This is a genomic window from Treponema denticola (genome assembly GCF_024181605.1).
In the GTDB taxonomy this organism is placed as follows: Bacteria; Spirochaetota; Spirochaetia; order Treponematales; family Treponemataceae; genus Treponema_B; species Treponema_B denticola_B.
On the sequence record NZ_CP054477.1, the window covers coordinates 1,268,772 to 1,326,442 of the forward strand.

The 57,671-nt window shown below is 39.1% G+C and carries 52 protein-coding genes, 3 tRNA genes and 1 other RNA gene (2 of these 56 cut by a window edge); 20 read left to right on the forward strand and 36 right to left on the reverse strand.

Going from position 1 to position 57,671, the window contains the following annotated elements; translation table 11 throughout:
- The 3 genes from secA to E4N80_RS05935 form a co-directional block, all read right to left on the reverse strand.
- Positions 1 to 1,772, reverse strand: the 5' portion of a protein-coding gene (secA, locus tag E4N80_RS05925) for a preprotein translocase subunit SecA (RefSeq protein ID WP_253700952.1). It extends 997 nt beyond the left edge of the window; only the first 1,772 of its 2,769 coding nucleotides appear in the window; its start codon is at positions 1,770 to 1,772; its stop codon lies off the left edge, out of view.
- 264 nt (positions 1,773 to 2,036) lie between these two features.
- Positions 2,037 to 4,088 carry a right-handed parallel beta-helix repeat-containing protein gene (locus tag E4N80_RS05930; protein ID WP_253700953.1) on the reverse strand — a complete coding sequence of 684 codons (2,052 nt, stop codon included), beginning with the start codon at positions 4,086 to 4,088 and terminating at the stop codon, positions 2,037 to 2,039.
- A 266-nt stretch (positions 4,089 to 4,354) separates the two neighbouring features.
- Positions 4,355 to 4,558: a hypothetical protein gene (locus tag E4N80_RS05935; protein WP_253700954.1), complete on the reverse strand. Its 204-nt coding sequence runs from the start codon at positions 4,556 to 4,558 to the stop codon at positions 4,355 to 4,357.
- A 487-nt stretch (positions 4,559 to 5,045) separates the two neighbouring features.
- Here E4N80_RS05935 and E4N80_RS05940 point away from each other — a divergent pair, with 487 nt between their 5' ends.
- Positions 5,046 to 5,435 carry a hypothetical protein gene (locus E4N80_RS05940; protein WP_253700955.1) on the forward strand — a complete coding sequence of 130 codons (390 nt, stop codon included), beginning with the start codon at positions 5,046 to 5,048 and terminating at the stop codon, positions 5,433 to 5,435.
- A 25-nt stretch (positions 5,436 to 5,460) separates the two neighbouring features.
- Here the strand turns inward: E4N80_RS05940 and E4N80_RS05945 are convergent, their stop codons facing one another.
- Genes E4N80_RS05945 through dxs form a run of 4 tightly spaced genes read right to left on the reverse strand, consistent with a single transcriptional unit; the run spans position 5,461 to position 9,572 of the window.
- Positions 5,461 to 5,832 (reverse strand): holo-ACP synthase, encoded by a 372-nt coding sequence (locus E4N80_RS05945; protein WP_010697624.1) that lies wholly within the window; start codon positions 5,830 to 5,832, stop codon positions 5,461 to 5,463.
- A 1-nt stretch (position 5,833) separates the two neighbouring features.
- Positions 5,834 to 6,793: a CdaR family protein gene (locus E4N80_RS05950; protein WP_010697625.1), complete on the reverse strand. Its 960-nt coding sequence runs from the start codon at positions 6,791 to 6,793 to the stop codon at positions 5,834 to 5,836.
- Positions 6,783 to 7,607: a diadenylate cyclase CdaA gene (cdaA, locus tag E4N80_RS05955; RefSeq protein ID WP_253700956.1), complete on the reverse strand. Its 825-nt coding sequence runs from the start codon at positions 7,605 to 7,607 to the stop codon at positions 6,783 to 6,785. The genes E4N80_RS05950 and cdaA overlap by 11 nt, the downstream gene beginning before the upstream one ends.
- Positions 7,608 to 7,610: 3 nt before the next feature.
- A complete protein-coding gene (dxs, locus tag E4N80_RS05960; RefSeq protein ID WP_253700957.1) occupies positions 7,611 to 9,572 on the reverse strand; it encodes a 1-deoxy-D-xylulose-5-phosphate synthase in 1,962 nt (653 codons plus the stop codon).
- Positions 9,573 to 9,960: 388 nt separating this feature from the next.
- On the opposite strand from dxs, the gene E4N80_RS05965 reads away from it, so the two are divergent.
- Positions 9,961 to 10,593: a redox-sensing transcriptional repressor Rex gene (locus tag E4N80_RS05965; RefSeq protein ID WP_253700958.1), complete on the forward strand. Its 633-nt coding sequence runs from the start codon at positions 9,961 to 9,963 to the stop codon at positions 10,591 to 10,593.
- A gap of 1 nt (position 10,594) precedes the next feature.
- The gene (locus E4N80_RS05970; protein ID WP_253700959.1) at positions 10,595 to 11,602 is read left to right on the forward strand and encodes a class I SAM-dependent methyltransferase; all 1,008 of its coding nucleotides are present in this window, start codon (positions 10,595 to 10,597) and stop codon (positions 11,600 to 11,602) included.
- A 70-nt stretch (positions 11,603 to 11,672) separates the two neighbouring features.
- On the opposite strand, the gene ruvB is transcribed toward E4N80_RS05970, so the two are convergent.
- From ruvB to E4N80_RS06015, 9 genes are all read right to left on the reverse strand, one after another.
- Positions 11,673 to 12,704, reverse strand: coding sequence for a Holliday junction branch migration DNA helicase RuvB (ruvB, locus tag E4N80_RS05975; protein WP_010697631.1), 1,032 nt, complete (start codon positions 12,702 to 12,704; stop codon positions 11,673 to 11,675).
- Positions 12,705 to 12,711: 7 nt separating this feature from the next.
- Complete coding sequence (locus E4N80_RS05980) at positions 12,712 to 13,887, reverse strand: iron-containing alcohol dehydrogenase (RefSeq protein WP_253700960.1); 1,176 nt, start codon at positions 13,885 to 13,887, stop codon at positions 12,712 to 12,714.
- 173 nt (positions 13,888 to 14,060) lie between these two features.
- Complete coding sequence (gene glpK / locus E4N80_RS05985; RefSeq protein WP_253684037.1) at positions 14,061 to 15,551, reverse strand: glycerol kinase GlpK; 1,491 nt, start codon at positions 15,549 to 15,551, stop codon at positions 14,061 to 14,063.
- Positions 15,548 to 18,178 carry a cytidylyltransferase domain-containing protein gene (locus E4N80_RS05990; RefSeq protein WP_253700961.1) on the reverse strand — a complete coding sequence of 877 codons (2,631 nt, stop codon included), beginning with the start codon at positions 18,176 to 18,178 and terminating at the stop codon, positions 15,548 to 15,550. The genes glpK and E4N80_RS05990 overlap by 4 nt, the downstream gene beginning before the upstream one ends.
- Positions 18,175 to 19,128, reverse strand: a complete 954-nt coding sequence (locus E4N80_RS05995) for a glycosyltransferase family 2 protein (protein ID WP_253700962.1) — start codon at positions 19,126 to 19,128, stop codon at positions 18,175 to 18,177. Before E4N80_RS05995 ends, E4N80_RS05990 begins: the two co-directional genes overlap by 4 nt.
- Positions 19,103 to 20,674 carry a spiro-SPASM protein gene (locus E4N80_RS06000; protein WP_253700963.1) on the reverse strand — a complete coding sequence of 524 codons (1,572 nt, stop codon included), beginning with the start codon at positions 20,672 to 20,674 and terminating at the stop codon, positions 19,103 to 19,105. The genes E4N80_RS05995 and E4N80_RS06000 overlap by 26 nt, the downstream gene beginning before the upstream one ends.
- Before the next feature lie 27 nt (positions 20,675 to 20,701).
- Entirely contained in the window at positions 20,702 to 21,061 is a 360-nt protein-coding gene (locus E4N80_RS06005; protein WP_366797262.1) for a hypothetical protein, read from the reverse strand.
- Between the two features lie 41 nt (positions 21,062 to 21,102).
- On the reverse strand, positions 21,103 to 21,513 hold the full coding sequence (locus E4N80_RS06010) for a hypothetical protein (protein ID WP_010697638.1): 411 nt from the start codon (positions 21,511 to 21,513) through the stop codon (positions 21,103 to 21,105).
- Between the two features lie 202 nt (positions 21,514 to 21,715).
- Entirely contained in the window at positions 21,716 to 22,423 is a 708-nt protein-coding gene (locus tag E4N80_RS06015; RefSeq protein WP_253700964.1) for an Rpn family recombination-promoting nuclease/putative transposase, read from the reverse strand.
- Positions 22,424 to 22,831: 408 nt separating this feature from the next.
- On the opposite strand from E4N80_RS06015, the gene E4N80_RS06020 reads away from it, so the two are divergent.
- The 4 genes from E4N80_RS06020 to pheT all read left to right on the forward strand — a co-directional run bounded on the left by E4N80_RS06020 (position 22,832) and on the right by pheT (position 26,604).
- Positions 22,832 to 23,374: an FKBP-type peptidyl-prolyl cis-trans isomerase gene (locus E4N80_RS06020; protein ID WP_253700965.1), complete on the forward strand. Its 543-nt coding sequence runs from the start codon at positions 22,832 to 22,834 to the stop codon at positions 23,372 to 23,374.
- The gene (locus E4N80_RS06025; RefSeq protein WP_253700966.1) at positions 23,356 to 24,435 is read left to right on the forward strand and encodes a Gx transporter family protein; all 1,080 of its coding nucleotides are present in this window, start codon (positions 23,356 to 23,358) and stop codon (positions 24,433 to 24,435) included. Before E4N80_RS06020 ends, E4N80_RS06025 begins: the two co-directional genes overlap by 19 nt.
- 121 nt (positions 24,436 to 24,556) lie before the next feature.
- Positions 24,557 to 24,628, forward strand: a tRNA-Gly gene (locus E4N80_RS06030).
- 221 nt (positions 24,629 to 24,849) lie between these two features.
- Positions 24,850 to 26,604: a phenylalanine--tRNA ligase subunit beta gene (pheT, locus tag E4N80_RS06035; protein WP_253700967.1), complete on the forward strand. Its 1,755-nt coding sequence runs from the start codon at positions 24,850 to 24,852 to the stop codon at positions 26,602 to 26,604.
- Between the two features lie 11 nt (positions 26,605 to 26,615).
- Here the strand turns inward: pheT and E4N80_RS06040 are convergent, their stop codons facing one another.
- Complete coding sequence (locus E4N80_RS06040) at positions 26,616 to 27,473, reverse strand: hypothetical protein (protein WP_253700968.1); 858 nt, start codon at positions 27,471 to 27,473, stop codon at positions 26,616 to 26,618.
- The gene (locus E4N80_RS06045) at positions 27,474 to 28,598 is read right to left on the reverse strand and encodes a hypothetical protein (RefSeq protein WP_253700969.1); all 1,125 of its coding nucleotides are present in this window, start codon (positions 28,596 to 28,598) and stop codon (positions 27,474 to 27,476) included.
- A 23-nt stretch (positions 28,599 to 28,621) separates the two neighbouring features.
- Here E4N80_RS06045 and E4N80_RS06050 point away from each other — a divergent pair, with 23 nt between their 5' ends.
- Positions 28,622 to 29,032 (forward strand): cytidine deaminase, encoded by a 411-nt coding sequence (locus tag E4N80_RS06050; RefSeq protein ID WP_253700970.1) that lies wholly within the window; start codon positions 28,622 to 28,624, stop codon positions 29,030 to 29,032.
- Here the strand turns inward: E4N80_RS06050 and E4N80_RS06055 are convergent.
- Positions 29,030 to 29,103, reverse strand: a tRNA-Arg gene (locus E4N80_RS06055). The two genes, E4N80_RS06050 and E4N80_RS06055, sit on opposite strands and share 3 nt — an antisense overlap.
- A gap of 115 nt (positions 29,104 to 29,218) precedes the next feature.
- Here E4N80_RS06055 and E4N80_RS06060 point away from each other — a divergent pair.
- Positions 29,219 to 29,752 carry a nitroreductase family protein gene (locus tag E4N80_RS06060; RefSeq protein ID WP_253700971.1) on the forward strand — a complete coding sequence of 178 codons (534 nt, stop codon included), beginning with the start codon at positions 29,219 to 29,221 and terminating at the stop codon, positions 29,750 to 29,752.
- Between the two features lie 86 nt (positions 29,753 to 29,838).
- Here the strand turns inward: E4N80_RS06060 and E4N80_RS06065 are convergent, their stop codons facing one another.
- Complete coding sequence (locus E4N80_RS06065; protein WP_253700972.1) at positions 29,839 to 31,143, reverse strand: NCS2 family permease; 1,305 nt, start codon at positions 31,141 to 31,143, stop codon at positions 29,839 to 29,841.
- A 349-nt stretch (positions 31,144 to 31,492) separates the two neighbouring features.
- On the opposite strand from E4N80_RS06065, the gene E4N80_RS06070 reads away from it, so the two are divergent.
- On the forward strand, positions 31,493 to 32,866 hold the full coding sequence (locus E4N80_RS06070) for a hypothetical protein (RefSeq protein ID WP_366797292.1): 1,374 nt from the start codon (positions 31,493 to 31,495) through the stop codon (positions 32,864 to 32,866).
- Here the strand turns inward: E4N80_RS06070 and E4N80_RS06075 are convergent.
- Complete coding sequence (locus tag E4N80_RS06075) at positions 32,863 to 33,918, reverse strand: aldose epimerase family protein (protein WP_253700974.1); 1,056 nt, start codon at positions 33,916 to 33,918, stop codon at positions 32,863 to 32,865. The two genes, E4N80_RS06070 and E4N80_RS06075, sit on opposite strands and share 4 nt — an antisense overlap.
- A gap of 78 nt (positions 33,919 to 33,996) precedes the next feature.
- Here E4N80_RS06075 and E4N80_RS06080 point away from each other — a divergent pair, with 78 nt between their 5' ends.
- Positions 33,997 to 34,992: a phosphate/phosphite/phosphonate ABC transporter substrate-binding protein gene (locus tag E4N80_RS06080; RefSeq protein ID WP_253700975.1), complete on the forward strand. Its 996-nt coding sequence runs from the start codon at positions 33,997 to 33,999 to the stop codon at positions 34,990 to 34,992.
- 54 nt (positions 34,993 to 35,046) lie between these two features.
- A tRNA-Met gene (locus E4N80_RS06085) sits at positions 35,047 to 35,119 on the forward strand.
- 54 nt (positions 35,120 to 35,173) lie between these two features.
- Here the strand turns inward: E4N80_RS06085 and rodA are convergent.
- From rodA to dnaG, 10 genes are all read right to left on the reverse strand, one after another.
- The gene (gene rodA, locus E4N80_RS06090) at positions 35,174 to 36,475 is read right to left on the reverse strand and encodes a rod shape-determining protein RodA (protein WP_253700976.1); all 1,302 of its coding nucleotides are present in this window, start codon (positions 36,473 to 36,475) and stop codon (positions 35,174 to 35,176) included.
- Complete coding sequence (gene mrdA / locus E4N80_RS06095; protein WP_253700977.1) at positions 36,472 to 38,325, reverse strand: penicillin-binding protein 2; 1,854 nt, start codon at positions 38,323 to 38,325, stop codon at positions 36,472 to 36,474. Before mrdA ends, rodA begins: the two co-directional genes overlap by 4 nt.
- Positions 38,312 to 38,830, reverse strand: a complete 519-nt coding sequence (gene mreD / locus E4N80_RS06100; RefSeq protein WP_253700978.1) for a rod shape-determining protein MreD — start codon at positions 38,828 to 38,830, stop codon at positions 38,312 to 38,314. The genes mrdA and mreD overlap by 14 nt, the downstream gene beginning before the upstream one ends.
- Before the next feature lie 4 nt (positions 38,831 to 38,834).
- Positions 38,835 to 39,698 carry a rod shape-determining protein MreC gene (gene mreC, locus E4N80_RS06105; protein WP_253700979.1) on the reverse strand — a complete coding sequence of 288 codons (864 nt, stop codon included), beginning with the start codon at positions 39,696 to 39,698 and terminating at the stop codon, positions 38,835 to 38,837.
- A 5-nt stretch (positions 39,699 to 39,703) separates the two neighbouring features.
- A complete protein-coding gene (locus tag E4N80_RS06110; protein ID WP_002668696.1) occupies positions 39,704 to 40,738 on the reverse strand; it encodes a rod shape-determining protein in 1,035 nt (344 codons plus the stop codon).
- A gap of 17 nt (positions 40,739 to 40,755) precedes the next feature.
- Positions 40,756 to 41,691 (reverse strand): tetratricopeptide repeat protein, encoded by a 936-nt coding sequence (locus E4N80_RS06115; RefSeq protein ID WP_253700980.1) that lies wholly within the window; start codon positions 41,689 to 41,691, stop codon positions 40,756 to 40,758.
- Between the two features lie 17 nt (positions 41,692 to 41,708).
- Positions 41,709 to 42,054: RNase P RNA component class A (gene rnpB / locus E4N80_RS06120), an RNA gene on the reverse strand.
- Between the two features lie 17 nt (positions 42,055 to 42,071).
- The gene (locus E4N80_RS06125; protein WP_253700981.1) at positions 42,072 to 42,902 is read right to left on the reverse strand and encodes a zinc ribbon domain-containing protein; all 831 of its coding nucleotides are present in this window, start codon (positions 42,900 to 42,902) and stop codon (positions 42,072 to 42,074) included.
- Positions 42,903 to 42,948: 46 nt separating this feature from the next.
- Positions 42,949 to 44,805 (reverse strand): RNA polymerase sigma factor RpoD, encoded by a 1,857-nt coding sequence (gene rpoD / locus E4N80_RS06130; protein WP_253700982.1) that lies wholly within the window; start codon positions 44,803 to 44,805, stop codon positions 42,949 to 42,951.
- Positions 44,798 to 46,585 (reverse strand): DNA primase, encoded by a 1,788-nt coding sequence (gene dnaG / locus E4N80_RS06135; protein ID WP_253700983.1) that lies wholly within the window; start codon positions 46,583 to 46,585, stop codon positions 44,798 to 44,800. The genes rpoD and dnaG overlap by 8 nt, the downstream gene beginning before the upstream one ends.
- Positions 46,586 to 46,792: 207 nt before the next feature.
- Between dnaG and nrdD the strand changes: the two genes are divergently transcribed.
- Together nrdD and E4N80_RS06145 are read left to right on the forward strand one after the other, a co-directional pair.
- A complete protein-coding gene (nrdD, locus tag E4N80_RS06140; protein WP_253684111.1) occupies positions 46,793 to 47,080 on the forward strand; it encodes an anaerobic ribonucleoside-triphosphate reductase in 288 nt (95 codons plus the stop codon).
- Positions 47,080 to 47,823 (forward strand): anaerobic ribonucleoside-triphosphate reductase activating protein, encoded by a 744-nt coding sequence (locus E4N80_RS06145; RefSeq protein ID WP_253700984.1) that lies wholly within the window; start codon positions 47,080 to 47,082, stop codon positions 47,821 to 47,823. The genes nrdD and E4N80_RS06145 overlap by 1 nt, the downstream gene beginning before the upstream one ends.
- Positions 47,824 to 47,825: 2 nt before the next feature.
- Here E4N80_RS06145 and E4N80_RS06150 read toward each other — a convergent pair whose 3' ends face one another.
- The gene (locus E4N80_RS06150) at positions 47,826 to 48,347 is read right to left on the reverse strand and encodes a DUF2147 domain-containing protein (protein WP_253700985.1); all 522 of its coding nucleotides are present in this window, start codon (positions 48,345 to 48,347) and stop codon (positions 47,826 to 47,828) included.
- Positions 48,348 to 48,567: 220 nt separating this feature from the next.
- Between E4N80_RS06150 and E4N80_RS06155 the strand changes: the two genes are divergently transcribed.
- From E4N80_RS06155 to E4N80_RS06180, 6 genes are all read left to right on the forward strand, one after another.
- Positions 48,568 to 48,882: a PadR family transcriptional regulator gene (locus E4N80_RS06155; RefSeq protein WP_002669619.1), complete on the forward strand. Its 315-nt coding sequence runs from the start codon at positions 48,568 to 48,570 to the stop codon at positions 48,880 to 48,882.
- Between the two features lie 10 nt (positions 48,883 to 48,892).
- Positions 48,893 to 50,086 carry a DUF4097 family beta strand repeat-containing protein gene (locus E4N80_RS06160; protein WP_253700986.1) on the forward strand — a complete coding sequence of 398 codons (1,194 nt, stop codon included), beginning with the start codon at positions 48,893 to 48,895 and terminating at the stop codon, positions 50,084 to 50,086.
- A gap of 1 nt (position 50,087) precedes the next feature.
- Positions 50,088 to 50,618 (forward strand): DUF1700 domain-containing protein, encoded by a 531-nt coding sequence (locus tag E4N80_RS06165; protein ID WP_002669622.1) that lies wholly within the window; start codon positions 50,088 to 50,090, stop codon positions 50,616 to 50,618.
- Between the two features lie 99 nt (positions 50,619 to 50,717).
- The gene (locus E4N80_RS06170) at positions 50,718 to 50,906 is read left to right on the forward strand and encodes a hypothetical protein (protein ID WP_253700987.1); all 189 of its coding nucleotides are present in this window, start codon (positions 50,718 to 50,720) and stop codon (positions 50,904 to 50,906) included.
- Positions 50,907 to 50,947: 41 nt separating this feature from the next.
- Positions 50,948 to 51,928: a toast rack family protein gene (locus E4N80_RS06175; RefSeq protein WP_253700988.1), complete on the forward strand. Its 981-nt coding sequence runs from the start codon at positions 50,948 to 50,950 to the stop codon at positions 51,926 to 51,928.
- A gap of 73 nt (positions 51,929 to 52,001) precedes the next feature.
- A complete protein-coding gene (locus E4N80_RS06180) occupies positions 52,002 to 53,288 on the forward strand; it encodes a DUF4097 family beta strand repeat-containing protein (RefSeq protein ID WP_253700989.1) in 1,287 nt (428 codons plus the stop codon).
- A 7-nt stretch (positions 53,289 to 53,295) separates the two neighbouring features.
- Here the strand turns inward: E4N80_RS06180 and ruvA are convergent, their stop codons facing one another.
- From ruvA to E4N80_RS06200, 4 genes are all read right to left on the reverse strand, one after another.
- On the reverse strand, positions 53,296 to 53,901 hold the full coding sequence (ruvA, locus tag E4N80_RS06185; RefSeq protein ID WP_002679554.1) for a Holliday junction branch migration protein RuvA: 606 nt from the start codon (positions 53,899 to 53,901) through the stop codon (positions 53,296 to 53,298).
- Positions 53,894 to 54,430: a crossover junction endodeoxyribonuclease RuvC gene (gene ruvC / locus E4N80_RS06190; protein WP_253700990.1), complete on the reverse strand. Its 537-nt coding sequence runs from the start codon at positions 54,428 to 54,430 to the stop codon at positions 53,894 to 53,896. Before ruvC ends, ruvA begins: the two co-directional genes overlap by 8 nt.
- Positions 54,431 to 54,462: 32 nt before the next feature.
- Entirely contained in the window at positions 54,463 to 57,480 is a 3,018-nt protein-coding gene (locus tag E4N80_RS06195) for an insulinase family protein (RefSeq protein ID WP_253700991.1), read from the reverse strand.
- Between the two features lie 156 nt (positions 57,481 to 57,636).
- A protein-coding gene (locus E4N80_RS06200; protein WP_253700992.1) for an ABC transporter transmembrane domain-containing protein crosses the window boundary here: on the reverse strand, positions 57,637 to 57,671 show its 3' end. It continues 1,603 nt past the right edge of the window; only the last 35 of its 1,638 coding nucleotides appear in the window; its start codon lies beyond the right edge, outside the window; the stop codon is at positions 57,637 to 57,639.

A 57,671-nucleotide genomic window follows, 5' to 3' on the forward strand; every position in this document is an offset into this window, starting at 1 on the left:
TGACGTCCCGAACGGCCTCGAAGCTGATTATCGATTCGGCGGCTTTCATGGCGCTCCGTACCTATTACATAAAGGCCTCCGAGTTCTTTTACCTCATTATAGTCGCTTTGCCATTTTGTATATTCTTCGGCAAGAACTTTTTCATAATAATCGGGATTGGGATTTGTGCCCGTGCGTTTTTTAGCCCTCATTTCGGGACTTCCGCCCAGCTTAATATCCGTACCTCGTCCCGCCATATTGGTGGCTATGGTAACGGAACCCTTTGCTCCGGCTTCTGCAATTATAAGAGCTTCCCTCTCGTGATTTTTGGCATTTAAAACCTCGTGTCTTACACCCCTCTTTGTTAAGAGTTTTGAAATAAGCTCCGATTTTTCGATAGAAACCGTACCTACGAGGACGGGCTGCCCCCTCTTATAAGCCTCGCTTATTTCGGTACAAAGGGCTTCAAATTTATCGTTTTCGTTTAGGTAGATTACATCGTGTTCATCTTTTCGGGCAACGGGGAGGTTGGTCGGGATAACGACAACATCCAAGTTATAAATCTTTGTAAACTCAACGGCTTCCGTATCTGCCGTACCGGTCATGCCGGAAAGTTTATCGTACATTCTAAAAAAGTTTTGGAAGGTAATGGTCGCAAGGGTTCTGTTCCTTTGAGCGATTTTAATATGTTCCTTAGCTTCAATAGCCTGGTGGAGCCCGTCCGAATAACGGCGGCCTTCTAAAACACGGCCTGTGAACTCGTCTACTATCTGTACCTGACCGTCTTGAATAACATAGTCCACATCAATATGGAAAAGAATATGAGCCCTTACCGATTGGGTAAAGTAGTGAATATATTCAAAGTTTTCTTCATCAAAGAGGTTTCCGCTTTTGATAAGTCCCTGCCTTTGAAGGATATCCTGAATGTGGAGCATACCTGAATCGGTAAAAGAAACTCTCTTGCTCTTTTCGTCTATCGTATAGTCTCCGATAACCTCTTCTCCCTCAAGTTCATTCGGATATTCGCCAGTCTCGGGATTTTTTTCGACTTCTTTTAATTGACCTATGAGGCGGTCAACCTCAAAAAAGCGCATTGTATCGTCTTCGGCAGCTCCCGAAATAATCAAGGGAGTTCTAGCCTCGTCTATCAAGATAGAGTCGATTTCGTCTACTATTGCAAAAGAAAATTCTCTTTGGGTCTTGTCCTTGAGCCTCATCTGCATATTGTCGCGGAGGTAATCAAAGCCGAACTCGTTATTGGTACCGTAGGTTATATCGCAGTTATATTCTATACGGCGGGCATCGTTTTCCATATTGGAAAGAATAACGCCGACACTTACACCCAGATAAGAATAAACGGGTCTCATCCAATCGGCATCCCGTTCTGCAAGGTAATCGTTTACAGTTACAATATGAACGCCCTTTCCAGTCAAGCTGTTTAAGTAGGCGGCGGCAACGCTCATAAGGGTCTTACCTTCACCCGTTTTCATTTCAACAATCTTACCGGAATGAAGAACAAGGGAACCTAAAATCTGAACATCGTAGGGACGCTCTCCCAAGATACGTCTGGCTGCTTCCCGTGCGAGGGCAAAGGCTTCGGGGATAAAAGAATCCAAGGATTCTCCTTTTTGATAGCGTTCCCTAAACTCATTTGTTTTTGCCTTAAACTCCTCCTCGGAAAGAGAAAGAGCCCAAGCCTCTTTTTCGTTTATCTTGTGTAAAATCGGGAGCATGGCCTTAATATCCCGCTCATGCTTTGAACCGAAAAGAATTTTAATTATAGAATCTAACATATACCTTATAATGTATCAAAATTTGAGAAAAAAGAGAAGAGGGAAATGTAATTCCAAGTTTTTTAATTTAACCGCAACGAGCACAAAGGCCGCAAATAATTTTTTAATGCATCGATTACAAAAATATTTTTCTAGCCTTACTATTTTTTTCAAATATTTTCTATAAATATAATGGGGATGTATGATAAACAGTTCGGCAGGAATTCAGCCTCAAAGTTTTATCAATGGGTAATTTGTAATTACCCATGACCCATTCCCCGTTGTTTATTGTCGTTGCAAGTAACCTCTGCTGTTTATTATCCAGTTTTGTCCATATGGCTTCGTTACCTTAAATTTCGTGTAATTTGGTGGTGAGCCGACATTTATAGCTTCGTAAAGCACTTGCACTGGCGGATTTTCACGGTAATTTTCAGGCGTAATGCATGCGGCAATTCCGCTCGGAGGGCTAAGAGTACCGTAAATTATTATCCTTGCGTCGCTCCCCAAATACATGTCGTTGTTTATGTCAATTTGTGTGCTGTCTTTCATAGCTACATTTGCTTCTGATTCTGCGTATACGCCTGCACCTTTTGCTGCCTTATTACCGATAATCTGCAAGCTCTGCCCACCGCTGCCTGTGGAATCTTCCAGATACAAACTACAAGACAGACCCATATAGATGCCGCCGCCTTCGCTCTCTGTATCGGTCGTTTTGTTTGCTTTTTCTGCCTCCGTGCCGCCGATGACACCTCCTTCGATTGTTACGCTGGACAGGGTGTTCGTACTAGTGGTTTTTGCCGCGTAAATTGCACCGCCTTTATATTTTGCCTTGTTTCCCGTAATGGTGCAGTTTGTCATTACGACGGAGGATCCGGTTGCAAAGATTGCGCCGCCTAAGCCTTTTGCCTCGTTGCCCGTAAGGGTACAGTTTTCAAGTACTGCCTTTGCCCCTCTGCTCAAGCTTATACCACCTCCGTCACGTGCTATATTTCCTCTAATTTCTCCGCCTTTAATATGGACTACGGCTTTTTTGCCCTCCGCATTAATTGCACCACCGCTGGCATTATCGACTTTGCAGTCCTTAACATTGCAGTTAATCATATTGAGGGTGCAGCTCTCATTTGCTAAAACCGCACCTCCGCCCCATGAAGAACCTTTACCGCCTGTGAGCGTCAGATTTTTGAGCGTGAGTTCTCCGCCGTTTTCTATGGTAAAGATGTTATGCTGTTGGCCCGTAGTGTCGGTGTTCGCATCGAGTTTGGGATCTATGCCGGCTCCTTTTATAGTAATCTTTTTTGTTACATTGATAGTGCCGTTGTTGTCGCTATCGGTTGTTGCTTTAACTTCACCCATGACGGTTATGACGGTGCCATTCGATGCCTCCTTAACGGCTTGTTTTAGATTTTTCCATGCATCAGTCGAAGTACCTCCGCTTGCGATATAGCCTAAGGTCTTCGCTTCTTTTGGTGCCGAAGAGAGACCTTTTTTATCGGTCAACCAGACTGTGTATTTTGTTGGGAGCGTGCTTTCCGTAAGTTTCGTAGCGGTTTTAACGTATAGCTCCCAATTTCCAGATGTGATCGTATCAATGAGCGGGTCAACCTCCGTTGACTGCAAGAGAACAGGTCCCCCGTGCGATGTGTCGAATTGAGAAGCCAGTGCGCTAATCTGTATTTTTCTTTCCGTGCCGCCCTCTTTTTGTACATTAAGATATGCGATGTCTTTATGCAAAAGAGCGGAGCCTAACAGAGCCGTCATATTATCGGCTTTAAAATGCAGTACGTACATACCGCCGGTTTTTGTTTTTGCTATCGTTATATCACCGATTTCAGGCGGCGGCGTGTTCGCTTCAATATTCAGGCTGAACTTTTTGCTGAATTTTCTGCCATCTGTGGAAATAAGGGTAATTTCAGGGCCTATGCTGCCGTTACTCCATTCGTGCGCCTTTAAAAAGCTTTCTTTGTATTTAAGTTGCAGCGTGTCCGGAGCCGTCTTTGTTAAGGTGTAGTGTATGCCGTGCACCGGCTGCGGCGAAAGGCCGGGAAAATTGATAACTTTCCCCGCATCAGCCGCTGAACCGGGCGTAAAAATGGTAAAGTTTTTGGGATTACGCAGTTTAATTGTAAGTATTACATCAGTTGCAGACGGTATGCACAGTGCCCCGTCATTACTCGTTTGATAGGGCTTATTGATGCTAAAGTCAATAGGAACAACTTCGCTAGACCAATAGCCTAAAAATTCTTCAGGGTCTTCTAAAAACTGTTTACAGGTTGTAAATAATACGGCAGTTATCAGTACTGCCACAACCATTGTTAAAATCTTTAAAAGTTTTTTCATAAGTTCATTACTCCTTTTTAAGGGGGAGAGAAAACCCCGTTCCCTTACGGGCTTTTCAAGTCAGAGCAGGGTTTAGCCTTGAAGCTCTGCTGGCTGTACTCTCCCCCTATGACCCCCTCTTTTTCCCGTGCTGCCAAAGGGGACACCCCTTTGGAAACCCCATATAAGATTTTGTTTTCGGTGAATTGCTCCAATCTGTAGAACATACTTTTTTATGTGAGAAAATTTGGTTGTGGGTGATTGTTTTATTTGGGCACAGGTACCCTTCAGCTGTGAAGCTGTGAAGCTGTGAAGCTGTGAAGCTGTGAAGCTGTGAAGCTGTGAAGCTGTGAAGCTGTGAAGCTGTGAAGCTGTGAATTTTGTGCCGATCGCGGTTTTATGTCAAGTGCTTTGCACGGTGCTTTTGCAAAAATTTTTGCACTTTTTTTGTGAGAATTTTTGTATCTGCTATCGGTATACATTTCCTTCATTATAACACAGTATATCACAGTTCATTAAATATTACAATCTTTTGAAGAAATTTTGAGGATTTTTTTAATTTAACCGCAAAGGACGCAAAGATCGCAAAGATTTTTTTTATTAATTTACTATTTTTTTCAAATAAATCTTACAAATATAATGGGGAGATATGATAAACAGTTCGGCAGGAATTCAGCCTCACTGTTTATCTGCCGAGTTTGCCTTTCGGCAAACGTCGCACTATTATATGTGCTTTTTCACTTTGTTGCAAAAGCACGGAAAAACTTTTTTTCGCAAATTAATTTGCTATCCGCTTTAGCGGATACGATGAAAAATTTCCTTACAGAACAGAGCCGAAAGGCTCTGATATTTGCTGCAAAAAGTTTTTCATGGAGAAAAAATAAAAAATTAGGAGAAAAAAATGCTAAAAAAATTTGAAGATTTAACAATACGGGATTCCAAAGGACTGCAAGTCCTTTGGCAGCGCGAGGAAAAGGGATGGGGTCAAAGGGGAAGGGAAAAACCACCGCTCTGAACGGGGGGTTGTCCTTTCCCCTTTCAAAGGTTATAATAAATACAGAAGCCTTTTATAACACTAAAAACAAAGAATTAAAAGAATTTTTAGAATATCTTAAAACAGGTAAGGCAAAAAATGAATTTACGAGGGAGATAGAAGAAATGATACAAACAGTAAAACAAAACGAACAAGCAAGGCAAGAATACAGGTTAATGTCTACTTTTGAGATGGACGCTAGGTATAAAGGTTTTTCAGAAGGCTTAAAGCAAAAATCAATAGAAACAGCTAAACTTATGAAAAAGCGAGGTTATCCAATTTCTGAGATTTTGCTGATGACAGGCCTTCCCGAAGCAGAAATTGAAAAATTATAGTTTATTGCCCGCTATTTATTACCAATCACCCTTCGATTATAACAACGGCGGCGGCGGTTGTTTTTTCGTGAGTTAGTGAAAGATGAATATCGGCCCCGCCCTTTTCTTTTAAGGCTTGAAGAGCAGTGCCCGAAAGTTTTAAAAAAGGCCGGCCCGTTTTATCGTTTACAACGGCTATATCTTTTAGCTCTATCCCTGCGAGGCCTGTTCCAAGGGCTTTTCCAAAGGCCTCTTTTGCTGCAAAGCGGACAGCCAAAGAACGGGCTGCACCATCTCCCTTGGAAAACACATATTCAAGTTCTTCTTTATTAAAAAACCTTTCAAGGAGCTTTTTATCGTTCAGCCATTTTTCGAGACGGGAAACTTCAACTATATCTATGCCGAGACCGAGTATCATCTTATTCGGAAGTCTTTCCTTCCTTTATCTTGACTTCAAACTGAATATTTTTAGGATTTGCATCTATAAGAGAAAGCTTTCCCGGAATGACGGCTTGAACCGGCAAGCTGTACACGCCGGGCTTTGTTATATTGCTGCAGTTTACTCTCAAAACATTTTCAGGCGGAGTCCATGATGAAATTACGGATTTAGCACCTCTGACTGTTACATTACCGGCAGATACATCTGAAACAATCTCAAATCTTTCATCTAAATTGTCAAAATATAAATTAACTTCGCCATAGGTTTGAACACTTACTATTTCACGAATTTTAATTGAATAAGCAATTTTGGAAGTTCCTATCACGGAAACAAGAGGATTAGACGCAAATATATCTACATAGCCTGAAAATCCCGTTTTGCGGTTATCTATTTGTACACTGTTTGTCAGCATTTCTTCAATTTGAGAAACGGCAGAGTGCGGGCCCTTTATTTCTACTGTAGCAGGATCCACATCTCTTTCATAAACCTCATAATTTTCTGCCGGAACGCCACCCAGATTTAAGCGGACATTAACCCTCTTAGATAAACTCTCCTCAAGAGTTAATTTTATATCGGAAGGATCAACTTCAACCTCAAAATCCGTAACATCAGACGCAAAGCCTTTTAGTTTAGCCTGTATGGGAATACGGTATTCTCCGGGACCGCTGATTGAAGATAAATCCATATAGGCTGTGATATGTTCTTCCATAATCGGGGCTATTACGGTTGAATCTCCCCAAACCGAAACTTTAACCAGTCTCGGAATATTCACAGCCGGAACCAGATCGCCCGAATTTTCTATAACAAGAGGAGCATAAAAATATTTTTTTTCTAAAAGGCTGCCCTTATATAACTGTACCAAAACTATAGCAAGGGCAAAACTTATAACCTTTGCAAGCCAGTTTTCCGCTAAACGGTCAAAAATTTTTCTAATTTTCATCTTGTAAGGCCTCCGCTAAATCCAAAGATTCTTCTTGAGCAAAATATTTTTTTATTTCCAAAAGCTGCTCAAGCTGGGCTACAACTTCATCCGCACTTAAATCGTAATAAAGATGGGAATCATAGGCAAGACTCAAGGCTCCTGTTTCTTCGGATACAACAAGAACTACTGCATCCGTTTCTTCGGAAACACCTATTGCCGCCCTATGACGGGTTCCAAAGCTTTTTCTTATATCCTGCTGTTCCGAAAGAGGAAGAAAGCAGCCGGCAGAAATTACCATTCCGTTTTGCACAATGGCAGCTCCGTCATGAAGAGGGGTATCATGCCCGAAAATCGTAACCAAGAGGCTGGATGAAAGCCCTGCGTTAAGCTTTGTCCCCGTATCGATAATATCCTTTAAATTATTCCGGCGCATAAAAACTACCAACATTCCCCGTCTTTTATCGGATAAGATTTCGGCAGCAGTAACAACCGAGTCGATATGGCTGTGGTTTGAGTGCTTTCCGGTTCTGAGCCAATTGCTCTGTCCTATCTTTAAAAATATTTTACGAAGTTCGGGCTGAAATACGATGGCTACACCTATAACAAGTCCCGGTCCCAAGGTATTTAAAATCCATAAAAGAGTTTTAAGATTAAAAATCATGGCAACTGCATAAATGACCAATATCGACATTGCGCCCTTTATAAGCTGAATTGCCTGAGTTTTTAATAAAATTTGATAGGCCTTATACATCAAAAAAGCGAGTAAAAGCACATCCAAAACAGGCCTTAGATATGAAGAATAAAAAGCCATAATGTTTCTAATAAATTCCATATCCTAATTCTCCTTTACCGGAATAGCGGTAGAAGCCGAAACGGTATGAGTCTCGGTAAAAAGCGAGTCTGCAGTTTGTACTATGTGTTCAGCCGATACACCTGCACCTTTAAAAATTTCAGAGCGGGTACCATGGGGGAAGAACATATCTTCAAAAGCCAATACCGCAGTTTTTTTCTTTTGATGACCGGTGTTGTTGTTTGTAGACCCGGTCTTACTGCTTGTAGACCTTAAAACAAGGGTTTCCAAATATGAGCTTAAGCTGCCTATCTTCATACCGTCTTCTACAAAAAGAATGTATGAGTAGTCTTTTGTAATGTTTAAAAAATAGCTTTCGTCTATAGGTTTTGCAAATCTCACATTATAGATATCCGTAAAAAGGCCCTTATGAGCAAGAATTGCAGAAGCCTCTTTAACTTCATTGTACATCCCTCCGGTACAGGTTATTAAAATGCGGCTCTTATCGGAATTCTTTATAAGTACTCCCCGTCCGTTTTCTATACTTTGAGAAAATTCGGGGATTTCTTTAGGACAGTCGGCCTTAGGGTACCTTATCGCTATAGGATTATCCTGCATAAGAGCCCAAGAAAGCATCAGCTCCAGCTCTTTTTCGGATGCGGGGCAAAGAATTGTCATATTCGGAACGGGACGCAGCAGGGCTATGTCAAAAAGCCCCTGATGGGTTTCTCCGTCGGCCGGAACGGGGCCTGCTCGATCTATAGCAAAAATCACGGGCAAATTTTGTATTGAAGTGTCATGTATAATCTGGTCGATTGAGCGTTGTAAAAAGGTACTGTAAATTGCCGTAACAGGCTTAATTCCGGCTGAAGCGAGGCCTGCTGCAAAGGTAACGGCATGGCTTTCGGCAATACCTACATCAAAAAATCTTTCAGGAAATTTGCTATGAAATAGAGAAAGGCCTGTCCCCGATTCCATTGCTGCCGTTATAGCTGCAATTTTCGAATTCTTTTCGGCGGCTTTTACCAAAGCCTTTCCAAAGGCTTGCGTAAAGGTAATTGCATCATTTTTTTCTACCTTGCCGTCTGCAATGTTAAAGGGCCCGATCCCATGAAAGGCAGCAGGATTTATTTCCGCAAATGGATAGCCCTTACCCTTGATGGTTTCTACAAGCATTACAACGGGGCTGTTTAATTTTTTTACGTTTTTTAAAACTTTTTCAAGTTCTCTCATATTGTGGCCGTTTATGGGGCCGACATATTCAAAACCGAAATCAACAAAGATATTATTCTTGTAGAATATCCCCTTCATTCCTCTTTTTAAACGCCAAATTATGGAATTAAGTTTGTTTCCTACAAGGGGTATTGAGCCCACAGCCTTGTCAAAGAGGTACTTAAAACGCTGGTAGCCTTCATGAACCGTAAGGCGGCTCAAGTACTCGGAAAAAGCTCCCGTATTTTTGCTTATGGACATTTTATTGTCGTTTATTATAACTATTAAATCTTTTTTTAATTCTCCTGCATTGGAAAGAGCTTCAAATGCCATTCCGCCGGTCATAGCACCGTCACCTATAACGGCTATAACCTTTCCGGAATCCTTGTTTAATCTTTTTCCTTCAAGAATACCTAGGGCTGCAGAAATTGAAGTTGAAGCATGGCCGGTATTAAAGGCATCGTGAACACTTTCTTCTCTTTTTGGAAAACCGGAAAGACCTTCCCAAAGGCGTAAGGTAGAAAAGCGGGATTGTCTGCCTGTTATCATTTTATGCGTATATGACTGATGACCGACGTCCCAGACAATAGCATCATGGGGACTTGAAAAAACCCTGTGAATCGCAAGCGTAAGCTCTATTACACCCAAATTGCTTGCAAGGTGGCCGCCGTTATGGCCTACTACAGTGAGAATTTCTTTTCGTATTTCTACAGCGAGGTCTTTAAGTTCATTATAGGAAAGGAGCTTTATATCCTCGGGGCCTTTTATTTTACTTAATAAGCTGTTTTTTGTCATTATATTCCGCTAAAATCTAAAAAAAAGGGGCTTCAAAGCTGAGCCCCCCTTCCGTTTAACCGAAAGCTATAGATATTTGAACAATTAGGGGTATTCCCTCCTAATTTATTTCTTGTTCTTATGTCGATTCTTTCTAAGCTTCTTCTTTCGTTTATGCGTCGACATCTTCTTTCGTTTTCGTTTTTTTCCGCAAGGCATTCCGGCTCTCCTTAAATAAAATAGTATAGAACCAATAATATTACAAAATGGAGAGCTTGTCAAGACTAATGCCCCATTTTTTACCGGATAATTTAAAATCATCTGCAAGTCTTTCTACGGACCTTCCTTGACATTGCAAGTATTTGAATGTAATATTATAGTATAGATATTTTATTTTAAGAAGGATGCTATGGCAAAACAAAAAGTACCGGCGGCTCCATCTGTGCGGAGGCTGCCTTCTTATCTTCACCTTGTAAAAAAAGCGGAGGATGAAGGTTTAGAGTATATTTCGGGAACAGTTATAGCCGAAGAGTTGGAACTTGAACCCATTCAGGTGAGGAAGGATCTAACAATTACTGGAATTGTAGGTAAGCCCAAAAAAGGTTATCCCGTCAAATTACTGATAACGGCCATCGAAAAATTTTTAGGCTGGAATAAAGAAAAAAGAGCATTTGTAATAGGGGCAGGAAGTTTAGGGACAGCTCTTTCAGGCTACCAAGGTTTTAAAGAACATGGGCTGGACATTTGTGCCGCCTTTGATTCAGACAAAAGAAAAATTGGAAAAGAAATTCATGAACTTCCTGTGTTTGGAATGGATGAATTGGAAAAAAAAGTTAAAGAATATAAGCCCGAAATCGCTATTTTGACGGTTCCTTCAAAATATGCTCAAGAAGCCGCAAACGCCATTGTAAAGGCCGGAATCAGGGCAATTTGGAATTTTACAAATATCAAAATCACCGTGCCAGATAAGGTTATAGTCCAAAAAGAAGATTTAAGCTCAGGTTATGCAATGCTAGGCGTTATGATGAATACCAAAAAATAAGATGCAAAAAAATCAATATCAGGCGGAGCTTTTTAAAAACCGCCTTCAAAAAAGATTTAAACATTTGTCAAAGTGGGCAAAACGGGAAGGCGTTTTTGCTTACAGACTTTATGACAAGGATATACCTGAAATTCCTCTTGCAGTAGACATCTATTTTGCCGAAACAGACGGACCGGAAAATACAGCCTTTTTGCTTATCTATCTTTACAAGAGGCCTTACGAAAAATCTCAAGAAGAAGAAAGGGAATGGCTTTTAGAAATTGAAGAAGCTGCATCCTCAAGCCTTTTAATACCGAAAGAAAGAATCTTTATAAAATTGAGGGAAAAGCAAAAAGGAAAAAGCCAATACGAAAAGGCCGGCTCAAGTAAAAATCTTATAAGGGTAAAAGAAGGAGAATGTCTATTCTATATAAATATAGAAGACTACCTTGATTCCGGTCTTTTTTTGGATCACCGCCCTGCCCGTTCCATGGTTTTTAAAGAAGCAAAAAATAAAAAAGTTTTAAACCTATTTTCATACACGGGAAGTTTTTCGGTTCATGCGGCAAAAGGAGGAGCCGCTTCCGTTGATTCGGTAGACCTTTCAAATACCTATCTAAATTGGGCAAAAGAAAATTTAAAATTAAACAAACTTTTCGATGAACACAAAAACCGGCTTATAAAAAGCGATGTAATCGTTTTTTTAAAAAAAGCAATCGAAGAACAAAAAAAATGGGATTTAATTATCTGCGATCCTCCTACTTTTTCAAACTCAAAAAGTGCGGATATTTTTGATGTAAACAGAGACTGGCTAAAACTCTGCCTCCTCTGCCTAAAAGTGCTGTCAAAAAACGGAAAGCTTTATTTTTCTACCAATTCCCAAAAGATAAAATTCGATGAGGCAGAGCTTATAAATTCTTCCAAACAAAAGATAAGGGTAAAAGACATAACAAAGGCCTCAATCCCCGAAGACTTTAGAAATCAAAAAATACATAAGATGTGGATGATTGAGGCGGGTTATCTTCCCTAATCGAAGAGGCAGGCCTCTCCCTTAATCAAATAGCCCGGCCTTACACTAATCAAAGAGGCTGGGCTGTTCACTAATCGAAGAGGCCGTCTTGCCCATCTCCAAGTTTAGGCGGATTTAGACCGAGGTGTTCATAAGCTTTAAGCGTAACCATGCGGCCGCGGGGGGTGCGTTGAAGGAGGCCGGACTGAATAAGGTAGGGCTCATAATAGTCCTCTAATGTGTCCTGAGATTCTCCTATAGAAATTGCCAGGGTTTCGGCACCGACGGGGCCGCCTGAGTAATTTTCGATAATGGAGCGGAGTATCTGCCTGTCATAGGTTTCAAGGCCGAGGCCGTCGATGTTTAGCTGCTTTAGGCCTGCAGCAACCGTCATCTCGTCAATCGAGCTTTTGCCTGCAACTTGGGCAAAGTCCCTCATACGCCGCAATAAGCGGTTTGCAACCCTTGGGGTTCCGCGGGAACAGCGGGCTAAGGCAATGGCGGCCTTTTTTTCTATTTCGATTTCGAGGATTGAAGCGGAGCGGCTTATAATTGAGGCAAGCTCCTCATGGCTGTAAAATTCAAAACGCTGCACAATACCGAAGCGGCTTATAAGGGGGCTTGAAACCATACCAGCCCTTGTGGTCGCTCCGACAAGAGTAAAAGGCGGAATCGGAATACGCACGGTTCTGGCTCCCGGCCCCTGCCCTATTATCCAGTCAAGCTCATAGTCTTCCATTGCGATATAAAGCATCTCTTCGATGGCCGGCTTTAAACGGTGAATCTCGTCTATAAAGAATACGGAGCGTTCCGTCAATGTAGTAAGAATACCTGCCAGATCCTTGGGCTTATCGAGGGCGGGAGCCCCCGTAACCTTAAAATCGACACCGAGCTCGTTGGCCGTAATTTGGGCAAGGGTTGTTTTTCCCAAGCCCGGCGGGCCTATCAAAAAAAGATGATCTAAGCTTTCTCCTCTTTCGCGGGCAGCCTTTATAAAAACGGAAAGATTTTCTTTTGCCTTTGTCTGCCCCTGAAAGTCGACAAGAGAGCGGGGACGAAGAGCTCTGTCCTTTTCGTCCCCGGCCTGTTCTTCGGGACGCACTACCTCAAAATCATCGCTCATAGCTTACTTAAAGAGCAGCCTTATAGATTGCATAAACATCATCGGCTCGAAGTTCTTGAAAGCCGTAGATAACTCCGTTTTTACCTCTGTGAGCAACAGCGGCTTCAGCCATTTCTTTTAAATGCTCCTCGCCTATTCCCGCTTCCTTCAGAGTCATCGGAATACCGAGAGATTTAAAAAAGTCCGAAGTACACTCGATTGCCTTTTCGGCAGTTTTATAAACTTCTTCTCCTTTTGGAAGACCCCAAACATTTATACCGTAATCTGCAATCTTTTTAACGGTTTTATCGTTTAAGCAATGTTTCAGCCAATGAGGAGTTAAAATAGCAAGCCCCACTCCGTGAGTGATGTCATAAAAAGCACTCAGCTCGTGCTCCATAGGATGAACAGACCAAGCTATTTTTTTACCGTTACTTAAAAGGCCGTTTATAGCCCATGTACCTGCCCACATAAGGTTGGAGCGAGCTTCATAGCTTTCGGGATTTTTAATAGCCATGGGTCCGTATTCGATACAGGTTTTTAAGATGCTTTCTGCAAACCTGTCTTGAAGATAGGCCCCGTCATTTAGGCTAAAATAACATTCGAATGTGTGGCTCATAATATCGGCCGTACCTGCGGCTGTCTGATTTTTAGGAACGGAATAGGTGTATTCGGGATCAAGAACCGAAAATTTCGGAAGAAGGGGCGGAGCTCCGAAGCCTAGCTTTTCCTTCGTTTTAAGGTTTGAAATAACAGCTCCGCAGTTCATCTCGGAACCGGTAGCAGAAAGAGTCAGTACCGTTCCTATCGGGAGTACATCTTTAATTTCGGTCTTGCCCGTAATCAAATCCCATGCACTTCCTGCATAGTTTACACCGGCAGAAACAGCCTTCGAGCAGTCGATGGTGCTTCCACCTCCGACGGGTAGAATAAAATCCAGCTTGTGTTCACGGACTATCTTTATTCCCTCTTCAACTTCTTCAATGCGGGGATTTGGTGAAATACCGGAAAGCTCCTTATAAAAGATTCCGGCCTGATCCAGTTTTTTAATGATTGTATCATAAAGCCCCATTCTTTTAATACTTCCGCCTCCGTAGCATAGGAGAACTCTTTTTCCGTATTTGAGAATCTCAGGTACGAGGTTCTCAATACTGCCCTTACCGAATAAAATTTTAACCGGCACTTCAAATTCAAAATTATACATAACCTACCTCTCTAAAAACTTTTTGCAGGAAACATTAGTTTCCGAAAAAAGTTTTTTCAAGCGGTTTGTAAACAAACCGCATACAATAAACGATGTTTGCCGTTTACGGCAAACTCGAAGATAAACAGTGAGGCTGAATTCCTGCCGAGCTGTTTATCGTACCTCCTAAAACTTTAGGCCCATTTCATTGAGCGTTCTACAGCCTTTTTCCATCCGGCATAGAGAGTCTTTCTTTTTTCTTCTTCCATGTCCGGCCTAAATTCCCTTTCGATATCCTGTATCCGTTTTATTTCGCCCTGTTCTTTCCAAAAGCCTACGGCAAGGCCTGCAAGATAGGCAGCTCCCAAGGCCGTCGTTTCTTTTTCGTAGGGGCGTAAAACGGGCACATTTAAAATATCCGACTGAAACTGCATTAAAAAATTATTGGCACAAGCTCCGCCGTCTACTTTAAGCGATTTTAAGTTTATCTTGGAATCCTTTTCCATAGCATAAAGGACATCCTTTGTTTGATAGGCGATGGCTTCCAAGACAGCTCTTACAATATGCTCTCTTTTTGCCCCCCTTGTCAAGCCCAAAAGAGCACCTCGGGCATACATATCCCAGTAGGGTGCACCCAGACCTGAAAAGGCGGGAACAAAATAAACTCCGTTTGTGTCGTTTACAAGCCCTGCATAGTACTCCGTTTCGTGGGCAGTATAGATAAGTTTTAACTCATCCCTCAGCCATTGAACTGCAGCACCGGCTATAAAACTGCTTCCCTCCAAGGCATATTTTACACTATTATCTATACCGAAGGCAATAGTCGTAAGAAGCCCGTTTTCTGATTCTATTATCTTTTCTCCGGTATTCATTAACATAAAGCAGCCGGTTCCATAAGTGTTTTTTGCAGAGCCTTCTTCAAAACAGGCTTGCCCGAAGAGAGCAGCCTGCTGATCACCTGCAGCCCCCGCAATCGGAATCTTAGCTCCCCCGAATGTATGCTCATCGGTATAGCCGTAAACATAACTTGAAGGCTTGACTTCAGGCAGCATAGATTCGGGAATATCCATAGCCTTTAAAAGCTCCTTATCCCATTGCAGAGTGTGAATATTAAAAAGCAAGGTGCGCGATGCGTTTGTATAATCGGTTACATGCACCTTGCCTCTGGTCAAATTCCAAATAAGCCAAGTGTCGATGTTTCCGAAAAGAAGCTCGCCTTTTTCGGCCAGAGTTCTTGCTTCGGGAACATTATCCAAAATCCACTTTATCTTGGTTCCCGAAAAATAAGCATCTATTATCAAGCCGGTTTTTTTTCTGATAGAATCGGAAAGGCCTTTTTCTTTAAGAGCATCGCAGATATCGGCGGTTCTGCGGCACTGCCAAACTATGGCATTATAAACGGGACGGCCTGTCTTTTTGTTCCAGACAACGGTTGTTTCCCGCTGGTTGGTAATTCCGATTGCAGCAATCTCTTGGGTGGAAACTCCGCTTCTTTCCAAAACTTCGCGGGCTACACCGCTTTGCTTTCCCCATATTTCCATAGCATCATGCTCGACCCAGCCCTGCTTAGGAAAAATTTGAGAAAACTCCTGCTGGGCAGTTGCAATTTTTTTTCCGTCTTTATCGAACAAGATTGCCCTGCAGCTCGTAGTCCCCTGATCAAAGGCTAAAACATATTTTTTCATTTTATATCCTCCAGTCTTCCCTGCTTCATTGCATAAACTTCCATACTGTCTCCCAGTTTAAAAAGTTTACTTATAGCCATGCCTATGGCCATAACTATGTTCCAAAGTATTCCGTTCTTTTTAAGATTTTTACACCACTTAAATCTTTCAGGATGATGGCCTATCGAAACAACCTTTAAAACTTTAAAGCCGTACAGATTGAGTTGATCCTTTACGGTTTTTGCATCCCATATTGAATAATGGTCGGTAGGACTTTCTGCAAAAAATTTATAGGACGAAAAAGTTCCCGTAACACCGGAAAAGTTTGGAGTTGAAAAAGCAAAAATACCGCCCGGCATCAAAAGATCGTTTACTTTTTTTAAAACGGAATCCAAGTCCCTAAAATGCTCGATAACAAACCACATAGAGAGGGCAGCAAAACCTCCGTCTTCAATAGGCCTTGAAACCGATTCAAATCCGTTTCCCGTCATTCGTTTTTGGTAAATATACTCATAGGTTTTCGGGAGAACCGGAAAAGCCGAAACAAAGGCCGGCAGCTTTAACTCGTCCGTTACATATTTTACGGCGGCTTCCGAAATATCGGTTCCGACGGCATACCAACCCGAATACTTTGCAGCAAGGACAAAGGGGCCGTAGGCACAACCTACATCCAATATTTTCTTTTCACCGTCAAAAATACTGTATTCCCTTTTTTTATAAAAAATATCTATATAAAGTTTATCGATAATTTCCATTCGGCGCATACCCTGCTTTCGTATAGACTCAAAATCCTCTAAGTAGGTTTTACCGTATTGGGCCTTGTACTCATCAAAAAAATAAGTTTTGGTATATTGTTTTGGAGGACTTATTATAAACGAAATATGGTACATTCCGCACTTTAAACAATGAGCCATAGTCCTATCGGGAGTTCTGGCTGTAATTTCGGAGGTACCGTCTTCTCCGCAAATAGGACAGAAATACCGTGAACCGAAAGATAAATTTTTTATCAGAGAAGATAAATCCTTGGATTCAGAATAAGGCGTAATAATCTTAGGTATTTTAATTCCATGAGAAAAGACATTAGCAAAGTCGGTACTGGAAGGTATCCCTGCAGGAAGTGATGTAAAGCCGGCTGCTAAACCTAACTTATAATGATAGTCGGTAGGAGAAACCAAAAGCACATAGCAGCCTGCAGCCAAGGCTTCAAAAGCCGTAAACCCGTAATGGGTTACAACCAAGTCCCATTCATAAAGCCTTTCTTTTAAATTATCAATTCTTGAAAAAGCTTTAACCTTTCCTTCAAGCCGTTTTATATCTTCAAAGCTTAAATTCATATCTATTGCAGAAACGTCGAATTTTAAGGAGGCTAGAATTTGTGCAATAGGGAGGGTCATCCTATAAGAATTTTCTCCGCCGCACACTACAAGAACTTTTGTTTGTTTAGGAGTTAAGTGTATCTTTTTATTTTTTGCCAATCTCTGGGTTGAAAGCTGTTTTCGCCTATTTACCGGAAGGGATATCAACTCAGGCGAAAAAAGATTCGGAATCAATTCGGAGCCGGAATCATCATCAGGCGAAGTTACATTTTTAAGTGAAGGTAATATATCCAAAATAAAATCGGCAAATCTTCGGCCGGTGCCGCCATCGTCAATTGCGATAACAGGCCCCTTATTCTTAAAAAAAGTCATCTCATCTTCAGACGTTCTAAATCTATCCAATACGATTAGAGCCGCTTTTTTGGGAAACTCATTTACGATTATTTCGGAAGGAATGGAATTTAAAAGAGATTTTGAAAAATTAGGATAATCCGACTCGGATATATAAATCAAACATCTTAGCTTTCCTAAAAGAGCTCTCGTTAAATCGCAAACCCTATGCAAGTGCCCGCTTCCCCTGCCCGGAGTAACCGAAGGACAAAATACAACTAACCTATCGGCATAACTTACAGCCTCAACTATGTCGGCAGGCGTAAACGGAGCCGTCTTCTTATTTGAAATTAAGTGCTTATAAATTTCTTTTGCTTTTTCATAGTCTTCGGCGGTATCAACGGTAGTCCGCAGTTCGGGATAATACCACACAGGCGGAGCCGTCTCTCTGACACATCTATATTTATCGGAATGGCCGTAAATTGCAGGAGACACATGCTCATGAGCATATTCATCATCGGTTTCGGAAGCGGCTTTTAAAAGAGAATCGGCCTTGATAATTTCTATACCCGATCCGTGCGGAAGACCTGTGTAAGTAAAATAATCTGGCTCTCCCAATTCAAAATAACGGCGGAGTGAAGCTTCGGCAGCTTGCACAAAAAGAAAAGGATTATCGGCCGTAACCCTGATAACGGCCTTTAAAGGTTTATTCGGAAAATTGGAATTTATAAACTCAATGGCATCACAAAAGCGCCTTAAAACATCTTCTTCGGAACCGTCAATACAAAGATAGCCTAAGGATTCGGCTATGGGCTGAAATTCTTTTTTTGAATTGGTATCGCAGGCCAAAATAAAATGTTCGGCAGGTAATTCTCTAACCGAATCCAAAACTCTGTATAATATAGGCCTGTCACCCAAATCCAACAAAGCCTTTCTAACCAAACGCTTGGAACTCAATCGAGCTTGAACAATTACGGCCGTTCCTTCGTATAAACCGATCATATGCTGGGCTCCCATTTACAAATTAAGTCTTGAGGTGATTTTACAAAACGGTATTTGTTTATATGCACCCAGTCTTGTACAACCTTAAAATATTTATAGGCCTTAAAAGGATTTAAGCCTGACCTTATCGCATAAGAAAAAAATAAATACCAAGGCAAGCCCCCTCCTTTTTTACCTACAATAGGCGCTAAATTTTTTAAATAAAATTTTATATAAGAATCATCTGCAGAAATATCTTCAAGGGGGCATGCTCCGGCATATTTCATTTTATATAAATTTGAAATAAGAACCTCCATACCCCATAGATGAGCTCTAAATCCGAAATCCAAATTTTGCCAATAAGGATTTTCTATAGTGTAATCAAAGCCGCCTATTTCGATAAATTTTTCCCGATTATAAATACCGGCAAAATCATACATATAAATTGTATGAGTTAAATCTTTTCTGCACAAAAATTGTTCAGTCGAAAAATCTCTGCGAGTAAGAGAAGGAACAATTTGCACGGGAATAAGGGCATTTTTTTCATCGATTAAACCCGGAGCAACACAGATTACATCCGATTGGGTAAGGGTATCTATCACGGTTTCAGGAGAGGCTGAAGATGACAAAGCCATATCGTTCCACAAAACCATAACATAATCCGAAGATACCTCCGAAATACCGAGATTAATCATCTCCCCTGCAGTAACCTTTTCAAGCGGAAGTAAAAATTTCACTTCCGGGAATTGAGAAGACAAAGCCTCTACCTCAAACCCCCGCTTTGAGCTGTCCACAAAAACTATTGAGTTAAAACCTAAATCTATCAGGTTTTGAAAAAGAGAAGAAAGATAATATCGGGCACCTCGGTTTAATACCAAAACGGAAACAGGAGCTTTAAAATCGCCTGAACTTTTTCCTAAAACCGTATAAGAGATTTTCCGTTCATTAAAAATTGTAGGTATAGTATTCATCGCAGGCTCCGCACAAATCTCCGTATCTACATTCCAAATGCTTCTTATATACCTCGAATGTTTTTTTACGGATTGAGTCTAAGCTGTCCGAAAAAGCATTTCCTAAAATATTATTTCTTTTAACATCTTCTTTGCAAAGAGGCACCGAGCCGTCAGCCAAAATATACATATCCCTTTTTAAATGCCAGCATGGATGTCTATTAAAAGGCGATAAGTCTGCAACTCTTTTATCTTCAAGCAATTTACAAAAGGTATCGTATTTTTGAATAATTACATTAACACCCAAGTTTTTCCAAAAACGGTAAAAGGGCTCAACCTCTATCTCGTTTTCTTTTATGCGCATAATTTGAGCCCATACGGCATCGGGAAAAACTTTTTTTAAACTGTCGGTAAAAGTAAGGGCTTGTTTTAATTTAATGTTTGCCTCATCTTCGGAAAGACCGTGCACCTTAGCATACATTCCTGAACTGACCGCATCAATACATACAATCCAATAAACCGGAAGCATCTTGTTTTTTCTTTTGGGAGAGACGTCAATAATTTTTTCAAGCCGCTCTATAAATGATGAAGGCCAATATAAACCGCAAGTTTCAATCAAAACGGATAACTTAGGAAACGATAAAATTTTTTCGATTACCGAAAGGCAATCCTGATACATTGAAGGCTCACCAAAAACCGAAAGAGAAATTACGGTATCATCCGAATATTCTGCAATTTTTTCGATAAGAGAAAAAAGAGACGCCTTATCCATTTCTTTTTTTTCTGCAAGTCCTAAAACCTCATTAGGCTTATATATCGACTTTAAAGGATAGGAAGAATTTATCTCGATACCGTAATATGCAGGAAGAGTAAATAGCTCCGCCTTTTTTTCTTCAATCAGTTTTGCATAGTTTTCCGCATTTATGCCTGTAAAGCGGCTGCATAAAAGAGCATCCCGTTTTGAGTCGGCTGCAAAGCGGAGCCTTAGATGCCTTAAATCGAAGGGGGCTATCATAGTTTCAATATCATAGCTGTTTATTTCTTTTTTTATCGTATCAAAAATAAAAGAGCGCTCAAACGAAGTTTCATTTTCGGAAAGCTTTGCAAGAATAGGACAAAGGCCGGAGGTTAGAACTTCAGGGATAAGGCCCTCAGGGTATCCGTCGGCAAAGCTGTATTCAGCCCTGTATTCCAAATGCTGCTTAAAAAGTTTTTCCGTTGCATTTAAATCGATAAAAGGCTCATCACCATGCAAAAAGAAAACATTTTCAAAACCTGAAGATTCCGCTTCGGTTTCTTTTGCAGCCTCGGAAAATACGGCTTGAGGACTTATTTTTTCCAAAACCTTAACCTTCCACTCTATTTTTAGCTCGTCCGATTTTATATTTTTTAATATGGAAACGATAGAGGCTTCACAAGAAGCGGAGGTTAAAATAATAATTTTTTTACAATCGGGAAAGGCCGCAGCCGCACGGAAAGAGGCTTCAAATGGGATGATTCCGTTTTCGAGTTTTTTAAACGAATATTCCGAAATATCATAGGCGGATAAAACAGCAAAAGACTTCATAGCTCCTATATCGGCAAAAAAAGGCCTTTATTTTAATTTTTTAGCCGCAGTCAATACTTTTTCTTTAGAAGAATAAAGCTGAACACTTGACCTTTGAATCCAGCCTTTTCCTAGGTTTACCCAAAGAATCTGTTCGCCATCTTCTTTTACGATCTCGAGCCCTTCAACGGGAAAAACATCCAGTTTTCGAGCGTGCGAAACGGTTATGCCGTCATCTCCCGGCTTATCTAAAAGAGAAACATAGGTTTCGATTATTAAGGCAAAGCGGTTCGCATCGTTCATAGCCGAATCCGGCGGCAAATCCAATGTCTGCAAAGTATCTTCCTTTGAACAAGACAAAAGACTTAAAAAAATAAAAAATAAGAAAAAAAGAGCGAACCGCTTCATAAATTAAAACTCTATTACCTGTAAATCCAAATGCGGTAATATTAAAGAAAGATAGCCTTTGAAAATAATAGGTGTAGGACGGAAGAAGCTAAACATACATAACCGATTATTTCGTCATAATTTTTTACTAAGCCGAAAAAATCCGGTAAGTTAATATTTGAATTAGACTCCAAATATCTTCCTAAAAATACTATCGAACCTGCAAGTCCTGCAACTACAGGTAAAAAATCGCCCAAGATTACTATATTGGTTCCAATAGGACTCAGCATTTTTGAAATTGCCGTAAAACCGGAAAATATTGTAAGCAATAGCAAAAAAGTTGCGTCTCTTAAAACAGGATATCTATTTTCACGGTCAGCCGGCTCATCACCTCTGACAGTCTTGTCAAAAAATACAAGAATAAGACCCATAATCAAATTTGTTGTGATTGAAAGAAAATAAAAAGGTAACATTTTGTCCTCCGGTACATTATTGAATCCTGCAATAACTGCATTAGATTAAGTTTAAGTCATTTTATATAAAAAATCAAGGGGTAAGAAGTCCTTTACTTTGACACGGTAATCAAATTTGTAATTATAGAAGTATAAATCAATTTCCATAAATATATGGAGATTTACTTTTTAAATGGAAGTTTATTATTCGAAATAGAAAATTTTACAGCTTTTCGATTTCGGATTCAGGTAGGCCTGTTATTTCTTTAATTAAAGCTATATCAAAGTTTTTTAGTTTCATAAGTTTGGCTGTTTCGATGCTTTTGTCATAAGCCCCTTTCTCCCTAGCGTCCATCTCAAAAGTAGACATTAACCTGTATTCTTGCCTTGCCTGTTCATTATTTTTTATTGCTTGTATCATAGTTTCTATCTCCCTTGTAAATTCATTATTCGCATTACCTGTTTTAAGGTATTCTAAAAATCCTTTTAATTCTTTGTCTTCAGTGTTATTAAAGGCCTCTGCATTTATTATAACCTTTCGTGTGCCGTCTTGTAAAGGGGTGTTTTTGTCCTCTATACAAAGATTTTCAAAGGTATAAACAGGCCTATTTTTGCCTATAACATCAAACAAACAGATAAAAATTATAAAGCTGTCATTTAAATTGTTATAGGAATTCCCCTTATCCAAAAAAGAAATATCTATTGCAGCTTGATAAAACCGCATTCGTTTCGGGATATTACGTTCATTGCTTACCTGCATTTCCACATCGTATAATTTACCGTTTTCTGCCTGTACCAAAACATCAAATCTTACGGATTTTGCCTGTTCGTAGGTGTTAATATTATGCTGTATCGATATATATGCAATTTTACCTATTGTATCGGACAATATCATTTCGATAAGTTTTTTGCATAGTTTCGGATTTTGCATACCGCTATGGATGGCGGTGGTTCCTGCTTCGAGAGTTTTGCACAGCAAAACTCTTAGATTAAAAATGTACAAGGAGGTACATTTTTAATCAATCGTCTTGTAAATGTTAAATCTTCAAATCTTTTTACCATTTGTGTTCTCCTATTATTTTTTAATTTTCGCCCTCCCCATTATATTTATAGTTATTATTTGAAAAAAATAGTAAATTATAAAAAATTTGCTTGAATTTATACCACCGCAATCCGTGCCGGTAATTAAATTAACCACCCTCAATTTGGAAAAAACTCCGCCTTGAGAACAGTTCTTTGTGTGCACACTAACCGATAAAAATTTGATTTCCCCAAGGATTTGCGAGATTTCTTGCAGGATATTCTCTTGATTTTTGTTTATAAAATATGTATTATCTTTATGATGAAAATAGAAAAAGATACAACAGTCAGTTTGGAATACACACTGAAAGATGCTAACGGCGAAGTCCTTGACTCGTCCGATGTAATGGGTCCATTGGAGTACATCCACGGATATAATATGATTATTTCAGGCTTGGAAAAAGCCCTTGAAGGCAAAGAAGAAGGAACCGAGTTTAAGCAAGTTGTTCCTCCTGAAGAAGCCTACGGCGAAGTCTTTGATGACATGATAGTAGAAACAACCAGAGCTCAGTTCCCTGAGGGTGTAAAACTTGAAGTCGGTATGGACTTTGAAGCAGGTGAAGGTCATCACGCCCGAATTGTAAGAATTACAAAAATAGACGGCGACAAGATTACCATAGATGCAAATCATCCGCTGGCAGGAGAAACCCTCCACTTTGATGTAAAAGTCTTATCGGTAAAAAAGACCACCGAAGAAGAATTGCAGGCTTTGATGCAGCAAATGTCCGGAGGCTGCGGATGCGGGTGCGGTCATGAATATGACGAAGACGCTTGCGGCTGCGGATGCTCGGGGTGTCATTAAAAGCAAAAAAGGCGGATTCCCTTATTCCATTGTTCGGAGGATTTTGTTTTTTTCTTTCGGCAATCGAAATAATGATACCCAAGCCGGTTCCTTTTTTTAGAATCGGCTTGGCCAATCTGCCCATAATTTTAGGCATAGACCTCTTCTCTTTTCCGGCCTTTGTACTTCTTTTAGTTATAAAGGTTTTAGGTCAAGCCCTTATTTCGGGAACTCTTTTTTCCTATATTGTTCTTTTTTCCGCAATCGGAACATTTTCCTCAGGCCTTTTAATGTATGCCATGAGAAGAATTCCGCGAAAAACAATTTCTTTTATGGGGATAAGTTTGGCAGGGGCCTTTGTTTCAAACAGCCTGCAATTTCTTTTAGCAGTCTTACTCATGTTCGGAAAATCGGCTGTCTACGTAATTCCGCCCGTGTTTTCTTTAGGCACCTTAACGGCCTTATTTTTAGGCTGGTTTGCATCCGAATTTGAAATACAATCCGTCTGGTATCAAAGAGTAAAGGCCGAAAGATTCGATTTTATTTCTGAAACGGATAATTCTCAAACCGCAAAGCAAAGTAATGGTAAAAACAGCTCCGAAAAAACAAACCGCACCCTAAGGGACAGGTATCTTAGAATAGGTTCGGGTATAAGCCTTTTTTTAATCTTACTCTTTGTGCCTTTTTTACCGGTACAAGCCCTTGTTTTGGGAGCAGCCCTGATTCTTTGTGCAGCCGACAGACAAAAACTTAATTTTTTAAATTTAATCTTTATGTTTACGGCAATTACCGTTTTCAACCTTTTTCCCCCGATGGGAAAGATAATCTTTAGCATAGGAAGCATAGATATAACTCATCAAGCCCTACTACGCGGATTTGAAAAAGCTATTGTGTTGATTGGAATGATATATATATCGAAATGGATGCTAAAAGCAAAGATGAATTTTAAAAGCCGAATAGGAAAATCGATACAGGAAGCTTTCAGTGTCTTTTACAAATTATTATCGGTAAAACACGAAATCAAACCAAAAATGATAATTCCCACCATAGATTCGGTTCTTTTAAGTATAAACAGACTTTAAGGCAGCCAAGCTCAATAGATTTTCTCTGTAATAGCCCGCCTTTGTGTGCCTGCAATTTTTATGTTTTTTTTAAAAAAAGTATTGACATAAATTTTAAAAATCTATATAATATCCGAGTCTTGCGGATGTCGTATAACGGCTATTACCCCAGCCTTCCAAGCTGGAGACGTGGGTTCGACTCCCATCATCCGCTTATTTTCTAAGTCTATACCCAATATAGACTTACACGTTTTCAATCCCCATAAAAATTTCACTTTCTTTTCTTTTTTTGATGGACTGCCGCATAATTTTTTTCGGTGAGTTTTTGCTTTATTAGCTTCAAAGATTGCTGTTTTTAGAAAATATATCGATACTTGTACAAAGCCATAATTTATGATATAATTCTTTCCAGTTTTTTTAACTGCGGAGGATAAAATGCCTAAGATTGAAGTAAATGAATCCCTTTTTTTTAAGATGCTCGGAGCAGAACTTGAAGCGAAACTCGGAGCAAAGCAGGATTACGATAAACTTGAAGAAATTTTAACATCAGCCAAGGCAGAACTTGACGAAAAACCCGATACCTCTCTTCCCGAAAAAGAACGCATAATTAAGATAGAATTAAACGATACCAACCGGCCAGACCTTTGGTCGACGGCAGGCCTTGCAAGGCTTTTACGCATCCATGCAGGAGGAAAATCAAATACAAAAAGCTATCAAAGCTTCCTTTCATCAAAAGAAAAAACGCAAGACTCAGCCGAGCGCAGGGTTAAGGTCTCGCCGGAGCTTAAAGAAATCCGCCCCTTTGCGGCAGGCTTTGTAATTTCGGGTAAGCCCATAGACGAGCTCATGCTTGCCGACATAATCCAAACACAGGAAAAACTTTGCCGCAACTTCGGAAGAAAAAGAAAAACCGTTTCAATGGGCGTTTACCGCTCAAAACTTATAAAATGGCCAATCGAATACACGGCCGTAGATCCCGACAAAACCGAGTTTACTCCGCTCGATATGGAAAAGCCTCTTTTATGCCGAAAAATCCTAAAGGAACACCCCAAGGGAATTGAATATGCCTCATTGCTTGAAGGCAAAAAGCTTTTCCCTCTTTTGAAGGATGCAAACGGAGAAGTCCTTTCAATGCCTCCCCTTATAAACAGTGCTAAAATAGGGGCCGTTCAAGCAGGCGATACCGATCTTTTTGTAGAATTTACCGGCACTGATATGACGAGCATTTTGCTTTCAGCAAATATAGTCGCATGCGACTTTGCCGACTGCGGATATACGATTCTACCCGTTAAAATAGAGCATCCTTATGAAACGGGATACGGAAAAACCGTTACTACCCCGTTTTATTTTCAAGAAAATGCAGAAACTTCAGTGGAAGCCGTCAACAAGCTCTTGGGCTCCTCTTTTAAGGCGGAAGAAATTGCCGAGGCCCTAAAACGCATGGACTCGGAAACTGAAATTTCGGGAAATAAGATTAGGCTGAAACCCTCCCCCTACCGCAACGATTTTCTTCATGAAGTGGATATAATCGAAGATGTAATGATGGGTAAAACCGTTAATTTCTTTACACCCGAAACACCGAACGAATTTACAATCGGAAGGCTTTTGCCTGCAACAATGCTAAGCCGAAAAATAAAGGGGCTTATGACAGGCATGGGCTATCAGGAAATGATTTTTAACTATTTGGGCTCCAAAAAAGACTATATTGAAAGAATGTGCATAGATGAAGCTTCGGTTATCGAGATTTCAAACCCGATGTCCGAAAACTATCAGTTTGTACGCAACTCCATTCTCCCCTCTCTTTTAAATGCCGAGATGGGTTCTGCAAATGCAGTCTATCCCCACAAAATATTCGAGACCGGAAAGATAGCCTTTTTTGACGGCACCGACTCTACAGGCACAACTACAAGCCAAAGTTTAGGCTTTTTGACAGCAGAACAAAATGCCAACTTTAACACGGCAGCAAGCGAGGCGGCAAACCTCTTATACTACCTCGGAATAGAATACAAGGTTTGCGAAACCGACGACCCCCGCTTTATTCCGGGCAGGCAGGCAGGCCTTCTTTACAATGGAGAACAAATAGGCATATTCGGGGAAATAAATCCTCAAGTCTTGGAAAACTGGGACATAAACATTCCCTGCTTTGCAGGTGAATTAAATATCGAAAAAATTTTAAAGAGGCAAAACTAAAAAGAGCTTTTCTATTCTACCTGAAAAATAAAAGAAGCCTTTTTTTGATTTCCGCTTTTGTCGAGGACGGTAATTATAAGCTCAATCTTTCCTGCAGGTAAATTTATTTTTCCCAAATGCATAGTACCTTCTTTTTCATATAAAAGGGATAAAGACGATTTTTTATTTTGCAAATAAAGGTCCTTACCGTCTGAGCTCAAAACCTCAAAGGGAAGATCCGATATATTCATTCCGTTAATGGAAACCGTAATTCTAAAAGGGGCAAGCTGAGACCCTCCTTTTTCGGTTGAATCGGAGATTGAAGAATAAAGATCATAGGAACCTTGCTTTATTTTTTTTACCGTTTCCAAACTGATTGTCTGCTTATCGCCGTTTATTAAAACGGTATTTTGAATTTGAGGCTCCGTTTTTTCTTCAATAGCCGGCATAAATAAAAGAGGGTTGATTAAAACATTATTTCGTGTATCCGCAACCTGAAAGATTAAACTCTTTTCTTCGGTCCATGCCGATTTTCCTGCATATCCTAAAATAGAACCGGCTTCGGTTTCTTTTCTGGAGGTAAATAAATCCGTATCGGAAAGATTTGCATAAATGCTTTGAAGGCCCTCATCATCTATAAAAATCATAGCGTTTCCCAAGGTGCTAGGGAAGAATCGGAGGCTGTTTTTTTCCTCGATACTTATTATGTGTTTACCGTAACCCGAAGCTCGAACCGTTTCAACCTCTTTAAACACCAAGGAGCGGGAAACGGAAGCTTCATCTCTTTGAGCAAATAAACGCAAAAGCGAAGGATGTTCTACAGGCCATTCAAAGGAATAAGAATATAAAAAAGTCATAAAGAACAAAAATATATAAAGATTTTTTTTCATTTAAAGCCCCCGTATATCCAATGCAGTAATCTTTTCATCGGTACCTATGTAGATTTTATTTTCCTTTTGAATTAAAAAGGCATTTTCAGACTTAAATTTCGTTTTTCCCATCATCAAATCGGGAGGGTCTATCAACAAAAGAGAACATTCATCATCTTTTTGAAGAAGCACCGTAAGTAAGGCGTTTTTATCTTGAAATCCCAACCCGGCAATAAAACCTTCTTCTTTTAGAATCGAAAGAGTTAAATTTCTACAATCGATAATACCTATTCCTTCAGCGGATTCAAAAACGGCAAAATGCCCGAATTTATCAAATGAAGCAAAGGCCTGTCTTCTTAAGTCTTCTTCAAAATATGAGTGATATACTATTTTATGCTGGCGGCCCGAAATATTTATAAGCACCACCCTTTGCTTGTCAAGGCCGCATAAACAGAGCACCTGTTTTCCGTCTTCCGAAATTGCAGCCCCCATTATCGCCTGATAGGTGCTGCCTCCGGGGTAAAAACTAAAAAGAGTGTTTCCCTCGGAATCGAGGCATACTAAAAGCCCGTCCGAATGACCTATCACACAGCCGGCCTTAGATGACTGAAAGGCCGTTATAGGAAAGGTATGGGTGTAGTGCCATAATTTTTTACCGGCATTATCATATTCTGAAATAGAAGAACCTTCAGGCTCAAACAAAAAGATTCTATCCTTGTCGAGATAAACATAGCCGGGCTTATCGATACGCAAAAAAGGCTTTTCCAAATCGAATTCCTCAGGCTTATAAATATCCGTAAAAAGAGGCTTTTGAGGATATTTTGTCCAAGCATAAAAGGAAGCGCTGAATCTTTCTTCCGCAGTTTCGGCCCTCAAAATTTCGCCGTCTTCGGTAAAATACCCGAACAAATTACCCAAAGAAAAAGGAATCGGAGTTTTTCCGGTAAATCTTTGTTTAAGTTCATCGGCAGATACCCCCGCCTCTCCGGAATACATTTGTCCGGTTTGAACCTTCGGCATAGGTGAAGACCACTTAGGCATCAAGTAAATATCCTTCCGCATGGGAACGGCAGCGGCGAAAATATATATAACAAGAAGAATTATTACACCGATAAAAATAAATTTATTTTTTCCTTTAAATAACATAAAAAATATGATATACTACTTTTATGGAAATTTCAAGTCAGTTAGAAAATTTATTCAAAACAGCTCTTGGGGCTGCAAAAAATGCCTATGCCCCCTACTCCAATTTTCATGTGGGAGCGGCTATTTTGTTAAAAGACGATTCGATTGTAACGGGTGTAAATGTAGAAAACCGCTCATACGGCCTTACAAACTGTGCAGAGCGGACTGCAATATTTAAAGCGGTTTCTGAAGGAAAAACGGATTTTAAGGCCATCGCTATTGCAACGCCCGATGCGGACTATCCCGTAAGCCCCTGCGGAGCCTGCAGGCAGGTTATTTCGGAATTTATGGGCGGAGATACGCCGGTAATCTTCGGTTCATCGCTTGATAATGTAGTGCTGACGGATGTTAAAGGAATCTATCCCTTTGATGCCCTGCACGAATTAAAAAAATGACCCGTAGACGATTCGAACGTCCGACCTGCTGCTTAGGAGGCAGCCGCTCTATCCAACTGAGCTAACGGATCAACAGGAAGGTATTATACCCAAAAAGCCCTAAAAGTTCAATACGGCAATTTAAAAATAATTGTATTTTTTACAACTCAGATTGACTTTATTTTACGATTATTACATAATAGCAATATGAATTTTAATGATTTTTTATCGCTTATGAAAAAAAGACAAAGCTGCAGGAGCTTTGATTATTCTAAACCTGTTTCAAAAGAGGACTTGATTTTTATTTTGGAGGCAGGGAGGCTTTCTCCGTCGGCCTGTAATTCTCAGCCCTACGAGGTCTTTGTTGCCCAAAGCGAAAAGGCCAAGATAATTGCAGATGCTAAGATGGGGTCTTTTAACAAGTTTATTGATGACTGTAATACTTTTTTGGTAATAACCGAAGACAATTACAGCCTGCCTGCAAAGATAGGTTCGCTGATAAAGAAGGTCGACTTTAAGGCCATAGATATAGGCATCTTAACGGCCAACCTTGTAAATGCAGCCTCAGCCCTAAATTTGGAAACCTGCATCCTCGGTGTCTTTGACGAAAAACGAATCCAAAAGCTCATAGAGCGAAAGAAGAGAATCCGCCTTGTCATAGCCCTAGGCTATCCTAAAGAAGGTTACCCTTTGAGGGAAAAGACAAGAAAAGACTTTGATGATAATATGCACTTTTTATAGTTTATAGAAAAGATTATAATCTAAAAACAAAGGGCAACTCTACCAAAAATTAGCGAGCTGCCCTTAAAAAAACATATCAGGTATTGTTAAAATTTAACAAAAAATCTTAACATAAAAATCACAAAAAGTATCCATGTGACAACAGGGATTTCCTTGAATTTTCCTTTAATACATTTTAAGATAACATAGGCCAAAACACCGTATACGATACCTTCGGCAACACTGTAGGTAAAGGGCATCATAATCATTGTCAAGAATGCGGGGATACCCTCTGTAGGATCCTTATAGTTTATTTCGCCGGCTTGGGTCATCATCAAAAAGCCTACTATTATTAAAGCAGGAGCAGTGGCCGCTGCAGGAATCAATAAGAAAATCGGAGAAAACAGCAAGGCAATGATAAACATACCGGCTGTAACCACAGAGGTTAAACCGGTTCTTCCTCCGGCTGCAACACCGGCCGTACTTTCTACATAACTTGTTACCGTTGATGTTCCGAGTGCGGCACCTACTACTGTTCCGATAGCGTCCGATAAAAAGGCCTGCTTAATCTTGGGAATATTTCCATCTTTATCTACAAGGTTCGCCTGAGTTGCAACGCCTACAAGGGTTCCGACCGTATCAAAAATATCGACAAAGAGGAATGAAACAAATACGATAAAAAACTTAAAAGAAAGAACATTTGAAAAGTCAAAATTAAGTACGGCAGGTGCCGAGGGGAGACTTATAGGAGACCAGCCTTCCCAGCCTCCGAATGGAACCGTAATCTTTAAGGGAATACCTATGATGGTTGTAATTAAAATACCTATTAAGATTGCTCCCGGTACTCTTAAAATAAAAAGAGCACAGGTTATAATTAAACCGATAAGGGCTAAAACGGCAGGAGAACCCCAAGTGAATTTTCCGAGTCCTACGAGGGTCGCAGGATTATCGACAATTATGCCCGAATTTTGAAAAGCGATAAAGGTAATAAAGATACCGATACCTGCGGCTACAGCTTTTTTAAGATTAAGAGGTATGGATTTTACTATAGCTTCACGGACATTTACAGCTGAAAGCAAAATAAAAAGAACGCCTTCTAAAAATACGGCCGTTAATGCCGTAGACGGGGAATAACCTAAGCCGATAACAACGCTATATGTAAAAAAGGCATTTAATCCCATTCCTGAAGCAAGAGCAACAGGCAGATTAGCCAAAAGGCCCATAGCTAGGGTTGCAATAGCGGCGGACAGAGCAGTCGCAGTAAAAACGGCACCTCTATCCATTCCGGCTTCACTTAAAATGCCGGGATTTACAGCCAAAATATAAGCCATTGCCAAAAAGGTAGTAATACCCGCAATAACTTCGGTGCGCACGGTAGCATTGTGCTCTTTAAGTTTAAAAAATCTTTCCATAATTAAGAAATCCTCCCATAAAAACTTTTTGCAAGGATTATCAAATCCTGAAAAAAGTTTTTTCCGTGCTTTTGCAACGAAGTGAAAAAGCACATATACTAATGCGACGTTTTGTGCTTTGCACAAAACTCGGCAGATAAACAGTGAGGCAGAATTCCTGCCGAACTGTTTACCACACCTCCTTGCCGTATTTTAACACAATTTTTTATTTACAGCAATAGATAATTTTTAGATAATTTTAAATAAAAATCAAATTTACATTTAAAAAATTAGTATTTAATACAAAAAAAAACTATATATAAGTATGAAGACACAAAATATTTTTATTAAATCCCTTAGGATTTGCTCAATGATGGTGCTATGCAGCATCTTTTTAAATGCGGAAATACCTGTAGAAAAAGCAAATTTTTCTCTTACACAGAGTATTGATCTTAACCTTAACTATAACCTGAAAGCGGAAGCAAAAAATCCTTTTTTTGAGCTTTATGCGGAAGCAAAAATGCGGGAATACCGGCCTAAATTTGCTCTTATACCGCAAGGTTTTAGCTTAAAATTCAGTCCCCTTCTATACAAGGAAAAGAAAAAACTTTATCCTGCCCTCTCATTTTTTTATGGGGGAATTACAAAATCAAGCTTTTTAAACCTGATGCTTTTTAAGGAAAGTTTTGAAAAAAAGCCCTTTTATAAAGGAATAGGCTTTGCACCTAAGTATTTAATAGGTATCTCAAAATCAAAATTCGATGCAAGCCTAGGTACCGAATTTGCAATAAAAAATGTTAATCTGGTATTTTTTTCCGAGCAAAAGCCAAAAGAACTATGGCCGGATCTTTCTTTTTGTGCTGTATATAAAAAAGAAAATGAAACCGCATTGTTCAATATGAGCTTTCTTTCTTCTTTAGCGAATTCAGCCTACTCTCAATTTAATCTAAAAGCACCTGCTTATGATCAATTTTATTCGGGAGAATTTATATTAGCCGAAAAGGGAATAGTATCTTCCGTATTTTTACTTGCCGGCGGAATAAAAATTCCTTATGGAAAAATATCGGTAACCGGTAAATCCGATTTAAACTTTTTAGGTAAGGCCGAGTACAATTTTCACAGCGAGTATTTTGAGGCTAATACGGGGACCATGTTTGAAAATGATGGAACTTTAAAAGCCTTTTTTCAACCTAAAATTTCAGTTGATGCTTTGGATCTGGGCTTTTCGTATAATTTTTTACGAAAACATATTAATCTTAAAAAGAAAAAGCTGTTCAAAAATTCTCATTCGGGAGGAATGGGCTTAGGTCTTAGCTTCACAAAATGTAAATTTATCGGAGAAGTTTATTATAATGACGCTTCATGGGATCTTAAAGGACAAATAAAAATTCCTATAAACCTTTTTGTTAATACCCTCTTTTCAATAAAAGGAAATACAAAACTGGAAGAAAAATCCCAAAATCCCTTTATAGTAAAAAACTATTCTTTTTCATCGGATATTAAGATAAAATTTAATAAGAGTTTCAATCTAAATCTTTCAGCTTCTTTTATGCAAAAAAACAAAATAGTAAAAATAAATAAAACTCCATATATAGTTTGGGAAAAAGGAGTTTTTAACTTTTCCGCTCAGGCAGAATTTATAAAAAAGACAAAGTTGACATCAAACTCTTTTAAGGGAGAAGTAATATTGGAAACCGCCAAGCCTTTTATAAAAGGAAGCCTTGCATATAAAATAAGTTTTTAAAATGCAAAGTGCCAAAGAGTCTCATGTTCATAAACTTCACCCGGCTTAATTACGGTATTGGGGAAATGGGGCTGATGTAACGAATCCGGAAAGGATTGACTTTCAAGACAAAGGCCTGCAAATTTATTGTAGACGTCTCCATTTTTACCTAGTTCATTGTTAAGAAAACCGCCCGTATACATTATAAGAGCAGGTTGGGTTGAGTAGACGGTTAATATCCTCTTGGTAACGGGCTCTTTTACTATTGCAGCCAAGGTTTTATGGTCGCTGACTTCTTTTTTTATAACCCAGCTGTTATCAAAACTTCCGCCTATTTCTTGTACGCCCTCGCTCAAAAGCCGCGGTTTTCTAAAATCATAGCCCGTATTTTCTACCTTTAAAAATTTACCCGTCGGAATGAGCTCTTGATTAGTTTCAAGATATTGCTCGGAAAATATTTGAACTTCATGATTTAATACCGAAACATAGGAACCGTTAGACTGCATTCCGGCTGGATTTAAATTAAAATAGCTGTGATTGGTAAAATTAACCGGTGTAGTTTTATCCGGCACGGCCTTATATCTTATAATAATCTCATTATCCGGTGTAAGAGAATAGCTTACTTCAATTTTTAAATTTCCGGGAAAACCCTGCTCTCCATCGGGAGAGATACGCGAAAAAACGACGCCTGCCTCTTGCCTGTTTTTAAAGGTCTTTGCTTCATACAAGACTTTATCGTAAAACGGATAACCTCCATGAAGACAGTGTTTACCGCCGTCATTGGGCGTTAAAAGATATTGCTGATTCCCTAAAGTAAATTCCGCATTTGAAATTCTGCCTGCGTATCTGCCTATAAAAGAACCGAAATGCGGAAAATTATTTATATAGCCGATAAAGCTCGAATATCCTAAAACAACATCGTCAAAGCCGCCGTTTTTTGACGGTAAAAGAATTCCCGTAATACAGCATCCGTAATTAGTACAACAGAGCATCATCTTACCGTTAAAAATCGTAAATAGTAAGGCCTTATTTCCGTTTGAAAAAGTTCCGAATTCGGTCGTTGTTATCTTCAAAATCAATTCCTCCCAATATTTATAATTAAGTATAGCATATTATTGCATTATATGATAGAATGTTGTGCGGAGAATTTTATGAAACACAAAATTATATTATTTTTGGCAGCTATCTGCCTCCTTTTCGGTTGTACTAAAAACGAAACACAAAAGCCGGTTACCATGGTATTTTTACCGAATGAATCAAGCGATGCTATGAAGGATGCACGGCAAGCTTTTATGGAAATAATAAGCGAAGCAATAGGCCGTCCCGTCGAAATCAAAACGACAACGGATTATAACATAGCCTTAGAAGCAATTATATCCGGAAATGCAGACATGGCTTATATCGGAGCCGAGGGTTATATAAATGCCCATAAAAGAAATCCGGCCATTATACCTGCGGTTACCAATTCAGGGCCGAGCGGTACATTGGAAGACGCTTTGTATTATAGTTTTATAGCAGTAAGAACGGAAGATGCAGCTCAATATAAAGATGGAGCCGGCTATGATTTAAACCGCTTAAAAGGAAAAAGCATTTCATTTGTTTCTACAAGCTCTACATCGGGTTTTGTAATTCCTGCAACTCTGCTCGTAAAAAGATTCGGATTAACCGGTACCGATGAGCTTATTCAGGGAAATTCCGTTTTTTCAAAGGTGCTATTTGCAGGTTCCCATCAAGGCTCACAAGTTAATCTATTTAGAAAGGATGCAGATGCCGCAGCCTTTGCAATTCCTCAAACAATAGGCGTCTATGATTTAATTGAAGGAGAAGCCTATCAGACAGGAGCCGCTTACAAGGTTGTAGAAGGAGCTATAGAACCCTTTGACAAATTTCCCGAAAGCGAAATTACCATAATCCAATCGATTCCGGTTTTAAACGCTCCAATAGTCATGAATACAAAGACCCTTTCCCCCGAAGAACAGAACAAAATACAGGAAGCCCTTACCTCCGAAAAAACGGCAAATAATCCCGGTATTTTTAAAATAAAAGACTCCGACAAAAAAGGAATGTATCCCAAGTACACGGAAAAAACAAAACTTGTTAAAACCACAGATGATTGGTATGATAAAATAAGAAATTTAACAAAATAAATTCATAAAAAGGCTTGACATAATGCTGCTTATATGCTATACTCCTCCCCACATCGCAGGGTAGAGCAGTTGGCAGCTCGTCGGGCTCATAACCCGGAGGTCGGAGGTTCGAGTCCTCTCCCTGCTAATTAAAATTTAAAGGCACTCAAACGAGTGCCTTTTTTAAATTTTAGCCGTTTTTTTACAACTGACGTAAGTTTATTCCTATAACAACGCCGACGGAAATCATAGCCGTCCAAAGGGAAGAACCGCCGTAGGATAAAAACAAGAGAGGGATACCTGTAATAGGCATTATTCCCATGACCATGCCTACATTTACAAAAAAATGGAAAAAGAACATTGCCAAAATACCGGAAACAATCAGCTTTCCAAAAAAATCATCACAACGCTTAATCGAAAGAAAAAATCTAAAAAAAACTATGCTGTAAAGAAAAAAAACAAAAAGGCCGCCTAAAAAGCCCCATTCTTCAGATAAAATACTGAAAATAAAGTCCGTGCTTTGTTCAGGCAAATATCTGTAATGACTTTGAGTGCCCATAAGATAACCGCGTCCCGTTAAGCCGCCTGAACCGATAGCTGTAATTGACTGAATTATATTCCAGCCGTGTTTTAAGGGGTCTACCTCAGGATCCAAAAAGATAATTAAACGCATCATTTGATATTCTTTTAAAGCCCTCACCCCTGCTATAGAACCTGCAAAAGCAATAGTGATAAGCGAAAGAACATAAGCGATCCAATAATAATATCTTCTTTTTAGTAAAACATTACCTATCATTGCAACTACGGTTGAAATCCCCATCGCAAATAGGATAATAATGGAAACTTGAGAATTTTTTAAAATATTTGTCATAATATGACTTGTCTTTAAAATTATTTCCTCCCAAAGAGGCATAAGAGTAAACACTATTGTTAATACACCAAGAAAAAATACATAGAGGATAAAGCGAAGCGGAATACCGGCAATAAAACACATTATCAAAAAAATCGGAATATATACGCTTGCTGTTCCAAGGTCAGGCTGTTTTAAAATAAGGGCAACAGGAACAATCATTATCGCCATCGCCTTTATAAAGCGCTTTAGAGGTTCTTCTTTTTGTGATTTATCCAAATAATAGGCTAAAAAAAGAATAAAAATAAGTTTTATAAATTCCGAAGGCTGAATACCTAGATTCTTTAAACCTATCCAGCTCCTTGCATTATGCCTGACAGTTCCAAAAATGCCGGTATATAGCAGCAAAATCATTCCTACCAAATAAATTAAAAATGTTCTATCCTTTATCCGCCTGTAATCGTAAATGCAGGAAAGCAAGAGTAAAACAATACCTGTACAAGCCCATAAAATCTGCTTACCATACTCCTTAGAAACAATTTCTCCCGCGGAATTTATTCCTGAAGAATAAATAAAAAGTATTCCGATAAATGACAAAAGAACAACAGCCAAAAATAATAGATAATCAAAATTTGTAATTTTGCGTATGTTCATTCGCTTCTCCTCATAATTGCAGGAAGCTGCCTAAAGCCAAGATAATCTATAGTTTCATCATAGGTTTGATTTGCAAGTGTTCCATGCAATATTATATTTGCAGCATAAGGAGCCCACCATTCCCACTCGTTTACAGCCTCTACAATGATGCAGACAACAACCATATCCTTAGGATGTGCATCATAGGGACCGTAAGCTACCATCCATGAATGCCACCTATCCTGTAAACCGACTTCAGCCGTTCCCGTTTTACCTGCAAAACGGAACATGGGATTTTTCATAGGATAGCGGGCCTCTCCCTGTATCGTAACAAGATTCATAGCCTGCCTGACTTGTTGAAAAATCTCTTGTCCGATATTTTCTTTATGCAGAATTTCAGGCTGAACGGTTTTTATTACCTCTCCGCTTGAAGGATCCCTTATTTCTTTTAAAAGATGAGGTTTATAGATTACACCATTGTTTATAACCATACAGGCCATATTGGCTACCTGAAGCGGAGAAGCAAGAGTAAAGCCTTGACCTATAGACATATTCATTGTATCTCCGTTAAGCCATTTTTCATGGAAACGGCGCTCCTTCCATTTAGGCGATGGAACAAACCCTTCGGATTGGCTGGGCAAGTCTATCCCCGTAGATTGCCCCAGTCCGAAACGCTTTGCATAATCTACAACCTTATCAACACCCAAATAATCGCGGCAAACCGTCCAATAATAAACGTCACATGATTTTGCCAGAGCCTCGTTTAAGGCGAGCTTTCCGTGTCCCGGTTTTCTTATATGACAGCGGAATACACGGTTTCCGTATTCTATTTCTCCCAAACAAGGAACCGTTGTTTCAGGAGAAAATGCTTTTTCGTTTAAAATGGCAGTATTCATTATAACCTTAAATGTGGAAGCAGGAGGATAGGCAGCATCTACGGCCCTGTTTAAAAGCGGTTTATTCGGATTTTCAAACAGTTCTTTCGCAATAGAGCTTGAGATTTCCTTGCCGAAAATATTTTGATCAAAAAAAGGATAGGAAACCATTGCCAGGACCTCGCCCGTTGTAGGTTTTAATACGACGGCAGCCCCTATTCGCGGTCCTAAAGCATCTTCGGCCAATTTTTGAATTCTCTTGTCGATGGTAAGAACAAGATTATTTCCCATCTTAGGCGGTGTTACAACTGTGGTGTTTTCTATGTATCTTCCCTTAGCATCTACGGTCCGGGATTCCACCCCATCGGTACCGCGTAAAATTTCATCATATTGTTTTTCGATTCCGGCCTTACCTATTATACTGTTTGAGGTATATCCCTTATTATAAAAGCGGGTCAGTTCGTCCGTAGTTATATCGCCTACATACCCGATTATGTGAGAAAAAGAGCGGGTATCGACATAATTTCTGACAGGTTTTGAGTGCCATGAAACACCCGGAAGAGAATCGATGCTTTCTGCAACTTGCACAATCATAGAATAATCGACATTGGATTTGATTTGTATTGATCTAAAATCCCTTCTAACACTTACCGGCAATTTTTTTTCTATCTGTGAAACAGGAATTTGTAAGATTGAACTTAATCTGTTTATTACGGTATCGAATTCCTGACGCGGGACTTCGCCCGGAACAATATCAACAGCGAAGGAGTCGATGTTTAAAACCATCGGCGTATTTGCTTCTCTATCAAATATCTCGCCTCTTTGAGCCGGTATAAGAGTTGTCCGTTTTGAAATATTTTGAGACTTTTGCTTAAACTGATCTCCATGAATGATCTGCATTGAAAACAATCTATAGGAATAAGCTATCAAAATAAAAAAAACGAAGATCGAAAATAACTTAAGCCGTGAATTTAAACGCTCTTCAGTATTTTTCATATTGTACTATACTCCTCGATATAAAGGCTTGAGGAAAAAGATTAAAAAATAAAAATACAAATGGAGTGAAGAAAATATTTACAGCAGCCTCTATGACAAAACTGACCGAAAAAATGTTATAGGTATGAATATTTTGCCCAAAAAGTATCTTTAAAATAAATAGAAGAATAACCTTAAATACAAAGCCTAAACCGCCTAAAATACAAGGGAAAATTATTTTGTTTAAATTATAAATACCGTAAAATTTTCCTACAAGGTAACCTGTTAAAGTAAAAATAAAGGAATGTAACCCTATGGGCGCTGCCGACAAAAAATCGGCTAAAAGACCTGCAATAAAACCGCAAATCAAACCTGTAAGAGAACCGTTTGAAATTGCAATATAAATAACGGTAAGCAAAACCAAATCGGGCAACACTTTAAAAAAAGATATATGAGAAAAAATAGCCGTTTGAAGCAAGGTTATAAAGAAAACGCTTAAAGAAGTCCACAAAATAACTTTTTTCAATTTATTAAAACTCCTTTTCTATTTTTGAAGTATCAAGTACAAAAACATATTCCAAACAAGAAAAATCTATTATAGGATTTACAGAGAGCTCAAGCGAAGTTTCATAATCGTGTGTTTTAATTTTAGAAACAAAACCTATGGGAATATTTTTTGGAAAAATCGAAGAATCATCAAAGCCCGAAGTAATTATTTTATCTCCAATCTTAATGTCATCTCCTGCCCTCTTTTTTATGTACTTCATAATTAAGGGAGAATCCTCAGAGCCCTGTCCGCTTACAACACCACGGTGGTTTACAAGGTCTACCTTCGCAGCAACATGGCACTGATAATCATAGATAGGAATAATCATAGATGAGCCCCTTCCTACCTGTAAGATTTTTCCTACAAGAGCCATATTTCCGTTTTGAAAAGCAATGACTGGCATGTCTTTTCTGACACCATGCTTTACACCCCTGTTAATAATCATTCCCGAATAAAGAGCATTAGGATCATAGCCTATTATTTCTGCAGGTATATTTGTAATTTGGATAGTGTCGGTAAATTTGAGAAGGGTACGCAGTTCATTATTTTCTCTTTTTATATCGGCATTGGAACGCTCCAAAAGTTCATACTTTTCAAGCTGTTTTGTAAGTTCATTATACTTTGCTTTTAGATCCCATAATTCCCTTACGGAAGAAACACTTTCTCCCACAAAGGAAGAAACATTGTAGACAGCCTTCTCCGTTCCGGCACTTACCGAAAAAGCCATACTCTTAAAATCCAAAATAAAGGACCCGCCTGAAAAGACCATAAAAACAGATGATATGAGAAGAAATAAAATTAAAAGAAAAACTTCAAGATTCAGTTTAAGCGAAAGTTTTTTCTTCATAGGGTCTAATTATTTAAGCTGTCATAGAGGCTGCGGTCAACAGTCATATCCCTAAACACTTCGTAATATCTTCCGGCACCTATTGCAACACAGTCCATAGGGTTTTCCGCTAAAATTACGGGAACACGGGCTTCTTTTGCAATAAGTTTAGGAAGCCCCTTTAACAAAGAACCTCCTCCGGTCATTACAATCCCCCTTTCAACAATATCGGCAGTAAGCTCAGGAGGAGTCTGGGCTAAGGTCCGCTTAATTTCTTCGACAATCTGTGTAACAGGTTCTTTTAAAGCTTCCCTGACTTCGACAGAGTCTATTTCCAATCGGCGGGGAAGTCCGGTTATAGCATCGGTACCCTTAATTTCTACCTTTTCTATTGTTTTTTCGGGCGAAGCATTGCCTATGCTGATCTTTACTCTTTCGGCTGTTTGTTCTCCAATGATGAGGTTATCAACGGAACGGACATGCTTAATGATGGCTTGATCGAACTCGTCGCCTCCTACGCGGATTGCATTTGTTACAACCATACCGCAAAGAGATATAACCGAAACTTCAGTTGTACCGCCTCCGATATCGCAAACCATATTTCCGGCAGGCTCATGAATAGGAATATTCGCACCTATAGCTGCAACTAAAGATTCTTCCAAAACTTTAACATCTCCGGCTCCGGCCTTCATGGCACTTTCATAAACCGCATTACTTTCAACATCCGTAATACAGCTTGGAATACCTATAACCATTCTCGGCTTGACAAAACGGTGCTTAGGCAAAATCTTAGAAACAAAATAACGGATCATCTTTTCGGTAGTGTCCATATCTGCAATAACTCCGTCTTTTAGGGGCCTGATAGCCACAATATTTCCCGGAGTTTTCCAAAGCATTCTTTTAGCCTCGGATCCGACAGCAACCACTCTCTTTGTACCCCTTTCAACGGCAACAACAGAGGGTTCATTTACTACTATCCCCTTTCCGTTCACATAGATAATAGTATTGCAGGTTCCCAAATCTATTCCTATATCTGTCGAAAATCTTTTAAAAAAGCCCATTTTGTCCCCCAAAATTTTTATAAATTTAGTTTAGCCCGTGTTTTTATATGGAGCGGATCAAATTTAAGAGCTTTCCGCCATTCTGCACGGGCCTTTATCATATCTCCTTGAAGTTCGTATACAACACCCAAGCCATAATGAGCGTCGGCAGAGGTCATATCCTTTTCAAGAATGGTATTAAATTCCTTTACAGCATCATCTATCTTATTTTCTTCAAGAAATAAACTACCCAATAAATATCGGCATTTTAATTCTAAAAGTGTATCTTTCGTTTTATCTATTGTTTCAAATAAATACAACTTTGCATTTTGTTTATCAGAAATCTTAATATAATTTTCGGCAAGAGCAAAAAACAATAAATCCGAAGGGTTATGAGAGAGGGCATCCGAAAAGGCATCAATAGCTCTTTCCGGCTCATCCAAAAGAGACGCCGACATACCCCTGAATTCCGACAAATCTGCAAATTTTTCTCCGGAACTATACGCAATATCCAAGTATTTTAAGGCAAGGTCTGCATAGTAATATCCCTTTTGATAATAAGCCTTTCCCAATACATAGGCAATTTTCGGCTGTTGAGATTTTGAAACACAGTACATCGCCTGTCTTAAATTCAAAATAGAATCATTTAGATAAGAATAGCTTACCGAAAAATCGGTCTGTTCGGCAAAGATATAATAGGCGGCAAAGCCTCTCATAGCCAAAGCCTCACCGTCATATGCCCTTCTTTTTAAAATACTTGCGGTCTTTTGATATACGCTCTCGTAATTTTTTTTTGCCCAATCGGCATACACCTCTTTCATTGAAGGTATGCCTGCATAGTTTTTATTATGGATATATAAAAAATAGACGGCAGAAATCACACACAAGAAAAAAAGCAAAACTATAAAAATCTTTTTTGTTCCTTTTCTTTTGTTTGAGAAATTTTTATGTGACCTTCCTTTTGAAAATTCCATTTTTATAATACCTTAAAAAAAGGGATTAATAAGCCGGATTCTGTTTCTGTAAAACAGACGGAACCATCTTTCTTAAACCTGCTTTACAGCAAGTTTTTATCGCGGTTAACCCGTAAATTAAGAATCGGAGATTCTTTACTGCTTAACCTTGCTCCCGATGAGGTTTACATTGCCGTTTTCGTTACCGAAAACGCGGTGGGCTCTTACCCCGCCCTTTCACCCTTACCGCAAAATGCGGCGGTTTACTTTCTGTTGCACTGTCTGTAAACGGAAACTTTAATTTCCGTTCCCCGGCCGCTAGCCGGCATCGTTTCCGAAGGAGTCCGGACTTTCCTCTGCAAATGCAGCGGTTCCTTTAATCCCAAAATTATTTATTCCTTTTAATCTTCGTCTTTACCGTCCCCAAAACTTGCAAGGAAATCCTCATTTGCGGAATCTCCAATATCAAGTAAGCCTTCCATATCGGAATCATTAAAATATGCTTCCTGCTCGGCCGTTAATTCGGATTCTTCATAGAATAGAATACGGCTACAGTAAGGGCAGAATTTTATATCCTGATCCGACCTGACTTCATTTACAAACTGAGCGGGAAGAATCATGTGGCAGCCCATACAAACATTTCCCTGAACGGAAACGATACCGACACCATGTTTATTCTTAATAATCCTGTCGAATTTAAACATTGTTTCATCACTCAAACCCGGAGACAGTTTTTTTTCTTCCAGCTTTAACTCTTCTACCTTATTTTGTTTTTCGGAAATCTCCGAGTCCAAGAGCTGTTTGTGTTCTTCAAGTTCTTTCTCGGTTTGTGTAATAAGATCTTCTTCCTGCTTAATATTTGCATCCAAAATCTTAAATTGACTTTCAAGCCTTAGAAGGTCCTTTCTTATAGTTTCGGCCTTTGTAGTAGAATCATCGATTTCCTTTTGCAAGATTTCATACTCGCGCTGAGTTTCGATATTATCCATTGCTTTTTCGGCCTTTTCTCTCTTTTGTTCAGCTTCAAAAAGATCAGCCTTAAAAACGGCAATACCTTTACGCAGCTCTTCATACTCGCTGTTCATTTGGATATAACCGGACTTTAACTTTTCCAAAAGCTCTTCCTGCTGTGTAAGAGCCTTTGGGGCATCCAAAATCTCCGTTTCAAGTTCATTTTTTCGAGCAAGAATATCCTGTAAAGCTCTCAATTTTTCCAATACATCATTATCCATAAATTACAACCCCTTTAATTATCAAGACAACCGATTATCAAAATAATCAATTATCAAGATAATCTTTTAATTTTCTACTACGTTTAGGATGGCGCAGCCGCCTTAATCCCTTTGCTTCTATTTGCCTTATTCTTTCACGCGTTACGTCGAAATATAAGCCTACTTCTTCAAGGGTAAGAGGATAGCCTCCTTCAATACCGAAGCGCATTTTTAAAACTTCCTGCTCACGCTCAGGCAGACTGGAAAGCACCATTTCAAGCTGCTCCTGCAAAAGAGTAAGCTCCGTTCTGTTTGAAGGATTTTCAACACCCTTATCTTCGATTAAATCTCCCAAGAGGGTATCTTCTTCTTCACCTATGGGTGTTTCAAGAGAGATAGGCTCCCTTGCAACATTTTTAACCTGCTTAACCTTTTCGATCGACCAGCCTAACTGCAAGGCTATTTCATCATCATTGGGTTCACGGCCGAGTTTTTGCATGAGCTGGCGGGATTCCCTGTTTACCTTGTTGATTTGTTCTATCATATGGACAGGAACCCTTATCGTACGTGCCTGATCCGATATTGAACGCGTAATAGCCTGCCTTATCCACCAAGTAGCATAGGTAGAAAATTTATATCCCTTCCTGTACTCAAACTTTTCAACAGCTTTTATAAGCCCGATATTTCCCTCTTGCACAAGATCAAAGAACTGTAATCCCCTGTTGATATACTTCTTAGCAATAGAAACAACAAGGCGCAAGTTTGCATTTATCAGCTTATCTTTTGCATTTTTAAGCATTCTCTGGCCATTCTTTATCTCTGAAGTAAGATCAATAACTTCGTCTACAGTAGCTTCAAAATCATATTCGATCTTTCGGATTTTTCGGGTCAAGACCTGAATTTGAGTGTATATATCCTTTACTTCATTAGCCGAAATATTAAGCTCTTTTTCCAGTTTTTCTCTTTCTCTCGGAATTGCAAGCCGTTTACCCAGCTTTCTTAAATCGGCATAGCTTTTAATACCAAGCTGTTTTTCCTTTCTTTCTTTTTTGTGTTGATAGTCCTGAACCTTGTCGGTAGCTTCAATAAAACGGTCAGAAATTTTTTCTATTTCTTCCGATTCAATGTGAATACGTTTAAGACTGTTAAACATCTTCTTCCGCAAAGCTTGAAGCTCAGGGCTCTCCAAAAAGCTTTCCAAGGTTTCTCTATCATAACAGTGCTTTTTTAAGGACATATATTGTTTAATTTCGGAATATATGTTCCGTAGACTATCACCGTAAACCTGCTTGAGACGCTTTTTTTCGGCCATTTCTTCACTTAATTCTTTGCGCGGCTTATTGGACTCAGCAGGATCCAGTTTGGAAAAAGCCTTTTGACCGATTACAAAAAATTCGGGAATCAATATACCGGAATTTTTTATAACCTTTTTTATTATAGCTTCTCCGTCTTCCATGCTTTTTGAAAGAGATACTTCCTCATCGGCAGTTAAAAGATCTTCCTTGCCTATCTCTTGAAGATAAAGCTTAATCGGATCGTCAACTCCGGCTTCGTGAGAAGTTCTAACCAGTTTTTTTGCCGGTTCATGCCTAGGTTTTTCTTTTTCGATATATGGAGTTTCGATGTCATCAGAATAAGGACTTTTTATATCATCATCATCTTCGTACGTATCATCCAATAATCGATAATCTTCATCATTACCGCTCTGAAAATCGGAGTCGGTTTCTGAATTAGATTCGGATATTCCTTCATTTCTTATTTGAACGCCGGCACCTTCCAAAATATCCAGAATATCAGGTATAGTTTCCGGAGACATTAAGTCTTCGGGCAGTAGATCATCAAGATCACTCAATCCTATTGTGTGCTTCCTTTTGGCATATTCCAAAAGTTTAATAACCGCAGGATTCTTTTCGAGATCAGTCATACACCTTTCCCTTTAATTTGTTTAATTGAATATCGATACTTTTTTTTTCTTCCATTAATTCTTTTGTCAAGTTTACGGTATCGATATTCTTTTCTCCATGTAATAATCTCAGTCTGCCTATGATTTTGTCTTTTTGTTTTTGTAGAACGTTTTGTTTTATAAAATTTATGCCGTCATCGACTATCTTTTCAGAGTTCTCGGCGAATTCACCTTTAGAAATTGTTTGAGAAACAATATCTTTTAATTTTTCTTCCCCGCATCTGTGCATCAGATTCGCATAAGTATAGGCACCATCTCTATAACATTCTTCTAAAACAATAAACAAATGTCTGGCATAAAAATCCTCAAAATCATCGGGGCTCAATTGTGAACGCAAACGAGAAAACAGATCAGTATTTGCCGTAACGGCAAGAACCAATCGTAACTCGGCATTCATCCTTATATCTACCGGCTTTTGTTTTACTTCGTCAACTATATGCCTTAGAGCCTTTTTTTCGCGGTTCATATAATCGCTGAAAATTGCTTGTTGACTGACACCAAAAGCCGATGAAAGTTTAGAAATAGCAGACTCCCTTTGAATATCGGATTCCAGGACCTCAATATACGGAAACAAAAAGGCTATAGCTGCGGCCTTTCCTTCCGGACTGCTTATATCAAATCTCATGGACGCAATTTGTATAAGATAATCATCGTCTACTATAGCACATTCCAAAAGAAGTTTCAAGCCTTCTTTACCTTTTTTTTGTAGAATTTCGGAAGGGTCCTTTCCGTCCTTCATATATAAAACACGCACATTGACTCCCATACTGCGGCAAATTTTTATAGCCTTGTAGGAAGCTTCTTGTCCGGCCTTATCCGAGTCAAAGGCAAGATAAAAGGTCTCAGCAAAAGATTTTAAAAGTTTTACCTGATCTTCGGTAAGGGCAGTCCCTAAAGGAGCTACGGCATTTTCGATTCCCGCCTGAAAAAAGGCTAAAACGTCCATGTAGCCTTCACATAAGATTACCGATTTTGATTTTCGGATTTCGGCTAAAGCATGATGAAAGGCAAAAACGGTTTCGCCCTTTTTATATTGAGGCATATCCGAAGAATTGAGATATTTTGCCCCCTCGCCTTCCAGAATGCGGCCTCCGAAAGCTATTGTTTTACCGTGACGGTCGCAAATAGGAAACATAAGTCTATCGGAAAAAAAAGCCATCTTTTTATAGTTTTTAGAAAAAAGCCCTGTCTTTTCTAAAAAGTCTTGAGAATAGCTTTTTGACAGTAAAAAACTATGGAGCCATTTTCTATCCTTTGGAGAATAGCCCAGATTAAATTTTTCGATTATTTCGGGAGAAACGTTACGGGAAAGGAGGTAGTCAAGGGCCTTTTTTCCTGTAGGATTTTGGGTTAAAAGAAAATGAAAGCTCCCCGCGACCTTGTCGTAAAGATCTAATATTTGGTCTTTAAGTTTTGCTCCTTCGTCCGGAACATAGGAGCCGCCTTCATAGATAACCTCGATACCTGCATTTTTTGCAAGCCGTTCCACGGCTTCCATAAAGGAGAGCTTTTCCATTTCCATCAAAAAGTTGATTGTTCCGCCGCCCTTGTGGCAGCCGAAACAATAATACATCTTTTTATCTGGAACGACATTAAAAGAAGGAGTTTTTTCGTTATGAAAGGGACAGCAGCCCCACCAATTTGCTCCCCGTTTTTCCAAGCGGGTATAGTTCTCGACAAGGGATACAATATCTGTCATTTCGGTTACTGCATCGACTGTTTTTGAACTTATCTTAGGCATTTACCCCTCCTTAAGTTTTTTTAAGTAAGTGATTTTACTATAAAGAGGCTTAAAAATCAAGACAGCGCATTGCCTCACGTTAAATCTAACCGAAAAAACTATTTTTTTTTACTTTTTACTTGACAAACACTATATATAGTGTTAGAATGGCCGATATAAGGAATAGAACGCTAAATAACGCTTTATTCCGAAAGCTGGGAGGAAAAAATGAGAGACATTGAAAAAGTCAATGCAGAAATTGAAGAGGTAAAAAAAGAACTTGAAAATGTTCATGGTACGGGAACCGAGGTTTATGCCAGAATTGTAGGCTACTACCGATCAGTCCGTAACTGGAACAAAGGAAAACGGGAAGAATATAACCACAGGCTTATGTTCTCTTCCGAAAACGAAAGGATTGAAAAAACTCTGTCCGGCTGTGATTGCCCGCCCATCAGCGGCTCCTTAAATTTTTCAAGTTCGGAAAACCTTTCAGAAAAAAAAGAACAAATAGCCTAATGCTTGCAGGTTTACAAAAAACCACCTTAGTTAATTTTCCCCGCCGCGTCGCAGCGGCGGTTTTTTTGCCCGGCTGCAATATGCGATGCCCCTACTGCCACAATGCAGAGCTCGCCCTAGCCTCGCCTTCTTCCTTTAATGCAAATCAGGAAAGCTCCAACGATTATTATGAGCTTAGCGAAATCTACACATTTTTAGAAAAAAGAAAAGACCTTATTTCAGGCCTTGTAATATCAGGGGGGGAGCCCTTCATGTCCCCGGCCTTGTTAGAGCTAATTAAAAGAGCCAAGGCCTTAAACCTTGCAGTTAAAATAGACACAAACGGTCTTTTTCCGGAACGCATAGAAGAGATTTTAAGCTCTCCCAATCTTAAACCTGACATGATAGCCCTCGACCTAAAAACTTCGCCTGAAAGGTACGGGGAACTTTTAGCTTCAAAAACCGATTCAGCCGCAGAAAAAGCAAAAACAGCACTTCTAAAAACCCTCGATATTCTAAAATCAAATACCGAAAAAACGGAAGTAGAATATAGAACCGTTTTGGCTCCGTACCTCGTATTTGAAGATGAAATAAAAAAAATAGCCTCCATCCTGCCCAAAACTGCAAGATGGAGGCTAGCCCAATTTGTACCGGGAGCCTGTCTAGCCCCTGAATGGAACTCGGTAGAGCCCTACCCTCTCTCCCAAGCTCAAGCCCTTTCAGCCATTGCAAAAAGCCTTATCCCCGATACGGAATTACGCTGATACTAATTCTTAATCACATTATTTTTGATCAATTCATCGGTTTCTGCCTTATCGGTTCTAAGCCAATATTGACTGCGTCCTATGCCGAGACCGATTTCGCCGCGCATTTCAAGGGTATCGGTTTTGAATTTTTTGCCGTCAGCCTTGTGAAATTTTATTTTGCAATAGTAATACTTGCCGTCACCCGGATCAATGATATAGCCCTTATGCCATGAACCGGCTTCTTTTTTTACAAGACCGTAAATAAAAGGCGTGCCTACGAGCGGCATTTCGTTTACCTTTCCGGCTTTCGGAAAATCTTTATAGGATTCCTTACAGGAAGACGCTGCTTCCTTAGGATCATGCCCTACGGTAACAAGCATTTCCCCAAACAATTTTCCGTCTTTCTCATAAATGTTCCAGACACCAGTAATCTTATTGGTTTTTTCGTCCACGCTTTTCCATAAACCGGCAACCGGATCTTCGGAAAAGCCCATAGCCAAAATACACATAAAAAATAAAGTAATAAAACTTATTTTTTTCATATTTTACCTCCAAATATATTCAATTTTTATAGAATCAAAGCACCTATTAATCCGCCAATCAATAGCGCCTATACTATCATAAATTTCAAAATTTGTCAAAATTTTTATAAAAAATTCATATTTATACTTGACATAATATTATATTTTATATAATATATAAACATAAATAATATACTAAACAGTATTATATAATATCAGATATAGCAAGGAGGTTAACGGGATGATTTTTTCGATAAATACGGGCTTGCTTGAAGCCTGCGTTCTAGCCCTTTTAAAAGACTCGGATTCTTACGGCTACAAATTAACGCAGGATGTCAAAAGCCTTCTTCCAATATCGGAATCTACCTTATACCCTGTTCTAAAAAGACTGCAAACAAGCGGATATTTGGAAACCTACGATCAGCCTATCGACGGGCGGAACCGTAAGTACTACAAAATAACGCCTGCGGGATTAAGGCAGCATGAGCTCTACATTGGAGAATGGAAGTCCTATAAGGAACTTATAGACAAGATTTTTAAGGGCACAGCCCTTTAGGAGATTAAAGATGACAAAGGACCAATTTTTAACTGAACTTAATTCTTATCTTTCGGTTTTAAAACCTGAAGACAGAAAAAATACGATCGAGTTTTATGAAGAATACTTTGAAGATGCCGAAAACGAAGAAGCAGCAATTGAAGAACTCGGCTCACCTAAAAAACTTGCAGAGGAGATTATAGATTTTCATAAAACCTCATATAGGGGTGAAAACACTCAAGTTTCCCAGCAGTTTTCTCCCGATGAAAGCATTTCGGAAATTATTTTAAACATAACAGCCGCAAAAGTGTTAATAAATGCTTCTCAAGAAGAAAAAATTGAGTATACTACTCAAAATATTGCGGATGATGATTTTTCGGCAAAGATTGAAAACGGAAAGCTTATAATAAAGGAAAAGCCCGTTTTCTTTTTCAGCAAAAAAGGCTTTGTTTCCTTTTTGGAAAATTTTAACATAAACACCTCTTCTAATACAAGCAAAAGAGAAATCCTCATAAACATTCCCAAAGATACTCATCTTGAAAAACTCGAATTTAATTCCCAGATAGGTTCTTTAAAAATAGAAGAAGTAAATGTAGAAGTTATTGAAGGCTATACAACATGCGGAAATTTTTCGGTAAAAAGCGGTCTACACAAAAAAATAGATTTCAATACTTCTGCAGGTGCTATAAATATAAGCGATATTGATATTGAAACTATGAAGCTTTCTTCTTCGGCAGGTGCTATCAAATTTGAAAACATAAAAGCCGGTAATATTTCCGCATCGACAGGGGCAGGAACAATTGACTTTATAAAAACCGAAAGCTCCTACATCAATGCAAATTCGGGAGCCGGAAATATAACCGGAAACGAATTAAAATCGGATAGAGGAAAATTCAATACGGGGGCAGGAACTAATAAATTCCAAAAATGCGATTTTAATGAAGCTATATTAAACACCGGAGCAGGAAGCATAATATTCCAAGGAAATTTACACAGTTATGCTAAAATCAATTCTGCCATAGGTTCAGTGGATCTTAATTTGCCTGATAAAGTAGAAAATTACGATATAAATATTTTTTCTAAACAAGGCAGAGTAAAACTAAATGGGGAAAATGTTGAAGGACGAGGAGACAAGCTTAACCTCGGAAGTAAAACTTCAGATACAAACATAAAGATCAGCACTGCTTTCGGAAAAATTAAAATAAGCACTCAGGAAGGAGAATAAAATGAAAAGAAGAGAATTCATTGAAGAACTTGAAGACAGGCTTCGGCATCTGCCCTATAAGGATAGAAAGGAAGCAATTAAATTCTATGAAGAATATTTTGATGAGGCTGGAAGTGAAAATGAGCAAACGGTAATAAACGAGCTTAGAAGCCCTGCCCACATTGCTTCAAAAATTCTTTCGGACTATGCAATAAAAGAAGCCGAAGGAGCAAGAAAATCTGCAAGGGGCGGCTTAAGAGCCTTATGGTTTACAATCCTCGGAATCTTTGCAGCTCCGATTGCAATACCGCTGGCTGTAATTCTTACCGTAGTAATAGTTCTTCTATGCGTAGGACTTTGCGTTGCCTCTATTGCCCTTGTTTTCGGCGGCGGTATATTGGCAGTATTCGCATTCGGTATGCTTTTTGTAGACTTCGGTACAGGCATTCTTTTAATAGGAGCTATTTTAATAGCCATAGGTTTTACCAGACTTTTATACCTTTTTGTTACTGCGATTATAAGAAAAATATCGCAGCTGGTAAAAAAAATTTAATTTATGGATGGGCGATAAACATTCCGGCTTGAAATACAAGCCTTCATGTTTATCTTCGAGTTTTGTGCAAAGCACAAAACATCACATTATGGAGGGAAAATGTTAATTGCTTTTTTAATTATGGTTTTTGTTTTCGGGATTATCGCTGCAGTCTTCGGGATTGTTGGGGGAATTTTAATTCTTGCATTTAAACTGGTCTTTTGGTTGATACCGGTTTTATTTGCAGGTGCAATTGTTCTGGGTATTCCGGCTTTAATAATACTTGCGATTATTAAATTATTAAGATAATCGATAAACAGTTTACACAAAACATCGTTAAGGGGATTTATATGAAAAAAATAGGAAAGACAATTTTAATTATTTTTTTGGGACTTATGCTTGTCGGCATAGGTTATAGTTTAGGCGGAAGATTTTTTTATAGATCTAAGCGTAGAATTCATGGACGGAATTTTATTGACAGAGCATATAATAAAATTATGTCGGCGGCCGAGAGTATCGAAGATATGGAAAACGACCTAGAAGATATGGAAGACGATATAAAATCTTGGAGGGATGATATGGACGAGTATTTTGGAGATGAGTACAAAAAGGCTGAAACAATCAGTTTGGAAGGAATTAAGAATTTTTTTCTTAAGGCAGAAGTCGGAGAGGTAAAAATAGAAATAAGCGATCGTGCGGATGAAGCCTCATATAAAATTGAGCGCATTAACCCCAAGTATTTCGATGTAGAAAAAAAAGGAGACACAATCAGTTTTGAAGACAACACTCCTTCAAAGTTTTTTAAGAATCTTGGTTTTAATTTTAAAAATAATTCGCCTAAAATATATATCAGCCTCCCGCGGAATATTGTATTTAATAATTTTGAAATAAAGAGCGGAGTCGGAGAACTTAATATCAGCAAAATAAATGTAGAAAAATTCAACCTTGCAGCAGGAGTCGGAGAAGTAAATATTTATGATGCAAAGATTTCAAAGGATGCCGAAATCAGAGCCGGAGTCGGAGAAGTAAACTTTAAGGATTCGACAGTAACCAATATGGATATAAAATCCGGCGTCGGCTCATTTAGCTTTTCGGGTACGGCCATGGGTAAGACCTCAGTCAAGGGAGGAATAGGCGAAGTTGATCTTAAAATAGATGGAGCCGAAAAAGATTATGATTTTGATGTAAGTGCAGGTTTAGGAGAGGTTATAATAAACGGAAAAAAATCAAAAACCTTTTTAGCCGATAGACAAAAAAGCGGTTCAATCACCCAAAACTCAATAACCGTCAAAGGCGGAATAGGTTCTATAAGTATCAGATTTAAGAATTAGACCTGGTTAAAAAGATAGATAAGCAAGTAGTTTTGCTTCTGCAAAACTACTTAAAAAAATTATGGAGGAGAGTATGTCAAAGAAAATTCTTTCGATATTGTGTTTAATTTTTATGGGATTATGCTGCATACTGACAGGTATAATGCTCGGTGGAAATTTTGATTTTTCAAAACAGAAACCTTTTAATAAAACATTTCGAACTCAGGTAAACAAAGAATGGGAAGATCATGTTATACAAAAAGAATTCGATACAAAGGAAGTAAAAAACCTTGAACTTGAAAACATATTAACGGCAGCAGATCTTTATACTCAATCATCCCTTGAAAAAATCATAATAAAAGTAAAAGGTTTACCTGAAAATGCTATCGATATAAATTTAAAAGATAAAACTTTAAAAATAAATGAAAAAAATATATGGAACATAACATCTTCCGGTAATGGCGATAGAGATAAATTTATTATTTCAAATATTGAGATGCATATACCCGAAAAATTTATTTTTAATTCGATGCTTATTAAGAACAAAAAAGATATTAAATGCGAAGATATTGAAGCGGATAATTTAAAGATAAAAGGGGATTTTGGAAATACCGATATTGAAAAATGCCGGTTTAAGGAAGCGGATATAGAATCAAACACCAATATCAATTTTATTGCAACAGTAACGGAAAGTTTTTCAATTAAAAGCAAATACGGAAATATTAAAATCGTCCTTGAAGCTTCTCCAAAAATAAAACAATCTTTTGTAAGCTCCAAATACGGTAATATAGAAATTGAAGACATGCAAACAATAGATTTTAAAGGAGAAAGCGGTTACGGAAATTTCGATATAACAAAAAGCAATTTCGAAAATATAAAAATTAAAAGCGGAGGAAACTTTAAACTAAAAGGCAAGGTCAAAAATACTTTGGATATTTCATGTGAATATGGAAACATTGATATTGACCTTGAAGAAAGCAATAGTATTCAAAATTGTGTTTTGGAAACCGAATATGGAAACATTACCGGTAAAAATTTTAAGGCAAAAGCTTTTAAAGCGGATCTAAAATACGGCAATTTTTTAACTTTGAACTGTGAATATAATAATGCAAAAATAGACTGCGGCGGTAATATACAAATTGACGGCAGCCTTGGCGGACATAACTCATTTGTTTCACATAGAGGAAACATAAATATAAATCTTGAAAACGATGTAAACAATTATGACATATCCGCTTCTACCGGCACTCATGGAAACATTAGGGTTAATAACTTAACAACAATATCAAAATACTCGGCAAAGGCACAATCGGAAAATCCGCACAAAATTAATGCCCGCTCTGATCTTGGAAATATAAATATTACGGGCAGTGTAGAATAAAAACCGTTCAGCTCAAAGCGACGATTGAGCGTCTAAAAAGTTCTTCTTCGTTCTTAAGAGGATCGGAACCTGCGGCCTTCATTTCTTCGGCTATTTTTTCGACTTGGACGATTACGGATTTTCGTTCAAAACCCATTTCGGTTAAAGCCGTAACGATGTCTTCATATTCACAAGAAACGGAAGCCTGCCCCTTTGAGGAAACCTCGTTTAGGTTGGTAAGTTTTCCTTTTAAGGCAAGAATCATTTTTTGAGCAGTCTTTTTGCCTACTCCGGGAGCTTTTTGAAGGGTGTCAAGGTCGCCTTCCTCCAAGGCTTTTTCAAGGGAAGAGGAATTAAGCCCCGACATTATCTTTAAGGCTTGACGGGGCCCTACCCCCTCAACCTTTGTAAGATCCAAAAACAAGGAGCGCTCTGCCTGATTGGGAAAACCGAAAAGCCTCATCTGGTCTTCCCTGTGATAGAGCCATGTATAAACCTTTACCTCTTTCCCGACAGTGCCTAAGGCATCGAGAGCCAAGGCCGAAACAAAGATTTCCCACTCAATACCTGAATTTTCAACATAGACGGAATCGGTTGTTTTTCCGCTTAAAATTCCTGAAATGCTGTTAAACATAAGCCCGTACCTCCCCTACATCTCCTAAATTTATTTTTGTAATGGCAGCAGCCAAGGCATCGGCCGCATGGTCAGGCCTAGGAATTTCCTTTAGGCCTAAAATCAATTTTACGGCTTCCTGTACCTGCCTTTTTTCTGCTTGAGCGATACCCGTTACGGCTTTTTTAATGGAATTGGGAGCATACTCTCCTACCCTCACCCCCCCTTGAGCCAGAGCCAAAAGAACCACGCCGCGGGCTTCCGAAACGGACATTGCACTCGTCGCATTTTTTGCAAAATATAAGGTTTCTATTCCGGCCTCCTTAGGCCTGTATTTTTCAATAAGTTCCGAAACCCTATCGAAAATTTTTAAAAGCCTTTCCCCTTGGAGTAAATGAGGCTCGGTACTTATTGAGCCGTATTCTATACACTCAAAGCGGTTATTTGAAAAACTTATAATTCCATAGCCCGTATTTGCCAAACCCGGATCAATCCCTATAACATAGGGGCGGAGATTTTTTTTGCCGGAAGCTGCTTTTAAAACACCCATTTAAAATTCCTTAAAGCCCTGTTTAGACTTTCTCAAACCCTCTCCGAAAGAAGGGGCTCGGGATAAAGTTCTTTTATCGTTTCCTTTTGAGAAAGAGCCGAATCGGAAGCCAAGACTACGGAAGAAAGGGAATCCCGTTGAACCGATAATTTTTTTGCACAATTACGCAAATCCTCAGCCGTAGTTTCCAGCATCTTTTCAACAACTTCTTTTTTTTCGGAATATGAAATACCCGAAAGAAGATCCCTAAAGGCTGCCGCCCCTCGTCCTGCAGGAGTCATAGGGATAATCTCCTTGCTGTATCTTCCGGTAATAAGTTTTTCTATCATCTCTTCCGAAAAGTCTTGGCTAAATGTCTCGTCTATCGAGTTTAAAAATTCGGAAAGAGAATTTATCGGGTTCGGATCCCTGTAGGAAACAAAGGCTAAAATTTCTTCCAAGGACATAGGAACGGTAAAGGCACCGTAGGCTCCTCCTATGCTTCTTATCTTTTCCCACATCGGGCCGCTTGAAAGCCATTTACACAGGATTAACTGTGAGGCTTGCTCCTTTGAACCGAAAGCTGCCGCCTTAAAAACCGAAACTGCAAAACCTACTTGAAGAGAAGCCGGAATAAGCTCCAACCTCTTTTTTTCGGAAGGCCTAAATTTAAAGGGATTTTCAAAGACAAGCTTATCAGTTTTATCTGGAGCCTTAAAGCCTTTTAAGTTTTTTTCAAAGGCAGTTTTTAAAGCGGCCAGATTTTCTTTTGTACCCGTAACTTCAATAATCAAACCTGATTTTATAATCGATTTATATACGGCACTTAATTTATTTGATAATTTATTCAATTCGGAATCAGCGTTTTCTGAGTCGGCTTTTTTAGAATTATCTTCTTTAACTTTTAAATAAAGCTCCCTCAAAAATTTAAGCTGACTTAATCCCGAAAGCATCTCCCTCCGTGCATTTTTTTCGGACAGGGGTGCACTAGCCCTAAGAAGAGCGAGGCTGTTTCCATCAAGAGCGAGGAGGCTTTCAAAATCGTTTTTCCTCTGGGTTACCAAATCGTTTAAGCGTTTTTTATCGTCAAAAGAAATTTCGTTTAAAAACTGCAAGACAAAGCAGACAGCCTCAGGAATCAATTCGCCGAGTATCTTCCCCGAAACAAAAAGCCAATCCCTTCCGGCTATATCGGAGAGCCTTATCTTATCCGCATTTTTACATAAAGAAAGATTTTTGTTTGCCGTAAAAACACCGGCACTTGCCGAAAATCCTCCAAGTAAATTTGCAAGCCTGGAAGAAACCTCGCTCCATACAAGGTTTTCGGTTCCCATACCTGTAAGACAACTTGAAAGAAGGGGCAGATATTTATAATCTTCTTCGCTTAAACCGTCTACAGGAAAGGCTAATTGAAAATAACCTATCCCGTTTGTAGGCTGCTCATGCATAACAAGGGGAACCTTTCCGATAAAGGCGATTTCTTCATCTATCGGAGGCGGAAGAGGAGGCAGGTCTTTCTTTGAAAGATGGGGAATAAGAGCAAGCATTTCAGGGGAGTCGCTTTTTTGTTTAAACTCGTTCATCTTCTCCTGCTCTTTAAGCATTGCCCTGCGAGCATCCTCAGTTAAACCTGCATTAAAATTTTCAGCCCTTTTTTCCAGACTTTCGTCCAAGCGTTTGCAAAAATCCGCATCGGGGTAAACTCTTACAAGGGCATGATGTTTATTCTTTAGTAAATACTTTTCAATCAGTTTTTCGATGTATCTTTTATCGGAGGCAAGGTCTTTTTTTACCTTTTCAAAAACAGGAGTATATTGAAGAGTTTTTTCGGGACTTACCCCGTATGTCCAGCCTGCCATAGCACGCTCCATCAGGTTAATACCGAAGGGCCCGTAGTTTCTTCTTATTTCTCTGTTGCTAAAATCTATGGAATGAACGGCCGTTTCAATCTCTTTAGGATCGATTCCTTTTTTTACAAGCTCTTCAAGAGCATTAAGAATCAGCTTTTTAAAATCCTCATGCGTTTCCTTTTTAATTCCCTTCATTCCTATTGTGAGGGTGATGTTTCTAAGGCTTTTTCCTATGCCGTTATAAGGATAAAGGTCTTCCCCTATTCCCGATTCCAATAAGACCTTATTTAAGTATGCCCCGCTGTGCCCGATTAAAACCTCTCCTATAAGATAGGCCTGCATAAGTTTTTCGGTATCCGAAGTTTCGGGGAGAAGCCAGTTAAGCATTACGGAATCCTTAGTCATCTCCTCGGCGGGGGCCGGTACCGAAAAGAAGCGGGGCTCTGCGTATGGCTCAATCGGCGGCACAAAGGGAGGCTTTTCGGCAGCTTCAAACTTAGAAAGAAATTTTTCTTCTAAAAATTTCATCTGCTTTTCGGTCGGAATATTTCCCATTAAAAAAATTCGGCAGTTTACCGGATGATAATATTTTTTGTGAAAGGCCTTGTATTCTTCATAAGTTAAATCGGGAATCTCCAATGGAGAGCCGCCCGAATCCTTGGCATAGATGCTTCCCTGACAAATAGAAGCGGCTGTCCAATCATACATTACCCCGTCAAAGTCGGAATAATTAGCCCTCATTTCGTTTAAGACAACTCCCTGAACGCTCATCTTTCCGTTTTCATCCAGTTCAAAGCGGTGTCCTTCCTGCTTAAAAGCCCATTCGTCAAGGTTGGGAAAGAAGACAGCATCCCCATAAACCGACATAAGGTTAAAGTAATCGGCTTCAACCAAGGAGCTTGCAGGATAAACTGTCTTATCGGGATAGGTCATGGCATTTAAAAAGGTATTAACGCTCTGCTTTGCCAAAACCATAAAGGGGTCTTTAAGCGGATAGTTTTTAGAGCCGCATAAAACCGTGTGCTCGATAATATGAGCTACCCCCGTTGAATTGGGAGAGCTCGTCATAAAATTATATGAAAAAAGATTTTCATCGTCATCGTTTAAAATATGATAAAGTTCAAGTCCCGTCTTTTTATGCCTTGCATAAATACCTACAGCATTAAATTCGGGTAAAGGATTTTTGCTTATAATTTCAAAGCCGTGAATAAGAGTGCTCATAAGGTCTTCCTAAGTTTAAATTAAATTTAAGCCTTCTAAAAAAAGTTTTAATTTTAGAAGATGGCTATATTCTAAAGAAAAGGAAGAAAATTGTAAAGTATCCCCGAATTTCAGCCCTGTGCTGCAACCGGATAGCCGTTAATAGTTTTTGTTTTTTCATAATACACCTCTTTTTCCAATTTTAAACACCC

What these genes read in the sequence shown, in the direction of transcription:
- E4N80_RS05930 (WP_253700953.1), bottom strand. Translation starts at nt 4,088, where the DNA reads ATGAAAAAACTTTTAAAGATTTTAACAATGGTTGTGGCAGTACTGATA.
- E4N80_RS05935 (WP_253700954.1), bottom strand. Translation starts at nt 4,558, where the DNA reads ATGAAGGAAATGTATACCGATAGCAGATACAAAAATTCTCACAAAAAA.
- E4N80_RS05940 (WP_253700955.1), top strand. Translation starts at nt 5,046, where the DNA reads ATGGGGTCAAAGGGGAAGGGAAAAACCACCGCTCTGAACGGGGGGTTG.
- E4N80_RS05945 (WP_010697624.1), bottom strand. Translation starts at nt 5,832, where the DNA reads ATGATACTCGGTCTCGGCATAGATATAGTTGAAGTTTCCCGTCTCGAA.
- E4N80_RS05950 (WP_010697625.1), bottom strand. Translation starts at nt 6,793, where the DNA reads ATGAAAATTAGAAAAATTTTTGACCGTTTAGCGGAAAACTGGCTTGCA.
- cdaA (WP_253700956.1), bottom strand. Translation starts at nt 7,607, where the DNA reads ATGGAATTTATTAGAAACATTATGGCTTTTTATTCTTCATATCTAAGG.
- dxs (WP_253700957.1), bottom strand. Translation starts at nt 9,572, where the DNA reads ATGACAAAAAACAGCTTATTAAGTAAAATAAAAGGCCCCGAGGATATA.
- E4N80_RS05965 (WP_253700958.1), top strand. Translation starts at nt 9,961, where the DNA reads ATGGCAAAACAAAAAGTACCGGCGGCTCCATCTGTGCGGAGGCTGCCT.
- E4N80_RS05970 (WP_253700959.1), top strand. Translation starts at nt 10,595, where the DNA reads ATGCAAAAAAATCAATATCAGGCGGAGCTTTTTAAAAACCGCCTTCAA.
- ruvB (WP_010697631.1), bottom strand. Translation starts at nt 12,704, where the DNA reads ATGAGCGATGATTTTGAGGTAGTGCGTCCCGAAGAACAGGCCGGGGAC.
- E4N80_RS05980 (WP_253700960.1), bottom strand. Translation starts at nt 13,887, where the DNA reads ATGTATAATTTTGAATTTGAAGTGCCGGTTAAAATTTTATTCGGTAAG.
- glpK (WP_253684037.1), bottom strand. Translation starts at nt 15,551, where the DNA reads ATGAAAAAATATGTTTTAGCCTTTGATCAGGGGACTACGAGCTGCAGG.
- E4N80_RS05990 (WP_253700961.1), bottom strand. Translation starts at nt 18,178, where the DNA reads ATGATCGGTTTATACGAAGGAACGGCCGTAATTGTTCAAGCTCGATTG.
- E4N80_RS05995 (WP_253700962.1), bottom strand. Translation starts at nt 19,128, where the DNA reads ATGAATACTATACCTACAATTTTTAATGAACGGAAAATCTCTTATACG.
- E4N80_RS06000 (WP_253700963.1), bottom strand. Translation starts at nt 20,674, where the DNA reads ATGAAGTCTTTTGCTGTTTTATCCGCCTATGATATTTCGGAATATTCG.
- E4N80_RS06005 (WP_366797262.1), bottom strand. Translation starts at nt 21,061, where the DNA reads ATGAAGCGGTTCGCTCTTTTTTTCTTATTTTTTATTTTTTTAAGTCTT.
- E4N80_RS06010 (WP_010697638.1), bottom strand. Translation starts at nt 21,513, where the DNA reads ATGTTACCTTTTTATTTTCTTTCAATCACAACAAATTTGATTATGGGT.
- E4N80_RS06015 (WP_253700964.1), bottom strand. Translation starts at nt 22,423, where the DNA reads ATGCAAAATCCGAAACTATGCAAAAAACTTATCGAAATGATATTGTCC.
- E4N80_RS06020 (WP_253700965.1), top strand. Translation starts at nt 22,832, where the DNA reads ATGATGAAAATAGAAAAAGATACAACAGTCAGTTTGGAATACACACTG.
- E4N80_RS06025 (WP_253700966.1), top strand. Translation starts at nt 23,356, where the DNA reads ATGCTCGGGGTGTCATTAAAAGCAAAAAAGGCGGATTCCCTTATTCCA.
- pheT (WP_253700967.1), top strand. Translation starts at nt 24,850, where the DNA reads ATGCCTAAGATTGAAGTAAATGAATCCCTTTTTTTTAAGATGCTCGGA.
- E4N80_RS06040 (WP_253700968.1), bottom strand. Translation starts at nt 27,473, where the DNA reads ATGAAAAAAAATCTTTATATATTTTTGTTCTTTATGACTTTTTTATAT.
- E4N80_RS06045 (WP_253700969.1), bottom strand. Translation starts at nt 28,598, where the DNA reads ATGTTATTTAAAGGAAAAAATAAATTTATTTTTATCGGTGTAATAATT.
- E4N80_RS06050 (WP_253700970.1), top strand. Translation starts at nt 28,622, where the DNA reads ATGGAAATTTCAAGTCAGTTAGAAAATTTATTCAAAACAGCTCTTGGG.
- E4N80_RS06060 (WP_253700971.1), top strand. Translation starts at nt 29,219, where the DNA reads ATGAATTTTAATGATTTTTTATCGCTTATGAAAAAAAGACAAAGCTGC.
- E4N80_RS06065 (WP_253700972.1), bottom strand. Translation starts at nt 31,143, where the DNA reads ATGGAAAGATTTTTTAAACTTAAAGAGCACAATGCTACCGTGCGCACC.
- E4N80_RS06070 (WP_366797292.1), top strand. Translation starts at nt 31,493, where the DNA reads ATGATGGTGCTATGCAGCATCTTTTTAAATGCGGAAATACCTGTAGAA.
- E4N80_RS06080 (WP_253700975.1), top strand. Translation starts at nt 33,997, where the DNA reads ATGAAACACAAAATTATATTATTTTTGGCAGCTATCTGCCTCCTTTTC.
- rodA (WP_253700976.1), bottom strand. Translation starts at nt 36,475, where the DNA reads ATGAACATACGCAAAATTACAAATTTTGATTATCTATTATTTTTGGCT.
- mrdA (WP_253700977.1), bottom strand. Translation starts at nt 38,325, where the DNA reads ATGAAAAATACTGAAGAGCGTTTAAATTCACGGCTTAAGTTATTTTCG.
- mreC (WP_253700979.1), bottom strand. Translation starts at nt 39,698, where the DNA reads ATGAAGAAAAAACTTTCGCTTAAACTGAATCTTGAAGTTTTTCTTTTA.
- E4N80_RS06110 (WP_002668696.1), bottom strand. Translation starts at nt 40,738, where the DNA reads ATGGGCTTTTTTAAAAGATTTTCGACAGATATAGGAATAGATTTGGGA.
- E4N80_RS06115 (WP_253700980.1), bottom strand. Translation starts at nt 41,691, where the DNA reads ATGGAATTTTCAAAAGGAAGGTCACATAAAAATTTCTCAAACAAAAGA.
- E4N80_RS06125 (WP_253700981.1), bottom strand. Translation starts at nt 42,902, where the DNA reads ATGGATAATGATGTATTGGAAAAATTGAGAGCTTTACAGGATATTCTT.
- rpoD (WP_253700982.1), bottom strand. Translation starts at nt 44,805, where the DNA reads ATGACTGATCTCGAAAAGAATCCTGCGGTTATTAAACTTTTGGAATAT.
- dnaG (WP_253700983.1), bottom strand. Translation starts at nt 46,585, where the DNA reads ATGCCTAAGATAAGTTCAAAAACAGTCGATGCAGTAACCGAAATGACA.
- nrdD (WP_253684111.1), top strand. Translation starts at nt 46,793, where the DNA reads ATGAGAGACATTGAAAAAGTCAATGCAGAAATTGAAGAGGTAAAAAAA.
- E4N80_RS06145 (WP_253700984.1), top strand. Translation starts at nt 47,080, where the DNA reads ATGCTTGCAGGTTTACAAAAAACCACCTTAGTTAATTTTCCCCGCCGC.
- E4N80_RS06150 (WP_253700985.1), bottom strand. Translation starts at nt 48,347, where the DNA reads ATGAAAAAAATAAGTTTTATTACTTTATTTTTTATGTGTATTTTGGCT.
- E4N80_RS06155 (WP_002669619.1), top strand. Translation starts at nt 48,568, where the DNA reads ATGATTTTTTCGATAAATACGGGCTTGCTTGAAGCCTGCGTTCTAGCC.
- E4N80_RS06160 (WP_253700986.1), top strand. Translation starts at nt 48,893, where the DNA reads ATGACAAAGGACCAATTTTTAACTGAACTTAATTCTTATCTTTCGGTT.
- E4N80_RS06165 (WP_002669622.1), top strand. Translation starts at nt 50,088, where the DNA reads ATGAAAAGAAGAGAATTCATTGAAGAACTTGAAGACAGGCTTCGGCAT.
- E4N80_RS06170 (WP_253700987.1), top strand. Translation starts at nt 50,718, where the DNA reads ATGTTAATTGCTTTTTTAATTATGGTTTTTGTTTTCGGGATTATCGCT.
- E4N80_RS06175 (WP_253700988.1), top strand. Translation starts at nt 50,948, where the DNA reads ATGAAAAAAATAGGAAAGACAATTTTAATTATTTTTTTGGGACTTATG.
- E4N80_RS06180 (WP_253700989.1), top strand. Translation starts at nt 52,002, where the DNA reads ATGTCAAAGAAAATTCTTTCGATATTGTGTTTAATTTTTATGGGATTA.
- ruvA (WP_002679554.1), bottom strand. Translation starts at nt 53,901, where the DNA reads ATGTTTAACAGCATTTCAGGAATTTTAAGCGGAAAAACAACCGATTCC.
- ruvC (WP_253700990.1), bottom strand. Translation starts at nt 54,430, where the DNA reads ATGGGTGTTTTAAAAGCAGCTTCCGGCAAAAAAAATCTCCGCCCCTAT.
- E4N80_RS06195 (WP_253700991.1), bottom strand. Translation starts at nt 57,480, where the DNA reads ATGAGCACTCTTATTCACGGCTTTGAAATTATAAGCAAAAATCCTTTA.